We start from the raw sequence: 56,108 nt of genomic DNA, 5'->3' as shown, positions 1-56,108 counted from the left end.
GGTGCTCATACCGGACGAGGGCAGCATCCGGGTGCACGGCGCGGTGGCGCCGTTGCTGGAATTGTCCGCCGGTTTCTCCAACGACCTGACCGGGCGGGAGAACCTGCACCTGGTCGGTGGGCTGCACGGGCTGTCGACGAGCTACCTGAAGCGGCACTTCGACGAGATCGTCGAGTTCGCCGGTGAGCAGGTGGAACGGGCCATCGACACGTCGGTGCGGCACTACTCGTCGGGGATGAAGGTGCGGCTGGGCTTCGCGATCATCTCGCACCTGCCGCACCCGATCCTGCTGATGGACGAGGTGACCGCGGTCGGGGACGCGGAGTTCCGCAAGAAGTGTTACGCGACGATTGATCGTCTGCTCGGGGAGGGGCGCACGCTGGTGCTGGTGTCACACAACGAAAAGGACCTGACCCGGTTCTGCCGTCGGGGGTTGTACCTCGACGCGGGCCGGTTGACGCTCGACGGCACCATCGCCGAGGCGCTCGACGCATACCACGCCGCGGTCCCGCGGTGACGCTCGCGATCGTGCTCGCCGCCGGGACGCCCGCGGCGGGCCTGACCACGGCGACCGGTGAGCCGCTGGCAGACCGGCTGGCCGCCCAGTTGCGCCTGGCCGGGGCGGACGAGGTGCGCTTCGCCGCCACCCTCGACGAGCTGTCCGAGCTGGTCACCACCGCGACCGCCCCGGTGCTGGTCACCGGCACGGACCTGGTCGCGCACACCGCCGTACTGCGGCACCTGGCCACCAGCCCGGTGGGTCCCACGGTGGCGCTGGTGCTCGGCGACCCGCCGGTGCCCGGTCGGACCGCCGTGCGGGAGGAGCGCGGCCAGGTGGTCGACGCCGGCGCGTTGAACGCCCTCGACGGTGACGCCACCGGCGTGTTCGGCGGCGCGCTGCGGGTCGGCGTGGACGACCTGCCGAACCTCGCCGCCGCCGCTCGGGCCGCCGCGTCCGGGATGCTCCCCGTCGCCGCCCCGATCGGCCCGGCCGGCGACGTGGCGCCGCTGCCGGCGACCGGCGGGGCCGGGTCCGGGGGGTCGGTCGCGGCCGGTGGCCCCGGGTCCGCCGTGGACCGGCTCTTCGCGGGTCTCGCGGCGCTCGGCACCCTGATCTTCGCCCAGCGGGTACGCCTGCTCGTCGCCCACCGGGTCGAGGACCCGGCCGGGCTGACCGCTGCCGAGGCGGCGGTGACCGCGGTCGACGAGGACCGGGCCGAGCTGCGACTGTCGGTGAAGGAGAAGGACGACTTCTTCTCCACCTACTTTGTCAGCACCTGGTCGCCGTACGTGGTCCGGCTCTCGGCCCGGCTCCGGCTCACCCCGACCGGGGTGACGGCGATCTCGGTGCTCTTCGCGTTGGGCGCGGCGGTGCTGTTCGGGGTCGGTGGGCGGCCCGCGCTGGTCGGTGGCGCGGTGCTGCTCTACCTGGGCTTCGTGCTGGACTGCGTGGACGGCCAACTGGCCCGTTACACCCGGCACTTCAGCGCCTGGGGTGGCTGGCTGGACACGATGGCGGACCGGGCCAAGGAGTACCTGGTCTACGCCGGGCTGGGCTTCGGGGTGAGCCACGCCGGGCTGGGCAACGGGTGGGCGCTCGCGATCGCCGCGATGACGTTGCAGACCGTCCGGCACATGACCGACACCTGGTACGGGGTGCTGCACGACGAGGCGGCCCGTCGCCCGCGTACGGCGACGAACGCCAGCGGCGGGATCGGTGACCGGCTCAACGCGGCGTCGACCCGGGTGCAGGCGGACACCGGCTCAGTGTCGTACTGGCTGAAGCGGACAGTGGTCTTCCCGATCGGTGAGCGGTGGGCGCTGATCGCGCTGACCGTGGCGCTGTTCAACCCGCTGGTGAGCCTGATCGCGGTGCTGGTCTGGGGGGTCCTGGCGTTCGCGTACACCGGGGCGCTGCGGACGCTGCGGGCCCGCTGGATGTGGGTGCCGGTGCTGGACACGGTCGACGCCACCCTGCACCGCGACGACGGCCCGCTGGCCCGCTGGTTGCCGGTGGTCCGCCCGATGGGGCCGCTGACCCTGGCGGTGATCGCCGCGCTCGGCCCGGCGGTGCTGCTGGTCGCGGCGCTGCTGGCGGATGCGCCCGTCGGGCTGCGCTGGGCGGTGCCGGTGGCGCTGCTGGTGCTGCTGGTCGGCGGCCTGGGTGCCGGGGCGGCGCACAACGGTCCGCTGGACTGGCTGGTGCCCGCGGCGTTGCGGGCTGCCGAGTACCTGTTCGCCATCGCGGTCGGGGTGGTCGGCGAGGCACCCGGCTGGCTGATCTTCGGGTACGTCTTCGTGCTCACCGTGCACCACTACGACCTGACCGCCCGCCTGGAGAAGCGGCAGGCGGCACCGCCCCTGCACGCGGCGACGCTGGGCTGGGAGGGGCGCTCGGTGCTGCTGGCGCTCGCGGCGATCGCCGGTATTGCGGGTATCGGACTGGCTACACTCGGTGCGTACCTTCTCGTGGTTTTCGTGGTGAGCGTCGTCCTGGCCTGGTTCGTGCGACCGGCCCGTAGCGCGCGGGCGTCGGTGGCGCCGGCGGGCGCTGGAGGTGCCGTGCCGCGCTGACGGAGGGCGGCCGGATGACCCTGATCAGCTTCGTGGTGCCGGCCTTCCGAGTGCAGGGATACCTGCGGGAATGCCTGGACTCCATCCTCGGTCAACCGGAGACCGACATCGAGGTGATCGCCGTCGACGACTGCTCGCCGGACGCCAGCGGCGACATCATCGACGAGTACGCGGCCCACGACCAGCGGGTCCGCTCGGTCCGGCTGTCGGAGAACGTCGGCCTCGGTCCGGCCCGCAACATCGGGCTGGACCGGGCCGTCGGCGAGTACGTGTGGTTCCTCGACGGCGACGACTGGTTGGCTCCGGAGTGCCTGACCGAGGTCGCCGAGCGGTTGCGGGTCACCCGACCGGACGTCCTGCTGGTCGACCACGTGCGCACCCACTGGAACGACACCGCCACCCGCAGCGCGATGGCCGAGGTGTTTCCGGAGTCGCCGGGCCCCGGCACCTTCCGCCTGCGGGAGCGGCCGCAGGCGATGCACCTGCTGCACACCGCGTGGAACCGGCTGGTCCGTCGGGAGTTCCTCGCCGACCTGGGGCTACGTTTCGCGCCCGGCTGGTACGAGGACGTCTCCTTCAGCTACCCGGTGCTGATGGCCGCGCACCGGATCGGCGTCCTCGACCGGGTCTGCGTCAACTACCGCCAACGCCGCGCCGGCGCGATCACCCGGACCCGAGGTGACCGGCACTTCGAGGTCTTCCCGCAGTGGCACCGGGTCTTCCACCTGATGGATTCGTGGGGGTCGGCTACGGAGGCCCTGCGGCCGGCGGTCTTCGAACGGATGATCTGGCACTACCTGACCGTGCTCGGCAACGGTCAGCGGATCGCGCCGGAGCTGCGGGAGGCGTTCTTCGCGCAGATCACCGCGGACTACCAGCGCTGGCTGCCCGCCGGCGGCTATCCGGTGCCGGACGGGGTCGAGGGGATCAAGCACAAGCTGGTCGCCTCCGGCCGGTGGCGCACCTTCAGCGCGTTGCGGGCCGCCAGCCGGGCCCGCGACGCCGCGCGCCGGCAGGCCCGCACGGCGCGGCGCAAGGTCGGCCCGGTCGCCCGGCGCGGTGCCCGGCTGACCCGGGACGGGCTGCTGCGCGAGTACTACCGGGCCGAGTTGCGGCGGCCGGTCGACCCGACGCTCGCGGTGTACGCGGCGTACTGGTACCGCGGATACTCCTGCAACCCGGCGGCCATCTACGAGGACGCCCGCCGGTTGGCGCCGGGGGTGCGCGGGGTGTGGGTCGTGCGCCGGGACCGGGTGGACAGCGTGCCGGCCGGGGTGGAGTACGTGGTGGCCGGCACGCCGGCGTACTACCGGGTGCTCGCCCGCGCCCGGTGGCTGGTCAACAACGTCAACTTTCCGGACTTCGTCCGCAAGCGACCGGAACAGGTGCACCTGCAGACCCACCACGGCACGCCGGTCAAGGTGATGGGGCTGGATCAGCAGCGCTACCCGATCGGCGCGGGCCGGATGGACTTCGCCGGGCTGCTGCGCCGGGTGGACCGCTGGGACTACAGCGTCAGCGCCAACAGCTTCTCCACCCAGATGTGGGACCGGGCGTACCCGGCCACGTACACCACGCTGGAGGTGGGGTACCCGCGCAACGACCGCCTGGTCACCGCCAGCCCGGACGAGGTGCGCCGACTCCGCGCGGAGTTCGGCCTCGACCCCGACGAGCAGGTCGTCCTGTACGCCCCGACGCACCGCGAGCACCTGCCCGGCTACCGGCCGCCGTTCGACCCGGACCGGTTCGTCCAGGCGCTGGGTGAGTCGGGCCGGTTGCTGATGCGCAGCCACTACTTCCACGACCGTGATCGACGCCCCGGCCGGCCGAGGGACTGGGAGCGGGTTCGTGACGTCAGCGGCCATCAACGGGTGGAGGATCTCTATCTGGTGGCGGACGTGCTGGTCACCGACTACTCGTCGGCCATGTTCGACTATGCGGTGTTGGACCGGCCGATCGTGCTCTACACCCCGGACTGGGAGGCGTACCGGCTGGCCCGGGGGGTCTACTTCGACGTCACCGCCGAACCGCCGGGCGCGGTAGCCTCCACTTTCGCCGATCTGCTCGACCTGTTCCGTGCCGACGGGGTGCGCTCGGACGCGGCGACCAAGGCCCGCGAACATTTCCGGGCCCGGTTCTGCACGTTGGACGACGGGCGGGCGGCGGAGCGAGTGGTACGGCAGGTGTTCCTCGGGGAGCCGGGCGAGCGGTCCACGCGCTGCTGATCGCGGCTTCTGTCGTGTAATAGCACCGTCATCGATCGAACATGAGACGTTTACCCGATGTCACAAACCCATGATCCTGGTCACAGTCTTGTGGGGTTCGGTCGACGCGCGCTGGGGGGAAGACGGTGAGCACCGTCACGCTCAAGGATGTGACCAAGGTTTTCCGAGATGGCACGCTGGCCGTCGACAGCATCAACCTCGATGTGAACGACGGCGAGTTCATGGTGCTGCTTGGGCCGTCCGGGTGCGGCAAGTCGACAGTGCTGCGAATGATCGCCGGGTTGGAGGAGCCGACCACCGGCGCGGTCATGCTCGACGGGGAGGTGGCTAACGACCTGCCCCCACGGGACCGCAAGATCGCCATGGTCTTCCAGGACTTCGCCCTCTACCCGCACATGAGCGTTGGCGACAACATCGCATTTCCGCTGCGGCTGGCCGGGGTCGAGCCCGAGCCGCGGGGCGAGCGGGTCAGCGACGTGGCGAGCGCGCTGGGCATCGGTGACGTGCTGGCCCGCAAGCCTGGTCAGCTCTCCGGCGGGCAGCGGCAGCGGGTGGCGATGGGGCGCGCGATCGTCCGCCGGCCCGGCCTGTTCCTGATGGACGAGCCGTTGTCCAACCTGGACAGCGGCCTGCGGGCCGAGTTGCGCGCGGAGATCTCCGGCCTGACCCGCGAGCTGGGCGTCACCACTGTCTACGTCACGCACGACCAGGCCGAGGCGCTCACCATGGCCGACCGTGTCGCCATCATGCGCCGCGGCGTGCTCCAGGACGTGGGCACACCGACCCAGGTGTACGGGCGGCCGGCGACGCTCTACGTGGCGGCGTTCCTGGGCAGCCCACGGATGAACCTGTTGGAGGCGTCGGTCTACGTTCATCTCGACCGGTACGTCACGCTCAACCTTGGCGACCAGTCGCTCTACCTGCCCTGGAACGACATCCGCAGTCGGGCGGTGGCGCACTACCACGGTGAGCGGATCGTGGTCGGCATGCGGGCCGAGGCGCTCACCCCGGTCGCACCGGACAGCCCCGGCGACGTGCTGCGCGGGCGGATCCGCTACCTGGAGCACCACGGGCACGAGTCGTTGGCGTTCCTCGACATCGGCGCGACCGCGATCGTGGTCGACGAGATGGGTGCCCCCCTCGAACCGCCGCCGGTCGGCCAGCGCGGCCTGCGCCGCTTCGGCTCGGTGATGCAGCGGCTCACCGGCAAGCCGGTGGAGGCGCAGGAGGCCTCGCCCAGTGGCGTCCAGACCAGCGTGCTCCCCGACCCGGGCCGGCACCACCGCCGCCCGGCGGAACTGGCGGTGCGGCTGGCGCCGTACCCGGCGGTCAGCGCCGGTCACCCGCTCGCCGTCTCGGTACGGATGGACGCGCTGCACTTCTTCGACGAGCGCGGCGACCGGATCGACGTGGGTTGGCGCTGACGGGGTGGCGGGCCCACCACCCGGTGCCCTACGGTCTGCCCACCCAGTCCACTGTGAAAGACCACCGAGAGGGGTGCACCCGTGTCGGGTGACCGTCCCAGTCCGCTCGTCATCGAGCGCATCCTGCGTGATCGCGAGAGCATCTGGCAGCAGATCGTGGCCGAGCGTGACCTCAACGCCCTGACCGGGCGGATGCTGACCAGCTCCGCCATCGCGTTGGCCTGCTACGGGGCGGTGCTGGGCTTCTTCCACAGCCCACTGATGGCGCTGACCTCGGCGCTGAAGCTGCCGCTGCTGTTCCTGGTCACTCTGGTCATCTGCCTGCCCACGCTCTACCTGTTCAACCTGGTCTTCGGCGCCCGGCTCTCGGTGCGGCAGTCGTTGGCGCTGGTGATGGTGGCGATCACGGTCACCTCGATGCTCGCGGTGGCGTTCGCGCCGATCAGCCTCTTCTTCCTGATCACCGCCAACGACTACGGGTTCTTCAAGCTGCTCAACGTTTCGATCCTGACCCTGTCGGCGCTGGTCGGGTTGCGCTTCCTGACCAGCGGGATGCAGGTGCTCAACGACCACGGCCTGCTCGCGCCCGAGGCCGCCAACGCCAAGGTCGACGGGCAGGCCGGGGCCCCGGCGCCGGTCCAGGCCGTGCCGGTCGCGGTGCCCGCCGGGCCGACGCCGGCTGCCGTGCCGGTCGCCGGTCAGAGCGCCGAGCCCGTCGCCGTGCCAGCCGGGGCCGCCGTGGCCGAGTCGACTGCGAACGGTGCCGTGACCACCGCGCCGGCTCCGGCCCAGGTTCCGACGCAGCCGGCCGGTGCCTCGTTCCCGCCCGGCATCCTGCCGCCCGGTTACGTGGCGCAACGCCCGTGGGACGGCCGTGGGGTCCGACGCGGGGAGCCGACGCAGCGGCCGGCCAGCATGACCCTGCTCTACATCTGGATCCTGCTCTTCGGTTTTGTCGGCACCCAGCTGGCCTGGACGCTGCGGCCGTTCTTCGGCGACCCGGGGCAGGATTTCTCCTTCTTCCGCAGCATCGACGGCAACTTCTATGCGGAGATCCTGCGCATCATCGGCAACCTCTGACGGTGCCCGGACGGCAAAGTCGCTGGTTGCCGGCCTGGTTACCGGTGAGTAACGTCAGGGGATGACTATCGACTCCCGCCAGGTGGCGGCCGGCATGCTGGAAGCGGTGCCGTTCGCTCGTACGCTCGGTATCGAGTTCGTCGAGGTGGCACCCGAGGCGGAGGGAGGCGTGCGGGCAGTCGTCCGGCTGCCCGACACGCCGGCCACCCACAACCACATCGGGGGCCCGCACGCCGGCGCCATGTTCACCCTCGGCGAGACGGCCTCCGGCGCGGTCGTGCTGGCCGCCTTCGGGCAGTTGCTCGACCGGGCCGTGCCGTTGGCCGTCCGGGCCGAGATCGCCTACCGGAAACTCGCCATGGGTCCGGTGCTGGCCACCGCGCGACTCGGCCGGCCCGCGGCCGAGGTGACCGAGGAACTGGCCGCCGGTCGACGCCCGGAATTCCCCGTCGTGGTCCAGATCGCCACCGAGGGTGGCAAGCCGACCTCGGAGATGACCGTGATCTGGACGCTGCGACCGAACTGAAACGCCCCAGGGCGGCCGAAACGGGTTTGCGAGCCCAGCAGGGTGGATAGATTCGTACCGTGCTGGGCCTACCTGCTCACGTGACCGCCTGTCTCTTCGATCTGGACGGTGTGCTGACGCAGACCGCCCGCGTACACAACGCCGCCTGGACGCAGACGTTCGACGAGTTTCTCCGCCAGCGCGCCACGGTCTCCGGCGAACCGTTCCAACCGTTCGATCCGGGCCCGGACTACAACCACTATGTCGACGGCCGCCCCAGGGCCGACGGCGTCCGGTCGTTCCTCGCCTCCCGCGGGATCGTGCTGCCCGAGGGCAGCCCGGACGACCCGCCGGACGCGGAGACCGTCAACGGCCTGGGCAACCGCAAGAACGTCCTGCTGCTGCACCGACTGCGTACCGACGGCGTCGAGGTCTACCCGGGCTCGGTGCGGTATCTGAAGGCGGCGACCGCCGCCGGGCTCCGCCGAGCCGTGGTCACCGCCAGCGCGAACGGGGGTGAGGTGGTCGCCGTCGCCGGATTCGAGCCGCTGCTGGAGGCCCGGGTGGACGGGCTGGTCGCCCGTGCGCAGGGGCTGCGCGGCAAACCACACCCCGACACGTTCCTCGCCGGGGCCAGGGTGCTCGGCGTCGACCCGACGCAGGCCGCCGTCTTCGAGGACGCGCTATCCGGGGTGGCCGCCGGCCGCGCCGGTGGCTTCGGCTACGTGGTCGGCGTCGACCGGGTCGGGCAGGCCGACGAGCTGCTCGCCCACGGCGCCGACATCGTGGTGACGGACCTCGCCGACCTTCTCGACCGCGCGGACCCACCGGCGCCCAACCGCACCGCCACGGACCCGCTCGCCACCGAACGAGGCTCCGGATGATTCGGGAGCGCGCCTATCCGGTGGAGCCGTGGCACGTCCGGGAGACCCGGCTGGACATGGACGTGCTGGCCCAGTCGGAGTCGGTCTTCGCGCTCTCCAACGGGCACGTCGGCCTGCGGGGCAACCTCGACGAGGGCGAACCGCACGGCCTGCCCGGCACCTACCTCAACTCGTTCTACGAACTGCGTCCGTTGCCGTACGCGGAGGCGGGCTACGGCTTCCCCGAGTCCGGGCAGACCATCGTCAACGTCACCAACGGCAAACTGATCCGGCTGCTGGTCGACGACGAACCGCTCGACGTGCGTTACGGCGAGCTGATCGCCCACGAGCGCATCCTCGACCTGCGGGCCGGCACGCTGCACCGGGAGCTGCACTGGCGCTCGCCCGCCGGCCGGGAGGTCAAGGTCCGCAGCACCCGTCTCGTCTCGTTCACCCAGCGGTCCGTGGCCGCCATCAGCTACGAGGTGGAGGCCGTCGACGGCCCGCTGCGGCTGATCGTGCAGTCCGAGTTGGTGGCGAACGAGTCGCTGCCCGCGCAGAGCAAGGACCCCAGGGTCGCGGCGGTGCTGGAGTCGCCGCTGCTGGCCGAGGAGGAGCTGACCACCCCCGACGGCGGCCAGCTCATCCACCGCACCAAGGTCTCCGGTCTGCGGGTCGCCGCCGCCATGGAGCACGAGGTGCACGGCCCGGACCACACCACCATCGAGTCCGAGGGCTACCAGGACTGGGTGCGTACCACCGTCGCCTGCGTGCTCCAGCCCGGCGAGAAGCTGCGGGTGATCAAGTATCTGACGTACAGCTGGTCGAGTCGCCGGTCCCTGCCGGCGCTGCGCGACCAGGTCGGCGCGGCGCTGGCCGGAGCCCGGCTCGACGGGTGGGACGGGCTGCACCGGGAGCAGCGCAACTACCTCGACGCGTTCTGGGACGCCTCCGACGTGCTGGTCGAGGGCGACCCGGAGGTGCAGCAGGCGGTCCGGTTCGGTCTCTTCCACGTGTTGCAGGCCGGTGCGCGGGCCGAGCAGCGGCCGATCTCGGCTAAGGGGCTGACCGGTCCCGGTTACGACGGTCACGCCTTCTGGGACACCGAGATGTTCGTCCTGCCGGTGCTCACGTACACCCAGCCGAGCGCGGTGCGCAGCGCGTTGCAGTGGCGACACAGCACGCTGGAATCGGCGCGGGAACGTGCCGAGACGCTCAACCTCCAGGGCGCCGCCTTTCCCTGGCGGACCATCGAAGGCCCGGAATCATCCGGATACTGGCCGGCCGGTACGGCAGCCTTCCACATCGCCGCCGACATCGCCGACGCCGTGCGCCGCTACGTGATGGTCACCGGGGACACCCAGTCGGAACGGGAGATCGGGCTGGAGCTGCTGGTGGAGACCGCCCGGCTGTGGCGCTCGATCGGCCACCACGACCGGCACGGGCAGTTCCACATCGACGGTGTCACCGGCCCGGACGAGTACACCGCCGTGAAGAACGACAACGTCTACACCAACCTGATGGCGCAGCGGAACCTGCTCGCCGCCGCCGAAGTGGTCATGCGCTACCGGGACGAGGCGTTCCACCTCGGCGTCACCGACGAGGAGGCCGCGAGCTGGCGGGACGCCGCCACCTCCATGCACGTCCCGTACGACGAGGAACTCGAGGTCCACCAGCAGGTGGAGGGCTTCACCCGACTCCAGGAATGGGACTTCACGCACACACCGGCGGAGAAGTACCCGTTGCTGCTGCACTACCCGTACTTCGAGCTGTACCGCAAGCAGGTGGTGAAGCAGGCCGACCTGGTCCTCGCCATGCACTGGCGTGGGGACGCCTTCACCCCCGAGGAGAAGGTGCGCAACTTCCTCTACTACGAGCGCCGCACCGTACGCGACTCGTCGTTGTCGGCGTGCACCCAGGCGGTGCTCGCCGCCGAGGTGGGCCACCCCGAACTCGCGCACACCTACCTGCGCGAGGCCGCGCTGATGGACCTGCACGACCTCAACGAGAACACCCGCGACGGCGTACACATGGCGTCGTTGGCCGGCGCGTGGCTCGCCCTGGTCAGCGGGTTCGGCGGTCTACGGGACCACGACGGCGAGTTGTCCTTCGCCCCCCGGCTCTCCAGCCGACTCAGCCGGTTGGAGTTCTCGCTCCAGTGGCGGGGGCTGGCGTTGCGGGTGGATGTCCGGCCGCATCAGACGACGTACTCGCTGCGCCACGGCGGCCCGGACGACGTGGTGGAGCTGCGCCACCACGACCAGATACTGCGGGTGACCTGCGACGAGCCGGTGACGGTGCCGGTGCCGCCGGCCGAGCCGTCCGGTCCGCCGCCCGAGCAACCACCGGGGCGGTCTCCGCTGATGCGGTTGCCCGAGCGCGAACAGTGACGGGCGGGGCGGGAGTCTTCCCGCCCCGCCCCGCCCGCGCCTGTGGGTCAGACCAGCTCGCCGGCCCCGGTTCGTCAGACCGGCTCCCCGGTGGACGGACGCCCGATCGCGTCCCGGGGCGCCGCCGCCTTCGGGTCGTCGGGCAGCCGGGCCGAAGCGGCCTGGTCTCCGAAATCCTGGTCCCCGACGTCCTGGTTGCGCTCGGCGTCCTGTTCACGCTGGGTTCGCTCGGTCAGCTGCTGCTGCCGGGAAATCTGCTGCTTGGCCATGGCGATCCTCGCGATCCGTCGGGGCGCGGCTGCGCCGACACGGTCTGCGGTCGCTCGTCGCGTACCCGGCGCCCCAGCGGGCAAACGCGGCCCGGCGGCGAGGGCTGACGCGGGCGCGGCGTGCGTGCCCGGCGGCGGGCCGGGTACCCGGACCACCGGCGAGGACGCGGAGGTGGGGCATGGACGAGCAGCGCAGCGTGACCATTCCGATCGGGGACGCCCAACTCCCCGCCGACCTGACGCTGCCTGCCCAGCCGGTCGGCGTGGTGCTGTTCGCGCACGGCAGCGGCAGTTCCCGGCACAGCCCCCGCAACGTGGCGGTGGCCCGGACGCTGAACGGCCGTGGGCTCGGCACGGTGCTGGCGGACCTGCTCACCCCGGTCGAGGACGAGGTGGACGCGCGAACAGCCGAGCTGCGCTTCGACATCGGGCTGCTGGCCAGCCGGCTGGCCGGGATCGTCGACTGGCTGGCCGTCGAGCGTCCTGCCGGCGATGTGCCGATCGGTCTGTTCGGGGCCAGCACGGGTGCTGCCGCTGCCCTGGTCGCGGCGTCGTCCCGCGCCGATCGGGTGGCCGCCGTGGTCAGCCGGGGCGGTCGGCCGGACCTGGCCGGGAACGCGCTGGCCCAGGTGCGTACCCCGACGTTGCTCCTGGTCGGCGGGCTGGACGAAGAGGTGATCACGCTCAACGAGCGGGCGCTGGCCGAGCTGGGGGAGGTCGGCGAACTGCGGGTGATCCCCGGTGCCACCCACCTCTTCGAGGAGCCCGGCACCCTGGAGCAGGTTGCCGATCAGGCTGGCACCTGGTTCACCACGCACCTCGGTCGGTGATCAGTCCGAGGGCAGGAGAGCCGAGGTCGACCGGCGTTGTTGGACGGTGTCGATGACACGCCAGAGGACGGCGGTGATCGGGACGCTGACGAAGGCGCCGGCGATGCCCGCGATCAGCGTGCCCGCGGTGACCGCCACCAGGATCACCGCCGGATGCAGTCGGACCTGCCGCTTCATGACCAGCGGCTCCAGCAGGTTGCCCTCGATCTGCTGCACGGCGATCACCGCCGCGAGGGTGAGCAGCGCGGTGGTGGGACCGTTCGCGGCCAGCGCCACCAGGACCGCCACCGCGCCGGCCACCGTCGCCCCGATGATCGGCACGAACCCGCCGAGGAACGTGATCAACGCCAGCGGCAGGGCGAGTGGCACCCTCAGCACCACGAGAGCCAGCCCGATGCCCAGCGCGTCGACCGCGGCGATGAACATGGTGCCCCTGCTGTACGCGCCCAATGTCTGCCAACCATTGCGGCCGGCCTCGGCCAGCACTGGTTGGTTCGGGCCGGAGACCCGGGACAGCACCCAGTGCCACATGGACCGGCCGTCCTTGAGCAGGAAGAAGAGCAGCACCAGAGCCAGCAGCGCGGAGCCGACCACCTCGGTGGCGGTCCGGGCACCGGCCACCGGGTCCGGAGAGCTGCCGCTCAGCCCTTCCCGGGCCTGGTCGACCAGCTGGTCCAGCTGTGCCTCGCTGACCGGCAGGGTGGACGTCACGAAGTCCCGGCTGCGTTCGACGCCCTGCGTCAACTCCTGGCTGAGCTGATCGAACTGGCTGGCGGTCAGGTTCCACACCAGGGCGCCGACGCCGACCAGGATGCCGAGCAGCAGCAGTACGGTGCAGAGCGCGGCCAGCGCCGCCGGCAGGCGCAACCGGCGCCGCAGCAGCAGCAGGACCGGGTCGAGCAGCGCGGTGAGGAAGATGGTGGCGGCCAGCGCGATGGCCAGCGGCGCCAACAGGACGGCGATCCGGCCGAGCAGGTAGAGCCCTGCGGCGATCACCACCAGGCAGGCGCTCCACGACACCGCGGTCCGGACCAGCCACGGCAGCGCCGCCCAGGTCTGGCGCGGTCCGGGGCTGCCTGTCGGTCCGGGTTCCTCTGCGGCCATGTCGGTCCTCCTCGATCTCGACGAGGTCGGTACCCGGTCGGTCGTGCCCCGACACCCGAATCGCTGGCCGTTGCCCGCGCGGATCGTACGTCGGTCGGAGTGACGTGGGTGGGTGTTCGCGAATCACGTCCGGAGCGGCGGCGTTTGCGTCGTCGGGCCGAGGGAAGGCGAAGGGGACGGACCAGACTGAGGAGGAACGCCGTGGGTGACTTCATGGACAAGGCCAAGGACTTCGCGGACAAGCATGACAAGCAGGTCGACCAGGGCGCGGAGAAGGCCGGCGACATGGCCGACAAGCGCACCGGCGGCAAGTACGGCGATCAGATCGACAAGGGCGTGGACCAGGCCCAGGCGCGCACCGGTGAGGGCGACCAGGTCCGCTGACCCGGCGCGCTCCTCCCGGGCCGCCGCGCCGTCGGCGACCCGGGAGTGCCGGGTCCGGGTGACGCGCGGGTCAGCGCTTGTCGCGTAGCTCGTCCATTGAGGTGGGCCGGCCGCTCAACGCGTCGCGCAGCCGGTCGACCAGACCGATGCCGGGGGCGAGCAGCTTGTTCGCCGGTGGGTGCTCCGGGCTCCCCGGGTGTGGCCGGGTCGGCCCGATCTCCTTGATCGCCGTCACGCGGGCGGCGATCTCGACCAGCTCCTCCCTGGCCGTCGCCGCGCGCAGCCGGGGAAACAGCTCCTTCTCCTCCTCCGTCACGTGATGTCGGACGGTGCTGGTCAGTTGGGCGAGCAGTTCGTCGAAGCGGGGGTCGGACGGGTCGGTGGACTCCAACTCCTTCATGGTCCGCTCGGCGTCGGCGTGCTCCGCGATCTCGCGGTCGGCGATTTCGTTGCCGTCGGGCAGCACCTTTCGGGCTATCGGATACACGTACGCCTCCTCGGCCACCGAGTGACGGACGAGTTCGGCGATCACCACGTCGGCGAGGCGCCGGCGGTGCTCGGGGGTGCCCTGCCGGGTCGCCAACTCGACGAGGACTGCCTCGATCTCACGATGATCGGAGATCAGGATGTCGACGGCGTCGTGGTCGTCGGTGGTCGGTGGACTGGTCATGTCACGGCCCCTTACCGGTTGCGGATCGGTGGGAGGTGTGTGGCTCTGGTACCCCCACGGGGCTGCACAAACCTACGGTTGACGATGCGTCCGACGGTGTCGGTGGCGCTGGCGGTGGCGGTGGTGCCCGGCCGTCACGATTGCCCTGCCGCCGCCGGGGTAACCGCCGCCATGGCCGACGAACGCCCACCCGCCGACCGCGATCAGTCGCGGTTCGACCAGACCGCCGAGCGGACGGTCCGACGGGTGCGGCACCGTGGCGGGCAGGCCGGCCGGATCAGGGCCCGGCAGTGGGAGGTCACCCTGGTCATCTCCATCCAGGCCGGGCTGGCCGCGGCCATCGCCGCCCTGCTCGCCAAGAATCTGCTCGGCCAGGGATCGCACGTCTTCGCTCCCGCCGCCGCCGTCGGTACGATCGCCACCGCCATCGGGCAGCGGGCCCGCCGGACCTTCGAACTGTTGGGCGGCGTGGCCCTGGGCATCATCATCGGGGACACGCTGCGATTCCTGCTCGGCTCGGGCCCGTGGCAGACCGGCGTGGTGGTCGCACTGGCCATCGCCGCCGCGTTGCTGGTGGCCGGGAAGGGTGGTCCGCTCGTCGGTCAGGCCGGCGGTACCGCCGTGCTGATCGCCACGCTGGCCCCGATGGAGCGCGGCCTGGAGGTGCCCCGCATCTTCGACGCGCTCGTCGGTGGGGTGGTCGGCCTGGTGGTGGTCGCGCTCCTGCTGCCGATCAACCCGATGCGGGTGCTGGACCGCGCCGCGGCACCGATCTTCGCGATCCTCTGCGAGCAACTCGCCGAACTGGCGCGGGCGCTGCGCGAACGCGACGGCGCCGGAACCTTGGGCGTTCTGGAGCGGCTCCGCGGCACCGAGGACGACCTGGGCCGGTTGCACGATGCGCTCAGCGGCGCCGAGGAGGTGGTGACGATCGCCCCGGTGCGCTGGCACCGTCGGCAGCAGTACCACCGTTACGCCCGCAGCGCCGGTCACCTGGAACGGCTGCTGCTGGACACCCGCGCCATGGCCCGTTGGTCGACCACAGCGTTGCAGTACGACGAGCCGATTCCGCCGGAGCTGCCGGGTGCGATGGGCCGGTTGGGTCAGGCGGTGGCGGAGATGCGGGTGGAGTGCAGGGTCGGTGACGACCCCCGGCGTACCCGCCGCTTGGTCGAGGAGTGCGCCGAATTGGCCGGGCGCGCCTCCGCGGCCGGCGTCAAGTCGTTCGGCGAATCCCTCGTCACCGGACTGCGTACCGCGGCCAGCGACCTGCTCCGGGCCGCCGGTTCCGAACCTGAAGACGCCAACCGGATCGTGCGCCGGGCGGCCGGAGCAGGCGAGGCGGAGATCCACCCGCCGGTCCACCGACAACTGCACCGGACCCGACCGACGCGGGCCGCCCGAGCCCGTCGGCGCGCGCACCTCGCCGCCCAGGCCCGTAACGACGGCCGGGCCGGCCTCCCCGCACGGGAGAGGCCGGCCCGGTGAACCGTCCGGATCAGGAGGAGTAGCCGCGCTCCGCGATCCAGTTGGCGACCTTCGGAAGGCTCATCCAGTACTCGCCCAACGCCGGGTCGGCCGGGTCGGCGACCCGGATCGTGTCACCACCGTCGCGGTAGCCGACGAGGGTCAGGTAGTGGCCACCCTCGTACGAGTGCGGGTTGCCGTCGGTGTCCACTGTCGTGCCCTTGATGTTGGCCACCACCGGTCGGCCGGCGTCCACCGCGGCCAGCACGTCACGGCGCAGCTGCTCGACCTGCTCGGGGCGGGCCACCGAATCACGGATCTCGGTGGTCCGGTACTTGCCACCGGTCAGCTCGTTCAGCACCCGGGTCGTGTCCAGGGCCGAGGGGGTACCCGCCTCGGTGGTGCCGAGCAGCCGGGCCACCTCGTCCTGGGACAGCGCCTTGCCCTGCGCGGACAACGCGATCCGGGTCGCGGCCGGGCCGCAGTAGTAGAAGTTCGGCTGGGCCTGGTAGTCGACGCCGAGGATCCGTTCGGCGTGCCTGTCGTTCTGGCTCGACGAGGCCGGGGCGGCCTGCGTCGGGGCGGCCTGCGCGGCCACCGCCGGGCCGAGGGCGCAGCCGCCGGCGACCAGCAGGCCGACGACGGACAGACCGCTCTTCTGGACGATCTGGTTCATGGTCGAGTCTCCGTTCGGGGGTTGGCGCCTCGGGCAAGCGGAGGCGGCAGCACCGGGAATGGCGCTCGGCGCAACACGGGGCCGACCATCTGGTCTCGGCCCTGGGCGTACCGAGGACGTAACCGCTCTGCTCCACGGAGAATTCCGCCGGCTGCGGGCACCGGGACCCGCGCGGCAGCCCCGCCGGGACCCGAACCGGTCATCGGGGACACACGGTCAGCTCAGAGGCTGCCCAACAGCCTGGTCACGCTGATCTCAATGACGACCCGTTCCGGATTCGGGCGGGGTGTCCGATACCGCTCGGAGTATCGCCGCTCCGCCTCCGCCACGGCGGCCGGATCCGACCGCAGCACCGCGCGACCCTCGATGGTCAACCAGCGGCGGCCATCCACGTGGCACACGGCCACCGCCGCGCCCGCTGCGCCCGCCGCCGCCACCTGACGGGCCTTGCGGGAGGCGCCGGAGGTGATGACCCGGGCCAGGCCGGCCGCCGGGTCGAGAGTCACCCCGACCGGTACGACGTGCGGGGTGCCGTCCGCCCGCAGGGTGGTCAGGGTCGCCAGGTGCCGTTCGGCGCAGAAGGCGACAACCCGCTCATCGTGCACGGTCAACCGATGATCGCCCGTCATGCCCGTCCCCTGTCCGCCGAACCGACCCCGATCATGGCACGCGGCGACGCACCTGGCCCCGATCCGGTGGGGCGTCCGGCTGACCGGGCAGCTGGCGACCCGCCGCCCGACGTTGGTGCACCAGTCGGGTCAGGTAGAGCAGCGCGGCGGCCAGGACCCCCATGTCATCCAGGTAGATCGGGTCCGGCAGAACGTCGACCGGGAAGATCGTGTAGATCAGCGCCCCGTAGAAGGCGACCTTGCCGCCCGCGCCCAGCCCGGTCAGCAGCCGCCGGGTACGCACCACCCGCACCGCCAGCACCACGGCACCGACCAGTGTGGCGAGCGCCAGGATGCTGGCGATCACCACGAGGACCCACGCCTGTCGGGACATGCCGTCACGCTAACCCACCCGAGCCCGCGCGGCTCAGAACGCGGGCACCGTCGCACGGCCGCGCGCCGTCACCTTGTTCTCCCGGGTCTGCTCGACGTTCTCGCGGGGCTGCGCGCCCACGGGTCGGGCAACCTCGCTCAGCGGCAGTACCGACGCCGACTCGGCGACCCGTCGTCCGGTCGCGGCGTGCGCCTCCTCGCGCAGACTGCGAGCCGCGGCCACCGCCAACTCGGCCGCCCGCCACGCGGCCTGCTCCCGCTCGCGGGCTGCGGCGTGCCGGGCCGCCAGGTTGTCCCGGATCGCCCGCTGGAGCACCAGCTCCTGCTCGACCGGGTGCAGTCGCGGGTCCCAGCCGTCGCGGTGCGCGAAGACGTCGCTGAGCTGCTCCACCGACAGCTCCCGCCGCCAGTACGCATCCAGCGCCGCCCGGTGCAGGTAGCGCTCGCGGTCCGCGTACTCGGCGGGGGTGCGTGCGGTGTGCGGCAGCGGCATCGCGGCCGCCGCGTCGAGCCGCCGTACGCCAGCCTCGGCCGGCTCGTACGCCAGCCAGGCCGCCTCGACCGCCTCCTGCGCGGCCACCCACTCCGCGCGGCGGCGTCGCACGGTGGTGGTCGCCCGCTCCGCGGCCACCGCCACCTCCTGCGCGTAGCGGCTCTGCTCCCGCTCCTCCTGCGCCTGCTCAAGTTGGCTCGGCATGGCGGCGCGGCGGATCCGGGAGCCCGGGTCGAAACGGAACCGGCCGGGCCGCAGCAGGAGAGCGGCGACGGCGACGGCTACCACCCCGAGCAGGCTCAGCCAGATGACGGCGGCCCGGGAGAGGTCTGGCAGGACGGCGGAGAGGATGGTTTGCATGATCAGCACCTCGCGGTCGAAGGCGGGTATCGACGGGGGCAGGAAGGCGCGGCAGCACCGGTCGGCCCGGTGGCGGGATGGTCCCGTCGACGGCGAACTCAGATGTCGTGCGGGATGATCAGCCGGGATCGGGCCCCGGGGATCGCCGGGCCTGGCTCAGCGGGCGGGCGGGCCGCGTCGTACAGGAGAGCCACGGCCGGGATCGATGGCCGGGACGTGCACCGGGCCCGCCGCGACCGGACCGGTCACCGTGGCGGTATCGCGCGTGCCGGCCGGCGGGGCTTCAGCTGGCTGGGCGGCCCGCTGGTTGGCCGGGCCGGCGTCGGGGCGGACACTTGCCACCCGGCTGCTCACGGCACTGGGCCGCAGCTGCGTGGGGGCGGGCGGTGGGGTCGCGGCGAGAGCGGCACCAAGGCCGACCGCGAGCACCAGCGCGGTGACCGCCAGGCGGGTCAGGTCCCGCAGTGACCGCAGCACAGCCCACCTGGCTGGGCGGACAGACGCTGCGGACGACACCCGACCAACCTATCGCCCGTCCTGGCCCATCGCAGCACGGCGAAGGACCGGGCGGGCGTGACCGCCACCACCCTGCGCACTGTGGACGGCGTCGGTCGGGGGCCGGGAACGGCAGTGCCCCCGACCGGATCGGGTCCGATCGGGGGCACCGTGCATCGTCGGGGTGGCACCGCCGGTGGGGTGGGCGTGCCGGCGGCGGACCGAGCTCAGTCGCCGGTGCCGAGCACCCGGGGCGCCGCCTTCTCGTCGCCCTGCCACACCATCTCGTCCTCGGTCAACCAGGTCAGCCGCTCGTCGGAGTCGTCGTCCTGCGCTCGACCCTGCCCGCCGAGCACACCAGGGCGGCCGCCGCCGGACCCCGGTCGGGCGTTGCCGCCGGTCATGGCCGGGCGTCCGCCGCTGCCACCGCGCTGGCCGTCGATGCTGCGCCCGACCCCGTTGGCGGCGCGGGTCTCCGCCGGGGCCGCACCACCGCCGGTCGGTCGAGCCGAGGCGGGGGCCGCGTTGCCCGAGCCCGCGAGCGCGCCGCTGCGCAACACCCCGCCGGCCGGTGACCCGCCCTGTGCTCCGTAGAGCAGGCCGGGACCGGTGCTCGCCGCAGCGGGCGCGCCGGCCGGCCCGGACAGCCCGACCAGCCCGGCGGCACCCCCGCCGAGCAGCGCGCCGCCGATCAGCGGGTCGGCTCCGGCGAGGGAGGTGCCGCCGTCAGCGATTTCACTGCCGGCGCCGATCGGAACGGTGACGACAGCCGGGCTGCCACCGGTGCCCGAGCCGACCTCGCCCGGAGTCGAACCGTCGCCCGGCAGTTGGGCGACGCGGACGGGCGACGAGATGGTCGCGTCACCGGTGCGCCCGGTGTCAGCGCCGGTGTTGGGGCCGCCGGACACCCTGGCGATGGCCGAGACACTCTGTGGCGTCGTCGGGTCCTTGCGGGCGGTGCTCGGAGTATCCGGGTCGGGCGGGGGCGGTTCGACCACCCGGTCGTAGGCGGAGATCTCGTAACTGTTGGCCAGGCCGGCCACCAGCGTCACCATCCGCTGGTGGGCCTTCTCCTGCTCTGCCTTGTCCTGCTGGTGACCCGCGATGCCCCCGACGATCAGACCGGTCAGACCGAAGGCCGCGCCACCCTTGATCGCGCCGCCGATCGCCTTGTCGTTGTCGTCGGTCTCCTCCGGGCTCTCGGCCTGCTTGTGCGCGGCGCGCAGATGGTCGGCCATCATGGTCAACCCCTGCTTGACGCCGGCCATCCCTTCGCCCAACGCGTCGGTGTGGGCGACGATCAGGCTGAGTCGCCGATGGAACTCCCGACCCGCCGAACCCGTCCACGTGTTGGCGAGCTTGTCGAGGTCGCCGCTCAGATCCCGGCCGAGGCCGTCGAGGATGCCCTTGAGCTCGGCCCACTGAGTGGCCACGCCCTCGATCTGCTCCGGCTTGCCCGCCATCAGGCCGTCGTACAGCTGCTGGTGGCTGTCGCCCTGATAGCGCTGGGTGTATTCAGACACGCCCGTCCCCCTTCGTCTGAAACGCCCGTTCGACCGGATTCAGCGCGGCGGTGACATCGTCGGAGTTGGCCGCGTTACGCGCCTCGGTGGTGCGGTAGTTGCTCAGGATCGTGCTGGTCGCCTGCTGTGCCGCCAGCACCGCCTGCCGGATCCGTTCGGCCTGGTCGACATAGGACTGATGCACCTCGCTGTAGCGACGCGCCTTGTCGGTGGCGTCGAAGAACGAGCCCAGGGCCGGAGGACGGCACTGCATCTCGGTGTTGAGCTTGCGCAGCACCGACTCGGCCTGGCTCAACCGCGACGCCAGGTGCTCGTGGAAGTCCTCAAGGGACAACAGGTCGACTTCCGTACGCCCGGCCATGGCAACATCCCCGTCGTTCTGGTTGACAACCGTCAGCGACATCCAGGTTAGTCCACCAGTGCGACTCCGGGCGACCCGCCGAAGCTGCTCAGCCGTCGGTGCCGGTCGATTCCGTGGACCCCCCGCCGGTCCCGCCGCTCGACGGGGTGCCACCGGCCGGACTCGACGGGGTCGACCCCGACGGTGGCACGGCGGACGACGACCCCGACGGTGGCGCCGCGGACGGCGTGCCCGACGGCGGCGCCGGGGACGGTGAGCCCGACTTCGGCGCGGCCGACGGCGGTGCGGACGGTGCCGGCCCGTCGGGAGCGAAGACGGCGAACGCGTCCTCGCGGTCCAGAGTCGGCCCGGTCGGGATCAGTGCGAGCAGGGACCCGGGCACCGCCAACGGGGTGATCCCGCCGTAGCCGAGCACGTCCAGTGTCGCCGCCGAGCCGAGCGGATACCGGATGCCCTGCGGGCTGATCAGGTAGATCGTCGACCCGGCGGCGCCGGACCCGCTGGTCCCGGCACCGGGCGAGGCCTGCGCGATGACACCCTTGCCGCCGGGCAGCAGCACCGCCTCGGCGGTGCGTACGGCGTCGCGCCTGGTCTGGCGCACCGGCACCAGACCAGGATCGCTGTCGGTCAACTCGCTCGGCACCCGGTCGAAGACCTCCAGGGTGGTGGTCGGCGGGCCGCCCGAGCTGTCCTTGCGGTACGTCGCGCACAGCGTGGTCTGACCGGGCTGGGCCGGGTACAGGGCGGGCATCGTCGGGGGCACCCCCTCCTCCTCGATCCGCCGCTCCTCGAACGCCTCGCTGGCCTGGTTCGGGGTGATGTCGGTGATCCGACCGCCGTTGCTGACGAGCAGCAGAGCGGTGATCTCACTGATCGAGACGAGAGCGTCCCGGGTCAGCACGTAGTGCCGCCCGGCGGCCTTGAACACCGAACCGACGTCGTGCGACTGCCCGGCCACCTTGCGACTGCTGGGCTCGCCCTCACCGGGCAGCGACGGCCGGCGCAGCGGTGGCCCGGCCGGCACGGCGTTGAGCAGTTGCTGTCCGACCTGGAGTCGCTCGGTGCCGGCCATCCGCAGCGCGGTGATCGTGCGGGACGGGTCGAGCAGTTGGAGTCGGGTGTTGTTGGTGACCAGGTACCGCTGGTCGTTCACCGAGACCAGCACCGCCCGGTCACCCAGCGGCGTGCCGCCGGGCAGGGCCCGGTCGATCACCAGTCGGGTGCTGGACCGCTGCCGGTCGACCGGGTCGGGCACGTCGCAGACCGACCAGGGCAGCCCGGTCAGCGACTTGCGGTCCGGCAGGGCGTCTGGTGCCCCGACGATGCCGACGGTGACGCCGCGAGGGCGGTCCCGCAGCGACGCCTGGGACATCGTCCGCACCTGGGCACTCGCGTCGTTCACGATGAGGCGCGCCGAGGTGTAGTTGAGCGTCGGGTGCAGCTTGCCCTCGATGAACACGTACGTCGCGCCGGTCTCCCGTTCGATGACCAGGGTCTGGTCGTCCAGCGGCGCCGCGCCACCGGTCAACTGGCCGTAGGCACCCACCCCGCCGAGCACGATGGCCGCGGTGAGGACACTGCCGAAGACGGCCATGCCGAGCCGTCGCATCGGCAGGTTGGTGGTCTCCGGATCGCCCGACAGCAAGGCGGAGACGATGCGGCGGGTGACGAAGCGGTACGCCTGCACCTGATCGCGGCGGGTCCGCATGACTTACCTCCGGCGGGGTGGATCCGCGACGATCAGGGTCGGGGTGCCGTCGCGGGCTTCCCTACGATAAGGGGCCGACGGTGGTTCCTTGGGACCACCGCTCGTGGCCGGCACCGGACCGACCCGGCGCAGAGCCGTACCGTGCAGGAGGGACAGTCAGCGATGACGCAGGTTCAGGCGCCACCCGCCCGAGCGGTCACGGACCCTGTGGACGTTCCGACCCGGCCGGCGCCCCCGGCCGAGCGGCCCGGCCGTGGACGGGTCGGCCCCGTGCTGGTCGGGCAGCTCGTCGTACTGGAGTTGTGCGTGGTCGGCGTCTGGGCCGCCACGGCCGGACCCAGCTGGGTGCTCGCCGCGGCGGGCACTGCGGCGCTGTTGGTCGTCCTGGCGGCCTTCGCCCGTCGCGGCGGCCGCTGGTGGTTCGAGGACCTGCTGCTGCGCCGACGGTTGCGGCGACGCGGTGAGCGGGCGTCGGCCGCGCTGGCCAGCGGTACGGCGACCGACCCGAGGTTGGCCGCGCTCGCCCCTGAGCTGAGCGTCATCGAGCTGACCGACCGAGGCACCCGGCTCGGAATCGGGCGTGACGACCAGGGCTGGTTCGCCGCCGTCGCCCTGCAGTCCGCGACCGGTGCGGCGGTCGGCTCCGTCGACGCCGCCGCGGTGGACCGCGCGCTGCGGGTGCTCGCGGACTTCAGCGCCCCGGTCTCCCGGGCCCAGGTCGTCGCGCACACGCTGGTCTGGTACCCGTCACCCGGTGCGCCGCCTGCGGCCCACCGGACCGTGTGGGTGGCGCTGCGGCTCACCGTTCGGGAGGCCCGGGTCGAGGCGGTGAGCCGCGGCGGCGGGCTGACCGGCGTACACCGGACGGTGGCGGCCGGGATCGGCCGGCTCGGCAAGGCGCTGACCTCGGCGGGGCTGGCCCATCGTCCGTTGGGCCGGGAGGAGCTACGTGCGGCCATCGTCTCGGCCGCCGGTCTGGACCTGGTGCCCGAGGCGCCGGCGGAGAGTTGGAGTGGGTTGCGCGGCGGCGGCTGGACGCACCGCTGCATGGCTCTGCGGGGCCGCTTCGACGCGCCGCTCGGTCCGCTCGTGGACGCGATCACCGCGACCTCGGCGCCGTCGCACACGGTGGCCGTGACCGTCTCGTCGGACGGTCGGGTGGCGGCACCGCTGTTGCGGGTCGCGGCGATGGACAACCACGTCGAGGCCCTGGTCAAGGTGGTTCGTGAGGTCGCCGACCGGGTGGGCGCGTCGACCCGGCCGATGGACGGTCAGCATGCTCCGGGCGTCTACGCCACCGCTCCGGTCGCGTCGGCGCTGGGCGTCTCCACCGGTCCGCGGGCGCGCTGACCGGTGTGGCGGCGGTGCACGGTCAGGGTCGGAGGTTGACGATCCAGCCGTAGAGGCCGCAGACCCAGAAGGCGAGCGGCACCAGCGAGATGATGAGCAGGATCTCGGCGATGTCGAGCAGGCGGCCCCAGACCGGCGAGATGCGTTTGCCGGCGACGGTAAGACCGTAGATCAGGCTGATCACCGCGGCGAGCACCAGACCGCCCAGGATCAGGCCGAGCCGGACCGCCAGCGACCCACCGGCGAAGGTGGTCGCGGCGGCCAGGCCCAGACCCACGGTGCCGGCCAGCAGTACCGGGGTGCGCTGCGAGCGGCCCAGGAGGGGGCGGGCCCGCAGCAGCGCCAGCAGGGCCAGCACCAGGCACAGCAGCACCGCGGGCAGGCGGCCGTCCAGAGCCAGCACGAGTTGCGCGCCCAGCACCAGCAGCGACACCGTCCACAGCAGGCCGGTCAGGAACTGGTCGGCGCGCTCACTCTGCTGGAGCACCTGCCGGCCGTCGACCGACTCGCTGTCGGTCTTCAGGTCCTCCGGACCGGTCGGGATCGACGGCACCGGCAGGCGAGCCAGCCGGTAGGCCATCATCGGCAGCGCCGGCACCACGCCGAACGCGACCGCCGCGACCACCGCGGCGGAGGCCGCCGCGTCGAGGCCGAGGACCAGGCAGAGCACCGCGCCCAGGCCGGTCGCGGCCGCGACCCCGATCGCGGCGAAAAAGAGGGGATACCGGTCGCCGACGGCCAGCACGGCCACCGCGCCGGCCACCACCGCGGCGGTCGCCGCGAGCAGGACATGCGGACTGGCCAGGTCGGTCAGCGATCGATCGCCGGCGAGCAACAGCAGGCCGCCGGTGGCCGCGTGCACCAGGCCGACCAGGGCCAGCACCGCGCCGATGCCGCTGTCACCGGCGGCCCTGGAGAGCACCGCCGCGCCCACCAGCAGCGCCACCGCGACCAGCAGCGCGGCCAGCGCGCCGGGCAGGTGCGGCGGACCGGCGAAGAGGGCGGCCAGCGCACCGGCGCCGAACGCCGCCGCCGCGAAGGCCACAGCGAAGGAGCGGGTCGCGCCGACCTGCCAGGCGCCGGGGCGCTGGTTGGTCGCGGTGGCGACCGCGTCCACCACGTCGTCGAAGACGATCTCCGGCGCGGCGTCGGACCGGGGGTTGAAGTAGAGCACCTCACCGTCCCGGACGCTGAGCTGCGCCGCGGTACGACCACCGTCGAGGGGCGCACCGCCCAACCGGGACAGTGCCCAGCCGCCGTGCCGAGCACCCTCGTCGGCCATGTCCTCACCGGCGTAGCGCAGAAGGGTGGGGAGCAGGTCGGCCAACGGCACATCCGACGGCAGCGCCAGATCCATCCGGGTACGCGGAGCCACGATGGTGATCCGGCTGAGACCACCGGTCGCCGTCTTCGTCGCCACAGTGGCCTCCAGGTGTGCGTCTGTGATCGGCTGGCGGGAATGCTGCGGTCCGGGTCCACCGCGCACACGGCAGATTACCTACGATGACGGCACGTACGATGCCCACCCGCGGGCGGTGTTCCGCGGCCGCACGTCATCAGGGCCGCTTCTGGGGAGGAGACAGCCGTGAGCACGGTGGTGTTCCGCCGGCTCCCGCGTCAGCCGGGGCCGGCCTTACCGCGCGGCGAGGTGCTGCTGGAGTCGCCTCCCGAGCTGCCCGAGCCGACGCCCCGCGGGATGGGGCAACTGCTCATGATCCTGCCGATGTTCTGCGGGGTCGGTGCCATGGCGTTCCTCTACGCCGGCAAGGGCGGCGGCATGATGACCTACGTCGCCGGTGGTCTGTTCGGTGTCTCGATGCTCGGCATGGCGATCGGCTCGCTGGCCAACAGCGGTGGCAAGGACAAGGCCGAGCTGAACGCCGATCGCCGTGACTACATGCGCTACCTGGCGCAGATGCGCAAGCGCACCCGGCGTGCCGCCGAGCAGCAGCGGGCCGCGATGGCCTGGCGGCACCCGGAGCCCGACGCGCTCTGGTCGATCGCCGCCTCCCGGCGACTCTGGGAGCGACGGATCACCGAGGACGACTTCGGCGAGACCCGGATCGCCCTCGGCCCGCAGCGGCTCGCCGTGGAGATCGTCCCACCGGAGACGAAGCCGGTGGAGGACCTGGAGCCGATGAGCGCCATCGCGCTTCGCCGGTTCGTCCGGGCACACTCCACGGTGCCCGACCTGCCCACGGCGCTGTCGGTGCGCGCGTTCAGCCGGGTGGTGCTGCGCGGTGACCGCGAACCGGTGCTCGACCTGACCCGGGCGGCGCTGGGGCAGCTGGCCACCTTCCACGCACCGGACGACCTGGTGATCGCGGTGGTCGCCGCACCCGACCGGCAGTCGTCCTGGGGCTGGGTGAAGTGGCTGCCACACGCCCACCACAGCGGTCGTACGGACGCGGCCGGCGCGCGCCGGCTGGTCTTCGCCAGCCTGGCCGAGGCCGAGGCTTCGCTCGCCACCGAGTTGGGCGGGCGGCCCCGGTTCGCGCCGGAGGCCAAGCCGCTGACCACCGCCCCGCACCTGGTCGTGGTGATCGACGGCGGGGAGATCTCGCCGACCTGCCAGCTGGTTGGCCCGGGGCTGCTCGGCGCCACAGTGATCGACCTCTCCGGGACGGTGCCGCGCGACGCCGGCCGCTGGCTGCTCTGCCTCGACGTGAATGACGGAAGCTCACTCGACCTGGTCCGGGGCAGTTCGTCGTCGACGCTGGGTCGGCCCGACCGGCTCAGCGCCGAGGCCGCCGAAGGGCTGGCCCGACAGATCGCCCCCTTCCGGCTCTCTCAGCAGCAGACCGGCGGCGACGAGCCGCTGGCCCGCAGCACGGAGCTACCGGACCTGCTCGGCGTCGGTGACGCCGCGGCGGTGGACGTGCAGAACACCTGGCGCCCGCGTGGGCACCGCGACCGGCTGCGCATCCCGCTCGGCGTCGGCCCGGACGGCAACGTGGTCGAGCTCGACTTCAAGGAGTCGGCGCACGAGGGCATGGGCCCGCACGGTCTGGTGATCGGTGCGACCGGCTCCGGCAAGAGCGAGCTGCTGCGTACGGTGGTTGCCGCGTTGGCGGTGACCCACTCGTCGGAGGAACTGAACTTCGTCCTGGTCGACTTCAAGGGCGGCGCGACCTTCGCCTCGCTGGAGGCGCTGCCGCACACCAGCGCGGTGATCACCAACCTGGCCGACGAGCTGCCGTTGGTCGACCGGATGCGCGACGCGCTCGCCGGCGAGATGGTGCGCCGGCAGGAGCTGCTGCGGGCGGCCGGCAACTACGTCTCCCGCTTCGAGTACGAGAAGGCGCGCTCGGCCGGTGAGCCGCTGGCGCCGATGCCCAGCTTGTTGATCATCTGTGACGAGTTCAGCGAACTGCTCGCCGCCAAACCGGACTTCATCGACCTGTTCGTGATGATCGGCCGGTTGGGTCGGTCCCTCGGCGTGCACCTGCTGCTGGCCAGCCAGCGCCTCGAAGAGGGCAAGCTGCGGGGCCTCGACACGCACCTGTCGTACCGGATCGGTCTGCGCACGTTCTCCGCGGTGGAGAGCCGGATCGTGCTCGGCGTACCGGACGCGTACGAGCTGCCGAACGCGCCGGGCCACGGCTACCTGAAGACGGACACCAGCACCATGCTGCGGTTCCGGGCCGCGTACGTGTCGGGGGCGTACCGGGCGCCGGGGCAGCAGGCCTCCGCCTCGCAGGCGCTGGTGCAGCGCCGGATCGTGCCGTACGGTCTCGACTTCGTTCCGGTGCAGGTCCCGCAGATGCCGGTGGCCACCGCCCCGGAGCCGGAGCAGCCGGCCGACGGCAAGGCCGTGGCGATGCTCGACGTGCTGATCGACCAGCTCAAGGGTCGGGGCCGCCCCGCCCACCAGGTGTGGTTGCCGCCGCTGGCCGATCCGCCGGGCCTGGGTGAGCTGCTCGGTCCGCTGGCGGTGGACCCGACCTACGGGTTGTGTACCGCCTCCTGGCCTGGGCGTGGGCGACTGACCGTGCCGGTCGGCGTGGTGGACCGCCCCTACGAGCAGCGTCGGGACCCGATGATGGTCGAGCTGGCGGGGGCCGGCGGCAACGTGGTCATCGTCGGTCGGTCGATGAGTGGCAAGAGCACGATGCTGCGTACGTTGCTGGCCTCGTTGGCGCTCACGCACACGCCCCGGGAGGTGCAGTTCTTCTGCCTGGACTTCGGCGGGGGCGCGCTGCGCAGCATGGAGCGGTTGCCGCACCTGGCCGGGGTGGCGGGTCGGCGCGACGTCGAGGCGGTCCGTCGGACGGTGGCCGAGGTGGTCGCCGTTCTGGACGAGCGGGAGGCTCGTTTCGCCCAGCACGGCATCGACTCGGTGGCGAGTTACCGCCGTCGCCGTGCCGCCGGCGAGTTCGCCGACGACCCGTTCGGCGACGTGTTCCTGGTGGTGGACGGGTGGAACACCCTGCGCCAGGAGTACGAGGAGTTGGAGCAGACCATCACCACGTTGGCCAACCGAGGCCTCGGCTTCGGTGTGCACGTGGTGCTCACCGCCGTGCGGTGGGCGGAGATCCGGATCAACATGCGGGATCTGCTCGGCACCAAGTTGGAGCTGCGCCTCGGCGACGCGTCGGAGTCCGAGATCGACCGTCGGGCGGCGAACAACGTGCCGGAGAAGTCCCCCGGTCGTGGCCTGACCCGGGACAAGCTGCACTTCCTCACCGCCATCTCGCGGATCGACGGCCGTCGCGACATCGACGACCTGAGCGAGGCCTCGCTGTCCCTTGCCGGGCACGTGGCGGCGAACTGGCCGGGTCGCCCGGCGCCGAAGGTGCGGTTGCTGCCGCGCCGGCTGCCGGTGGCGGAGCTGGCCCGGATCATCGACCGGTCGGCACCCGGTCTCCCGATCGGCGTCAACGAGTCGGCACTCGCGCCGGTCTACCTGGACCTGGCCAACGAGCCGCACCTGACGGTCTTCGGCGACGCGGAGTGCGGCAAGACCAACCTGCTGCGCCTGATCGCCCGGGGGATCACCGAGCGGTACACGCCGGCGCAGGCCCGGCTGGTGATCGCCGACTACCGGCGTGGCCTGCTTGGGGCGGTGGAGGGTGACCACCTGCTCGACTACGCCCCGTCGAACCAGGCGTTCGCCCAGGGGCTCGGGTCGATCCGCAGCGCGCTGTCCAACCGACTGCCCGGCCCGGACGTGACGACCGCCCAGCTGCGTGATCGGAGCTGGTGGAAGGGTCCGGACCTCTACATCCTGGTGGACGACTACGACCTGGTTGCCTCGGGCGGCAGCAACCCGCTGAGCGCCCTGCACGAGCTGTTGCCGCAGGCCCGCGACATCGGTCTGCACCTGATCGTCACGCGCCGGGTCGGTGGTGTGTCCAGGGCGCTCTACGAGCCGGTGCTGCAACGGCTTCGCGAGTTGGACTCGCCGGGCCTGCTGATGTCCGGCAACCGGGAGGAGGGCGCGGTCTTCGGCACGTTGCGGCCGAGCCCGCAACCGCCCGGCCGGGGCACCCTGGTTCGCCGTCGTGATGGCCAGCAGCTGATCCAGACCGCCTGGTCCGAGCCAACCTGAGCGCGGTCGGTCGTTCGGTAGGGGGTGGTGGGCCGTTCCGGCCCGATTCACCACCATCCATCGAACGTCACGGGTCAGGGCTGCGAGGGCTGGACACGTTCCGCTACGGTCTTCACAGGAGTGTCCGTCGGTGGGGTGTTGCTGCCTTGCCGCGGGGGAGGATGCGGCGAAGCCGCCACCACAACAGACGGAAGGGTGTGAAGCATGGCGTTCGAGGTCGAAGCTGCGACTCTGCATACCGCCGCGAGTGACGTGCGGTCCACGCGCAGCGAGGTCGACGGCGAGCTGAAGAAGCTGTGGAACGTGGTCGACGACCTGGCCATCGCGTGGAAGGGTCAGGCGTCCACGGGCTTCCAGTCGCTGATGACGCGCTGGAACGAGGACACCGTCAAACTGCTGACGGCGATGGACAGCATCGCTGACCTGCTCGACAAGTCGGGTACGACGCACCAGGTCAACGACGAAGAGCAGCAGCAGATGCTGGACAAGTTCCACTCTGCTCTCAACCCGTGATCCGTAGCCGGCAGAGGAGGAAAACGTGACGATCAAAGTTGACTATGCGGTCCTCGAGAGCAGCAACCAGCAGATGCAGGCCATCTCGAAGACCCTCGAGGAAAAGCTTGACACGCTGCGGTCGATGCTGACCAAGCTGCACTGGGACGGCGAGGACCGGGTCGCCTACGAGCAGCACCAGGCGAAGTGGGACGCGGCGGTCCGGGACATCAACCGGATCCTGAACGAGATCGGCGGTGCCGTGGGCATCGCCCGCGAAAACTACCTCACCACGGAGATGAGCAACTCCAAGGTGTGGAGCTGAGGCATTCGCACTGGCGGCTCCGGTCCGGTTCGCCCGGCCCGGAGCCGCTCTGTGTCTGGCGTTGGCGGGCGTAGGCGTCGGCACCGGGCTGCGGTGCGCCGCTCAGCCGCCAGTTGGGGCGTCGGTGCGTCGGCCGGGGCGCCAGTCGCGTCGGCGGCCAAGGGCCATGATCGGTCGCGCGACCAGCAGCAGCCCGGCGAGCAGCGCGCCGATGACCGCCGCCCAGATCGCGGTGGGGCGCTGCCAGCTCAGCGGGTCCTCTCGCACGGCGGGCGCCGGGAGCGCGCCGGCCGGCGGGTTCGCCCGGGTGCCGAGCAGGCTCGACACCGCCCGGTACGGGTTGACCGTCCCGTGGCCGATGTCGGCGTTCTGGCCCTCGGGTGGGTTGTCCGCGGTGCGTTCCAGCCGATCCGCTACCTGCTGCGGGTCGAGACTGGGGTAGGCGGCCCGGACCAGCGCGGCCACTCCTGACACGTACGCGGCGGCGTAGCTGGTGCCACCCTCCGGCACGGTGCGGTAGCCGTTGTTTCCGGGCGCCGGCCCGACGATGTTCATCCCGGGTGCGGCGATGTCGACGTAGTCGCCGCTGATCGAGGTGCCGACGTGGCCGCCCTGCTCGTCCACCCCGCCGACCGCGATCACCCCGGGGTACGCGGCCGGGTAACCCGGCAGGTTCTGCGAATCTTCCGACCGGTTGCCCGCGGCGGCGACCAGCACCACCCCTTTGGCCAGCGCGCGCTCGACGGCCTCCGTCAGTTCGGGGCGGGGAATTGTGGTCAGGGACAGGTTGATCACGTCAGCGCCCTGCGCGACCGCCCAGTCGATGGCCGCGGCGATCTGCGCGGGGAGCTGCGGGTTGTTGACCGCGCCGAGTTGCGGCAGAACCCGGATCGGCAGGATGCGGGCGGCCGGGGCGATGCCGCTGAAGGGGACGGCAGTGCCCTCCCGGCCCGCGATGATGCCGGCGATCAGCGTGCCGTGCCCGGCCTCGTCGCACTGGCCCTGCCGGGCCGGCAGGCCGTTGAAGTCGCGACCCTCGAGCACCTGCCCCTTGAGGAGCGGGTGGGCGGCGGAGACTCCGGAGTCGATCACGGCCACCGTGACCCCGGCACCCCGGGACAGCGGCCACGCCGAGGACGGCTCCAGCCGGCGGAGCGCCCACGGCATCTGGGTCAGGCTGTCGGTGCCGGTGGGACCGCAGAGGGGCGGCGCGGCGCTCGCGGGGGAGGGTGCCACCAGGCCGGCGCCGAGCAGGACCGCCAGCGTTCCACTGAGGACGCCGCGAAGGGCACGGCGGGACGGGGTCGCGCTCAACGGCGGGCATTCGCGCACCCGCAAAGGTTACCGCCGTGACCGTCGGTCAGCGGCCCCCCCGGTGACCAGGGTCAGGCCTGGGGCTCTGTCTTCGCGGTGGAAGCGTCGGCGAACAGCGCGAGCAGGTCGCCGACCTGCCGGTCGGCCTCGGCGGGGTGCCGGAACCGGCCGGCCGGGTTGAGGGTGTACTCGTTGCGTCGTCCGACCCGGGTGCGGTGCAGGTAACCGCCCGCCTCCAGGTCGGCGACGATCGCCTGCGCAGCCCGTTCGGTCACCCCGACCTCGGCGGCCACGTCACGCAGCCGGGCGGTCGGGTCGCGGCCGATGGCCAGCAGGACGTGCCCGTGATTGGTGAGGAACGTCCAGTTCCGCCCGCCGCCGGTGTCGTCCGTCACCGTGCTCGCCATCGTGTGACCGCCTTTCCGGATGTCCGCCTGCCTTTGCGAGAGTCTGGTCCGCCCTGCCCCGGGAAGATTGCCCAGGGGGTGGCCTGAGTCAACGTATGAAATCTAAATCACGCATACCTTGACGCATCTTACGGTGCGTGTGACGGTGGAGCACGAGCCAGCGCCCGCCGCCCGGTCGGCGGAAAACCGGCTTGACCAGGTCAGATGCGTCGAGACGAGGTGCGGGATGAGTCATACCGGGAGCTCCGGCATTCAGCCGGGTCCGCAGCGGACCACCGACCTGGCCACCTCGCTCAGCGAGCCGACCCGGGCGTACGCCGAGCTGCTCGCCGGCAACCGGCGCTTCGTCGACGGCGCTCCCCGCCACCCGAACCAGGACGCCGGGCACCGGGCTGCCGTCGCCGACGGGCAACACCCGTTCGCGGTGATCGTCGGCTGCTCCGACTCGCGACTGGCCGCCGAGATCATCTTTGACCGGGGCCTGGGCGACCTGTTCGTGGTTCGCACCGCCGGGCACACCGCCGGCCCCGAGGTGCTCGGCAGCGTCGAATACGCGGTGACCGTCCTCGGTACCCCGCTGGTGGTGGTGCTCGGCCACGACTCGTGCGGTGCGGTGCAGGCCGCCCGGGAGTCCGCCGCGACCGGTACCGCGCCGAGTGGCCATCTGCGCGCGGTGGTCGACGCCGTGCTGCCCAGCCTGCGCCGAGCCGCGTCCGAGGGCGTGGACGACATCGACGGCATCGTCGACATCCACATCGCCCAGACCGTCGAGACGTTGCTCGGGCAGTCGCCCGTGCTGGCCGACTCGGTGGCGCGGGGGCGGTGCGCGGTGGTGGGGGTGTCCTACCGGCTGGCCGCCGGAGCGGTGCGCCCGGTGGCCGCCGTACCGGCCGACCTCGCGACGTTGGAGACCCCGGCCGGATCGCCCGAGTCGACCGACCCGGCCGCGGCTGCCGCAGTCTGACGCGACGAGGGCCGCTCCGCGTCACGCGGAACGGCCCTCGACGGGGATCGTGCGGGTCAGAGCAGCGACATGTGGACGTGGTCGGTGTGGTTCGACGGCCCGCTGTACGAACTCCAGCCGGTGGCCGGGAACCAGATCTGCCGGTTCCAGATCACGTAGTAGATGCCGAGCCGGTCGGCGTTACGGATGAGGAATGCGGCGACGTTGTTGCCGTACGTCCGGGTGTCGTTGTTGTGCCACGGGGAGAACCCGCTCTTCTGTAGCGACCAGTCGCAGGCGCGGCCCTTCGGGTGCTCCCACGGCCCGCCGGGGCGGTAGCAGCCGACGAACCGGTTGAAGCCGGCCGCCTTGACCTCCTTGTACGCGTGCAGCGTGCGCGGCGTGATGCAGCCGGACGTGGTGGGGTCGTTCTCGCTGCACGACTGGGGCTTCCAGTCACCGTCGGCCGTGCGACCCGGGCCGATCTTCGCGACCTTGGAGGTGGCATCCACCAGGCCGCCGGTGAAACCCTTGCCGCCGACGAGGGAGAGCGCCTTGTCGGCCTCGCTCTTGCGCTTGGCCATCAGGGCGGTCTGCTTCTGCTGCTCGCGGACCTCGGTGTCGAGGGCCAGCTTGGCCTGCTCGGCGCGGGCCTTCACCTCGTTGACCTCGGAGAGCTTCTTCTCGTTGACCATGTTCATCTCGTCGAGCATCCCGGCGCGTTGGACGAACGAGTCGGGCGCGTCGCTCTCCAGCAGCATCGCGACCGCGCCGATCCGGCCGGTCCGGTACGCCTGGGCGGCGATCTGCCCGACCTGCGGGGCCAACGCGTCCAGGTCGGCCTTGGCCCGGTTGACCTCCGCTGCCAACTCGTCCTGCCGCTTCTTGGATTTGTCCAGCTTGGACTTCGCGGCGGAGTAGTCGCGGTTGGCCTGCTCGATGACGTCGTTGAGCAGCTTGGGCTCGCCGTCCTCCTCGTGCCCGGACGGTGTGGGGGTCGTCGGGGCGGCGTGCGCTGGGAGCGGCCCGGCGAGCACGGTCAGTGCGGCGATCACGGCCACCACGGGTGTCATCCAGCGGCGTAGGGGTGCCGTCACAATGTTCCCTTCCGTCGACCGCCGACCGGGTTAGCTGACGGGTTCGGGGCGGAAGTGGCCCCTACCGCTGATGCGGATTCACCCCAGGTACCTGGGTCCCCGGCTCGCCGGTTGGCGATTGGGCGGTGGCACCGCAGGCGCCGCTTCGCGCCTTCATCGGTAACCGGCAGCGAGGTTACCCGAGAGTCGGCCGGGTGAGCTACGCCTGGCTGCCGACCAAAAGCGTCATTTCGCCATAGCGTTGAGTGACCAGTGACGCGGTTCTCAGGGTGGATGCCCGATCTGGTCACGCTGAGGAGTGTCACCATGCCGTATCCGTGCTCCTGTTCGACTTCGGCCACCGGTCGGTGGCCTGGGATGGGGGTGCGGTCCGCGTCCGGTCCGGCTCGTCGGAGCCGGTCGTTCGCGGTGAGCTGAGTGCGGCCAGTGCCTCGCTGCGGTCCGGCTGCGGCCGGGGCGCGGGAGCGTCGGTGGACGCCGTGGCAGCGGTGCGCCCGGCGGCGGTCACCACTGCGGCCAGCCCGGTGGTCAGCGGCACGGCGGCGATCAGACCGAGGGTGGCGACCGCGCTGCGGACGATCTCCTGCGCGAGGAACTCACTGGTGAGGATCTGCCCGATCGGCCGCGAGTCGGCGGTGAGCAGGAGCAGCAGGGGCAGTGACGCGCCCGCGTACGCCAGCACGATGGTGTTGACAGTGGAGGCGATGTGCGCGCGGCCGACCCGGGTGGCCGCCCGGTACAGCTGCAACCGGGTCAGCCCCGGGTTGGCGTTCGCCAGTTCGGTGACGGTGGCCGCCTGGGTGACCGTCACGTCGTCGAGCACCCCGAGCGATCCGATGATGATCCCGGCGAGCAGCAGACCGTGCAGGTCCACGTCGCCCTGGAACATCGACAGGGTGGTGGCGTCCTCGCTGCCGAAGCCGGTGAGGTGGGTCGCGGCCGTGGCGACGGTGGCGAGCACGCCGGTCAGCACCAGGCTGCCCAGGGTGCCGAGCACCGCGACCGAGGTCTGTGCGGTGACCCCGTGGGTCAGATAGAGCACCACGAACATGATCAGGGCCGCGCCGACCACCGCCACCAGCAGCGGTGACCTGCCGGCGCTGATGCCCGGCAGCACGAAGGTGAGCAGGATGGCGAAGCTGGCGGCCAGCCCGGCGAGCGCCGCCAGACCTCGCCACCGACCGAACGCGACGATCGCGGCCGCGAAGATCACCGCCAGCCACACCATCGGGGTGCCGCGTTGGTGCTCGGCGATGTTCCAGTTGCTGGTGGTGGGATCGGTCGGGTCGGCCAGCTCGACCAGGATGACCTCGTCGCCGACCTCGACCCGGGGTGCGCCGGGTCCGTCGGGCACCGGAGTCCGTACCTGCTGGCCGGCGGTCGGCCCGTCGTCCACCCGGACGTCGACAGTGCCGCACCGCCCGTCGCCGACCCTCGGTGTGCCCTCGGGAACCGACGGCACCGACGGGCACGGCTCGCTCACCACCCGGGTGACAGTGCCGGAGTGGCGCGGCACGTCCGCACCACCGTCGGTCTGCGGTGACCCGCCGCGCGGCCAGAGCAGCGCCGCGGCCAGCACTGTGGCGACGAAGAGGGGTACCACCGTCACGACGAGGATCCGTCGCACCCGTGGTGGGGCGGACGGAGCGGGGTGAGTGTGGCCGGAACCCAAAGCGAGACTCCCAACGGTCCGGTGCGGGATACGGGTCAGCGGGCCGGGCGGTTCACCGTTGCGGTGGAAACGCGGCGGACGGCGGGGCGGATCGCTGCCTGACGACCGCTTGATCACGGACGGTCAGTGCTCGGCCCGGTCGGCCGGGGGCGACGCCACGACGTAGCGGCACCGGTGCCCGACTGTGCAGCGGCATTCGGAGGGCCATCGTGGGAGATGCTAGCCAGCCCACCCGGGGGTTGCAGGTCGTGGCGGAGTGTCGGGCGGCCGAACCACTCGCGCGGCGGTCTCCGGGACGGCATGTTGGAGCCATGCCCGCTTCGTCACCGCCCGATCCAGACCGATCGCGACGCGCCGAACCCATGCCGCACGACAAGCACGCCGGGCATGACAAGCACGCCGGGCACGACAAGCACGCCGGGCACGATCCGGCGATGTTCCGTCGCCGGTTCTGGGTCTGCCTGGTGTTGACCATCCCGGTGGTGCTGACGAGTCGTCTCGTGTCGGATCAGCTGGGCCTGGCCGGGGACGGCGGCGTTGCCGGTCAGGCCTGGGTGGGGCCGGTGCTCGGCTCGGTGGTGTTCTGGTGGGGTGGGTGGCCGTTCCTGGTCGGTGCGGTTCGGGAGGTGCGGGACCGGGCGCCCGGGATGATGCTGCTGATCGCGATGGCGATCACCGTCGCGTACGCCGCGTCCCTGGCGACCAGCGTCGGCGCCTTCGACCTGGACTTCTGGTGGGAGTTGGCCGCGCTGGTCACCATCATGCTGCTCGGGCACTGGCAGGAGATGAAGGCCATCGGGCAGGCCAGGGGAGCACTGGCGGCGCTGGCCGCGCTGTTGCCGGACAAGGCCGAACGGGTGGCGGCGGACGGGCGGGTCGAGGCGGTGCCGGTGACCGGTCTGCGGATCGGCGACGTGGTGCTGGTCCGGCCGGGGGGTCGGGTGCCGGCGGACGGCCGGGTCGTCGAGGGCGGCGCCGAGCTGGACGAGTCGATGATCACCGGGGAGTCGCGCCCGGTCGCCCGGTCGACGGGTGACCGGGTGGTGGCCGGCACCGTCGCCACCGACTCGGCGATCCGGGTGCGCGTCGAGGCGTTGGGTGAGCAGACCGCCCTCGCCGGCATCCAGCGGATGGTCGCGCAGGCCCAGGCTTCCGGTGGCCGGGCCCAACTGTTGGCCGACCGGTTCGCCGCCGCGCTGTTCTACCTGGCCACCGGCACTGCCGTGCTGACCGTGCTGGTCTGGACCGCGCTCGGTCAGCCGGACGAGGCGGTGGTCCGTGCGGTCACGGTCCTGGTGATCGCCTGCCCGCATGCGCTGGGTCTCGCCATCCCGCTGGTCGTCGCGCTCTCCACCGCGCTCGCCGCACGGTCCGGGATCCTGGTCAAGGACCGGTTGGCCCTCGAGCGGATGCGGACCGTCGGCGCGGTGCTCTTCGACAAGACCGGCACGCTGACCCGGGGCGAGCACGGGGTGACCGACCTGGTGACGGCGTCCGGCGTCGAGCGGGACGAGGTGCTGCGGCTCGCGGCCGGTGTCGAGTCGGACAGCGAACATCCGTTGGCCCGGGCGATCGTGGCGGCGGCCGGGCGCGCCGGTCCGGCCCGGGCTGCCGGGTTCCGGTCGCTGCCGGGCCGCGGTGTGAAAGCGACAATCGACGGTAGGGAGTACGCGGTGGGCGGGCCGGCGCTGCTGCGGGAGCTGGGCCTTCCGCTCCCGGCGGAGCTGGAGGCCGCGACCGGGCGGTGGTCGGCGCGGGGTGCCGCAGTGTTGCACCTGGTGCGGCTGCCGGACGCCGTGCTCGGGGCGTTCGCGTTGACCGACGAGGTGCGTCCGGAGGCCCGGCGCGCCGTCGACGAGTTGCGTGCCGAGGGTGTCCGCACCATCGCCATGATCACCGGTGATGCCCGGTCGGTCGCCGAGGCGGTCGCCGCCGACCTCGGCTTCCGACCTGGCGTCGACGAGGTCTTCGCCGAGGTGCTGCCGGCGGAGAAGGACGACCGGGTGGCCGAGCTCCAGCGGCGGGGGTTGGTCGTGGCGATGGTCGGTGACGGGGTGAACGACGCGCCGGCGCTGGCCCGGGCGGACGTGGGCATCGCGATCGGCGCGGGCACCGATGTGGCCATCGAGTCCGCCGGGGTGGTGCTGGCATCCTCGGACCCGCGCGGGGTGGGGGCCGTGGTCCGGCTGTCCCGGGCGTCGTACCGGAAGATGCGGCAGAACCTGGCCTGGGCGGCTGGCTACAACGTGGTGGCGCTGCCGCTGGCCGCCGGGGTGCTGGCCTGGGCCGGTGTGGCGTTGAGCCCGGCGGTGGCCGCGGTGCTGATGTCGGCGTCCACCATCGTGGTGGCGCTCAACGCGCAGTTGCTGCGCCGGGTCCGTCTCGACCCCGCGCCAGACTGAGCGCGCTCAGCCGCGCTTCATGAGCCGGCCGACCGCCGCCATCATCTCGGTGGCCATCTCGTCGGCCCGACCCTCGGCGGCGCCCTCGTGCATGCAGTGCCGGGCGTGCCCGTCGAGCAGCCCGAGGGCCACCTTGTCGAGTGCGGCCTGGATGGCGGAGATCTGGGTGAGCACGTCGATGCAGTAGCGGTCGTCGTCGACCATCTTCTCGATGCCGCGGACCTGCCCCTCGACGCGGCGGAGCCGCGTGAGCAGCTGGTCCTTGCTGGCGGTGTACCCGCGGATCGGGGTGGGTGCGGTCATGTGAACCAGGATAGCGTACCCCTGGGGGGTATGGTACGGTCGTCTTCGGGTGGGATACCCCCACCGGGTACCGGTACCGAGAAGGAGACGATCCAATGGTCAACACGACGTACCAGGTGCAGGGCATGACCTGTGGGCACTGCGTCAGCGCGGTGAGCGCCGAGGTCGGCGCGATCCCGGGCGTGCAGGACGTCCAGGTCGACCTCGCGGCCGGCCGGGTCACCGTCAGCAGCGACCAGCCACTGGACCTGGGAGTTGTCCGGGCTGCCGTCGACGAGGCCGGCTACGACCTCGTCGACGCGTGATCGGAGGGCGGGCATGCGCACCGTGACGAGACTGGCCGGGTTCGCCGTGGGCCTCGCGGCGGTCTTCGGCACGACGTACGGGATCGGCCGGGTGGTCGACCGCGCCCCGGTGGTCGAGGGCCGGCACGACGGCGACGCCGCCCATGCGACGGGCGAGCACGACGAGACGGCCGACCGGCTCCCCGGCGGCCTGCTCGTCTCCGACCGGGGCTACACCCTCGAACCGGTCGACGCCCAGGCCGACGAGTTCGCCTTCCGGATCGCCGGTCCGGACGGTCAACCGGTCACGCGGTACGACGTGGCGCACGACAAGCAGATGCACCTGATCGTCGCCCGGCGGGACCTCTCCGGCTTCCGCCACGTGCACCCCGAGCTGGCCCCGGACGGCATCTGGCGGGTCGACACCCCGCTGGCCGGCCCCGGGCAGTGGCGGGCGTTCGCCGACTTCACCCCGACCGGGGGTGAGCCGCTGACCCTCGGCGTGGACGTGACCGTCCCCGGCGAGTTGACCGAACGGCCCTTGCCCGCCCCGGCGACCAGCACCACCGTCGACGGCTACACGGTCACGTTGACCGGTGCGCCGCAGCCCGGCCGCACGTCGTCGCTGACCCTGACCGTCAGCCGGGACGGGCAGCCGGTCACCGACCTGGAGCCCTACCTGGGCGCGTACGGGCATCTGGTGGCACTACGGCGGGGTGATCTGGCGTACCTGCACGTGCACCCGGACGGAACGCCCGGCGATGGGCGCACCCGGCCCGGTCCGGCCGTCACCTTCCTCGCCGAGGTGCCCTCGGCCGGCAGCTACCGGCTCTACCTCGACTTCCAGCACGGCGGGCGGGTGCACACCGCCGAGTTCACAGTGGTCGCCGCCCCCACCCCGACCGGAGTCGCCCCCACCCCGACCGGAGTCGCCCCCACCCCGACCGGAGTCGCCCCCACCCCGAGCGGACCCGCGCCGACCGGCGGGGCCGACCACGGCACCCCCGGGCACGGACACAACTGACGGGACCAGACGATGACCACCACCAGCAGACCGCTGCCCGAGGCACCGAACCGGATCGAACTGGCGATCAGCGGGATGACCTGCGCCGCGTGCGCCGCCAGGATCGAGAAGAAGCTCAACCGGATGGACGGGGTGAGCGCCACCGTCAACTACGCCACCGAGAAGGCGACCGTCCGGTACGCCGACGGCGTCACACCGGACGACCTGATCGGGACCGTGCAGAAGACCGGTTACACCGCGGCGCTGCCGGCCCCGCCCAGCGCGGAACCCCCGGTGGACCCGTTGCGGGGACCGCGTACCCGGCTCTGGGTGTCGGTGGCCCTGAGCGTGCCGGTGGTCCTGCTGGCCATGGTCCCGGCCTGGCAGTTCGACTACTGGCAATGGTTGTCGCTGACCCTGGCCGCTCCGGTGGTGGTGTGGGGTGGGCTGCCGTTCCACCGGGCCGCCTGGACCAACCTGCGGCACGGCGCGGCCACCATGGACACTCTGGTGTCGCTCGGCACCCTGGCCGCGTTCGGCTGGTCGCTCTGGGCACTCTTCCTCGGTGACGCGGGGATGCCCGGCATGACGCACCCGTTCCGCTTCGACATCACCCGGACCGACGGCGCCGGCAACATCTACCTGGAGGCGGCCGCCGGGGTCACAGTGTTCATCCTGGCCGGTCGCTACTTCGAGGCCCGGTCCAAGCGGACTGCCGGCGCGGCCCTGCGCGCCCTGCTCGACCTCGGCGCCAAGGACGTGACGGTGCTGCGTGACGGCGTGGAGACCCTGATCCCCGTGGACCGGCTCGCCGTCGGTGACCGGTTCGTGGTCCGCCCCGGGGAGAAGATCGCCACCGACGGAGTGGTCGACGAGGGCACCTCCGCGGTCGACGCCAGCATGCTCACCGGTGAGTCGGTGCCGGTCGAGGTCGCCCCTGGTGACGGCGTGGTCGGCGCCACGATCAACGCGGGCGGGCGGCTGATCGTCACCGCCACCCGGGTCGGCGCGGACACCCAGCTCTCCCGGATGGCCGACCTGGTGGAGCAGGCGCAGAGCGGCAAGGCGGCCGTGCAGCGGCTGGCGGACCGGATCTCCGGGGTCTTCGTGCCGATCGTCATCACCCTCGCCATCGGGACGCTGGGCTGGTGGCTCGGCACCGGGGCCGGTCCGACCGCCGCGTTCACCGCCGCCGTGGCCGTGCTGATCATCGCCTGTCCGTGCGCGCTCGGCCTGGCCACCCCGACGGCGCTGCTGGTCGGCACCGGTCGGGGCGCCCAGCTCGGCGTGCTGATCAAGGGCCCGGAGGTGCTGGAGTCGACCCGCCGGGTGGACACGGTCGTCCTCGACAAGACCGGCACCGTGACGACCGGCCGGATGACACTGGTCGACGCGGTGCCGGCGAGCGGTGTGGACCGGGCCGAGCTGCTCCGGCTCGCCGGGGCGGTGGAGGCCGCCTCCGAGCACCCGATCGCCCGTGCGGTCGCGGCGGCTGCCACCGAGGCGGGCGCCCTGCCCCCGGTGACCGCCTTCGGCAACCTCGAAGGGCTTGGGGTGACCGGCACTGTCGACGGCCGGGCCGTGCTGGTCGGCCGGGTCCGGCTGCTGCGCGAGCGCGAGATCGACGTACCGCCGGAGGTCGAGTGGGCCGTGCGCGACGCGGAGGACGCGGGCCGTACGGCGATCGTCGCCGGCTGGGACGGACGGGCCCGGGGCGTGCTCACGGTCGCCGACGTGGTCCGGCCGACCAGCCGGGCGGCGGTGGCTCGGCTGCGCGGGCTGGGGCTGACCCCGGTCCTGCTGACCGGGGACAACACCACAGTGGCTCGCGCGGTCGCCGCCGAGGTGGGCGTTGACGAGGTGATCGCCGAGGTGCTGCCGGCCGGGAAGGTCGACGTGATCAAGCGGCTCCAGGCCGAGGGGCGGTCGGTGGCGATGGTCGGTGACGGGGTCAACGACGCCCCGGCGCTGGCCCAGGCTGACCTGGGGCTGGCCATGGGCACCGGCGCCGACGTGGCGATCGAGGCGGCCGACCTCACCCTCGTCCGGGGCGACCTGGACGCGGCGGTGGACGCCATCCGGTTGTCCCGACGCACGCTCGGCATCATCCGGGGCAACCTGTTCTGGGCGTTCGGCTACAACGTGGCGGCCCTGCCGTTGGCCGCCGCCGGGCTGCTCAACCCGATGATCGCCGGCGCCACCATGGCGCTGTCCTCGGTCTTCGTGGTGGCCAACAGCCTGCGGCTGCGTCGCTTTCGTTCGGCCGCTGCCGATCTGTGACGACGGTAATGGTTGGGCCGGTGACGACGGGGGTACCTCTGTTGTCGTAGCGACGCTTGCAATGGAGGTTGGCAATGGGATTCGACGACAAGATCAACAACGCCACCGAGGACGCGACCGGCAAGCTGAAGGAAGGCGCCGGTCGGGCCACCGACAACGAGCAGCTGGAGGCGGAGGGTCGCGCTGACCAGTCCACCGCCAAGCTCAAGCAGGCGGGCGAGAAGATCAAGGACGCCTTCAAGAGCTGACGTACGACGTAACCCGCACGCCGGGCCGGTGATCATCACCGGCCCGGCGTGCTGTGTCCGGCCTCCTCGATCAGCGAGCCGACGCTGTGCTCAGGGGCGTCGGGTGGCGCGGACGACCACGTCGTGCAGCGGGGCCTCCCGGCCCGGCATCGTGCGGCGGTGCTCCTCAGCGGTGACGATCTCCCAGGTGGTGTCGTCCAGACCGGCGGTGATGTCCGCGAGGGTGACCGAAGCCTCGTCGGGCGGGTGGTGCCCATGTCCGTGTCCGTGCCCGTGCCCCTGCTCGGTGGCTTCCGAGGTGTGCAGGTGGCCGACGATCAGGACGGTGCCGCCGGGCGCCACCCAACCGGCGATGCGGTCGTAGAAGGCCAACTGCGGCATCGCGGGGTGCGCGTAGTGCGTCGTGACGAGGTCGAACCGCGTGTCCGGGGCCCAGGCCGTGAGGTCTGCCTCCACCCACCGCACGCGCTCGGAGACCCCGCTCTCCGTCGCGCGTTCGGCGGCGCGAGCGAGGGCGACGGGTGCGATGTCGACGGCGGTGACCTGCCAGCCGTGGGCGGCGAGCGAGATCGCCTCGGCGCCCGCGCCGCACCCGGCGTCCAGCGCCGAGCCCGGCACCAGAGCGCCGATCTCCCGGGCCAGGTACGGGTGCGCGGGACTCGTGCTCATCGCTCCGGGGCGGCCATGGTGCGCCTGGTGCCAGTGCCGCTCCCAGTAGTCCTTGTCGAACTCGTGCTGCTCGGTCATCTGTGCCTGCTCCTTCGCGCGTCGCCCACGACTGTGACCGGCGACCGGGTGATGCGCAAAGATTGTTGCCAGAACGGCAAGACGACGTGGCTCACCCCTGCCCGGTCAGCCGGGCCGCCCGTACCTCCAGGTACCGCTGCTCGGGCCGGCTCGTGGTGCCCCGCGCCGCCATCAGGTACGCCTCCCGCGCCGACCCGACCTCCCCGGCCAGCTCCAACAGGTGAGCCCGGACTGCGGCCAGCCGGTGGTGCCCGGCCGTGCGTTCGTCGGTGTCCAACGGCGTGAGCAGGGCGAGCCCGGCCCGGGGCCCGTCGACCATGGCCACCGCCACCGCCTGGTTGAGGGTGACCATCGGATTCGGCGCGATCCGGGCCAGCAGTCGGTAGAGCGCGACGATCTGCCGCCAGTCCGTCTCCGCCGCCGTCGAGGCCTCGGCGTGCACCGCGGCGATCGCGGCCTGGAGCTGGTACGGGCCGGGCGGCGACCAGGTCAGCGCCTCGGTGATCAGCGCGACCCCCTCCGCGATGGCGGCGGCGTCCCATCGGGAGCGGTCCTGCTCGGCCAGCGGCACCAACTCCCCGTCCGAGCCCACCCGGGCCGCCCGGTGCGCGTCGGTCAGCAACATCAGCGCCAGCAGCCCGGTCACCTCGCCATCGTCGGGCAGCAGCCCGCGCAGGATGCGAGCCAGCCGGATCGCCTCGCCAGTCAGCTCGGCCCGGCGCAGATCCGGGCCACTGGACGCGGTGTAGCCCTCGTTGAAGATCAGGTAGAGCACCCGCAGCACCGTTCCCAGCCGCTCGCCCCGCTCGGCCGGCCCGGGCATGGTGAACCTTGCCCCGGCAGCCTCGATCCGCTGCTTGGCCCGCCGGATTCGTTGACTCATCGTCGCCTCGGGCACCAGGTGCGCCCTGGCGATCTGGGCGGTGCTGAGACCGCCGACCGCCCGCAGGGTGAGCGCCACCTGCGCCGATCCGGGCAGTGCCGGGTGGCAGCAGAGGAACAGCAGCGTGAGGGTGTCGTCGTCGGCCGGAACGGCGGGCTCGGCGTCCGCCGCGGGCGCCACCCCGGCGTACGCCGGCTCCCGCCGCGCCACCGCCACCTCGCGGTCCCGGCGCGCGCTTTCGCTGCGCCACTCGTCGGTGAGGCGGCGGGTGGCCACGGTGAGCAACCAGGCGCGCGGATTGTCCGGTACGCCCTGCCCGGGCCACTGCGTCGCGGCGGCGAGCAGCGCCTCCTGGACCGCGTCCTCGCACCTGTCGAACTGTCCGTGCCGCCGGACCAGCAGGCCGAGGACCTGCGGCGCGAACGTGCGCAGCAGATCCTCGACCGTCCGGTCCTCGGTCACATCTCCGTCCCGGCCTCGTCCATGATCGGGCGGACCTCCATCGCGCCGCCGTACCGGACGTCCGGCCAGCGCGCGGCGATCTCGGCAGCCCGCTGCGGGCTGTCGCAGTCGACGGCCAGGTAACCGGCGAACTGCTCCTTGCTCTCCATGAACGGGCCGTCGAGAACCTCGGGGCTGCCGTCCACGAGCCGGACCGTCAACGACTGCGACGGATTGGCCAACGCCTGGCCGCCGATCAGCTCGCCGGTCTCGGTCAGCTCCTTCATGATCTCGTCAACCTCGCCGAAGAGGGCGGTGCGCTCCTGCTCGCTCAGCTCCTCGGTGAAGCCGGGCCGGTTCCAGATCAGCAGCATGTACTTCACGGCGATGCTCCTCAGGCTCTGGTCGCACCCCGATCGGGGCGCGACTCACCGGAGGGTCGGAGCCGTTCCCCCGATCCCTACCGCGTACCGAAGAAAATCGCAGAAACCACCGCCGGGCGCGTTCCCACGCCGGATGGTTCAGCGCGGATCGGGTCGGCCGGGCACCTGTCGGGGCTTCCGGGCGCCGCCGACGTCCAGCGAAGCCCGGTCGGCGGCCGAGGTGCCGGACGACCAGCCCTCGGCGTCGCGAACGCTGAGCCGGTGCCGGGTGACGCCGGGGAAGAGCGTGTCCAACCGCTCCCGGACCGCCTCGCCCCGCGCCGCGAGCACCGGCAACAGCCGTTCCGCCCCGGCCGTCTCGGCCGCCGCCTGGTCCGCCGCGTTGGTGGCCGCCTCGGTGGCTGTGCGCAGCCGCTCGCCGATCCGCAGCGCGAACGCGTTGAGGAAGGACTCGTCCCAGACCTTCGTCCGTCGCCCCGACCCCGGCCGGCGCTCGGCACGCCCACGCAGCATCGCCGCCGTGGCCTGGACCAGCAGCGACGTGTAGAGCAACTCCACCGCCACCAGATCGGCCGGCCAGCCCAGCACTGTGGCGAAGCCGAGATCGTCGGACCAGACCGCCTCGCACCGGTTCGCCGCCGCCACCTCCTGCACCAGCAGTGCCTTCGCACCCGCGTACGGGGCGTCGGTGCTCAGGCGGACGCCGCCGGGCAGATCCCCGCGCTCCGACCCGGCCGCCAGCAGCGCCTCGTCGATGCTGTGCCGGGCGATCAGCTCCTGGGCCTTCCCCGTCAGCGCCTCCGCCTCCGCCGGGAAGGTGGTCGACTCGGCCTTCGCCAGCAGCGCCCGCACCCGGTCCAGCATCGGCGACCCGCTGCGAGCCGTGCCGCCCGTGCGGGGCAGTGCCGCGCCGCTCGTGCCCGGCGGTGGGCGCAGCACCGCGATGGGCGGCAGGCTCTCCACCAGCGCGAGAGTGTCCACGGCCGCGCGGAGCGCGTCGGCCCGGTCCAGACCCTCCCGGCTGGCCCAGCCGGCCAACACGCTGCCGTCGGCCTCGATGGCCGCCAACTCGCGAAGCTGGTCGTCCCACCAGGCCGGGACCGGCTCGGCCTGATCGCGCCGCTGGGCGGCCATCGCGGCACGGACCAGCCGGGCCGCGCGGGCGTCGAGCCGTCGACCGGTGATTCGGTCCACGTCGACCGGCTGCCAGCCGCGCGGCCACAGCCGACCCAGGCCGCGGACCAGGCGACGCAGCAGAGCGGCGTCCACCGCCGCGGTGCCGTCCGCGGCGCCGGTGCCGACCATCAGTTGGTCCAGTTGCCGTTCGGCCTGCCGTACGTCAGTGCCGCGCACCGCCGCGAGCGCGTTGGCGACGAGTTCGTCCGCGTCCGGCACGGGCACCTCCTTCTCGGGATCTGGCTGTCGCTGCCCCTCCAGGCTCCATGATCATGCCGCCCGTGGCCCAGGAGTCACGAAACGGGGATGTGCCACCGGCCCAGCGGGCCTTCCCGCCACTCCGGCCCGGCATGTTTCATCCGGTTCGGGGTATTTCCGACCTGATCCAGTTGACTGCGAGGTGTGTGGTGGTCGATTCGAGCCTGCCGAAGCCCCGTTCCGCCGACGTACGCTCCTCCACGCTCGTCGGCGTCCTGATCGGCATCGCGATCATGGCTGCGGTGGACGAGATCGTCTTCCACCAGTTGCTGGCGTGGCACCACTTCTACGACCGGTCCACCCCATCGGTGGCGCTGCTCTCGGACGGGCTGCTGCACGCCGCTGAGCTGATCATCCTGGTCGGCGGGTTCTTCTGGTTCGCCGACCTGCGTCGACGACGTGCTCTGTCGAACCGGCTGGCGTGGGGTGGCTTCCTGCTCGGAGCCGGAGGGTTCCAGGTCTTCGACGGGGTGGTCGATCACAAGGTGCTCCGGCTGCACCAGATCCGCTACGGCGTACACCTGCTGCCGTACGACGTGCTGTGGATCGCGTCCGGCGCGGTGCTGCTGTTGGCCGGCGCCGCTGTGGTGTGGTGGGCCCGGTCCCGGCGCCCGGGCGACGGCCCCCGATGACGGTGGCCGGGCCGCTGGCGCACGCCGGGCACGGTGCGGCAGGGCCGACCTGGTTCCCTTTGTTCCCGGTCGCGTTGTTGGCGGTCGGCTACGTGCTGGCCGCCGTGCGCGACCCGCGGGGTTGGGACCACCGACGTACCGCCTCCTGGCTGGTCGGCTGCGCCCTGCTGGCAGTCGCCGTCGGCCCGCTGGCACAACTCCCCGACAACCCGAGCGGGCACATGGCCCAGCACCTGCTGCTCGGCATGCTGGCCCCGCTGGGGCTGGTGCTCGCCGCCCCGGTGACGCTGCTGCTGCGGGTCGCGCCGCCGCCGGTACGCCGAGCGGTCGGCCGGCTGCTGCGTGCCCGCCCGCTGCACCTGCTCGCCCACCCGTTCACCGCCGCGCTGCTGACCACCGGCGGGTTGGCGTTGGTGCTGCTCACCCCGCTGTACGCGGCGGCCGAACGGCAACCCGTCCTGCACCACGCCGTGCACCTGCACTACCTGGCCGCCGGCTACCTCTTCGCCTGGTCGTTGGCCGGACCGGACCCGGCGCCGCGTCGCCCTGGACTGGCGGTACGCATCGGCGCGTCACTGGCCGCGTCGGCCGGCCACGCCGCGCTGGCCAAGTACCTGTACGCCCAGGCCGAAACCCTCCCGCCCGGCCTCACCGACCGCGACCCGGAAGCGTTCCGCTCGGCCGCCCAACTCATGTACTACGGCGGCGACCTGGCTGAGCTGCTCCTGGCAGCAGCCCTCTTCGCCACCTGGTACCACTCCCGCCGCCCCCGCCCGACCCCATCTCCGTTGATCAAGAGGTTTGCGTCACCGGAAGGCGATTCTTTGACGCAAACCTCTTGATCAGCTCGGAGGAGGGGTGTGCAGTGCGGCGGCAAGTCGGCGGAAGAACAAGCGGATCTCGTCCTCACTGTGGTGCGTCTCAGCCTGGTCGTTCAGCGGGCCCGGATAGCGCAGCGCCTGGTCCAGCGCGTCCCGCGTCTCAGCCCGGTCTCCCGGGTAGAGCCCGGCGGTCACCCCGTCGACGACCCGGGTCACCACCGAGTCGTCGAGCACCCGGTCGAACTGGACTCCGTAGAGGATCCCGTTGACGTGGCCCTTCCAACTGTCCGTACCCATGCTCGTCGGCTCCCTTGGAAAATCTGGCTGCCGTCCCAGCTGCTCCCGGTAGAACGGCTCGGCCGCCGATCGTCGAGATCACTGCCAGCCGGTGAGGATTTCCTCGACCGGTAGGACGTCCTGCTCCGGGTCGGGTGCCGGGGTTGGCCGCGCGGTCGGGGTGCGGTCGAAGCGGGGTGCGGGGGCCGGCTGGATCTCGCCGTCGACCTCGACGAACGTGCCCCGGGCCGCGTTGTGCGGGTGAGCGTGGGCCTCGCCGGGGGCAAGCACCGGCGCGACGCAGGCGTCCAGGTCGGCGAAGACCGCCGTCCACTCGTCCCGGGTGCGCTCGGCGAACCGCTCGGTGAACCGGCGGCGCAGCTCGTCCCAGCCGCTCGGGTCGTACTGGGCGGGCAGGTCCTGGTCGTCGGCGAGGCCGAGGCCGGTGAGCAGTACGGCGTAGAAGGCCGGTTCCATCGCGCCGACCGCCATGAATCCACCGTCGGCGGTGGCGTACGTGTCGTAGAACGGCGCCCCGCCGTCGAACATGTTGCGCCCGCGCGGGGCGGCCCACAGGCCGGTGCCGAGCAGCCCGTGCAGGAACGAGGTGAGCAGCGCCGAGCCGTCCACCATCGCCGCGTCGACCACCTGCCCGAAGCCGGAGCGCTCCCGCTCCAGCAGCGCGGCCAGCACCCCGACGGCGAGCAGCATCCCGCCGCCGCCGAAGTCGCCGAGCAGGTTCATCGGCGCGTACGGGCGTTCGCCGGCCCGTCCCAGCGGCTCCAACGCCCCGGCCACCGCGATGTAGTCGATGTCGTGCCCGGCTCGGGCTGCCAGCGGGCCGTCCTGACCCCAGCCGGTCATCCGCGCGTACACCAGTCGGGGGTTGCGGGCCTGGCACACCTCCGGCCCGATGCCGAGCCGCTCGGCCACCCCCGGCCGGTACGCCTCGACCAGCACGTCCGCGCGCTCGGCGAGGCGCAGCAGGTCCGCCACCCCGGCCGGTGACTTCAGGTCCAGTGCGGTGACCCGCCGTCCGCGTTGCAACGGCCCGCTGGTCGGTGCGGCCAGCCGGCCCGCTCCCGGGTCGCCCGGCCGGTCCACCCGCACCACGTCCGCGCCGAGGTCGGCGAGCACCATGCAGCCGAACGGGGCCGGCGCGAGGCTGGCCAGTTCGACGACCCGTACCCCGGCCAGCGGCCCGCCGCGCGCCGCCGTCACGCGACGCCCGCCGGTTCGGCGGGGCGGTCGGCCGAGGCGGCGAGCCGGTCGACCAGGTCGGCGGGGGGCGTGAACCGGTCGCCGTAGCGGTCGGCCAACTCGGTGGCACGGGCCGCGAAGCCGGCCGGGCCGCCCGCGTACTGCCGGACGTAGCGGATCACCCCGCCGGTCCACGCCGGGAACCCGATGCCGAAGATCGAGCCGATGTTGGCGTCGGTCTCGGTGCGCAGCACCCCCTCGTCGAGGCAGCGCAGCGCGTCCAGCGCCTCGGCGAAGAGCATCCGCTCCTGGAGGTCGGTGAACGGCACCGCCCGACCCGCGTCCGTGGTCAGGTCGGCGAGGCCGGACCACAGCCGGCCCCGGTTGCCGTCGTCGTACGAGTAGAAACCCCGTCCGGCGGCGCGCCCCGGCCGGTCGTACGCGTCGACCAGCTCGTCCACCAGGCGGTGCGCCGGCAGCGGACGGAACTCCTCGCTGGCCGCCTCGAACTGGCGGCGAATCCGCTGGATCAGCGTGAGACTGACCTCGTCGGCCAGCGCCAGTGGCCCGGTCGGGTAGCCGGCCTGAAGGGCGGCCTGCTCCACCGATGCGGCGGGGACACCCTCGGCGACCATGCCGACCGCCTCGTCGATGAACCTGCCGATCACCCGGCTGGTGAAGAAACCCCGGCCGTCGTTGACCACGATCGGGGTCTTGCCGATCCGCCGGCCCAGGTCGAACGCCCGGGCCAGCGCCACGTCCCCGGTCCCCTCGCCCACCACGATCTCCAGCAACGGCATCCGGTCCACCGGAGAGAAGAAGTGCATGCCGATGAAGTCCGCCGGCCGGTCCACGCCGGCGGCCAGCCCGGTGATCGGCAGGGTGGAGGTGTTGGAGGCGAGCAGCGCGTCGGGCGCCAGCACGGGCAGCACCTCGGCGAAGACCTGCTGTTTCAGCGCCGGGTCCTCGAAGACCGCCTCGATGACCGCGTCGCAGCCGGCCAGCGCGTCCGCCTGGTCGGTGGTGGTGATCCGGTCCAGTACGGCGCGGGCGTCCGCCTCGGTCGTGCGACCCTTGCGTACCGCGCGGGCCAGCAACCGCTCGGCGTGCTCCCGGGCCCGGCCGGCGGCCTCCGGGGTGACGTCCTTGACCACGACGTCCAGCCCGGCGCTGGCGCAGGCGTACGCGATGCCCGCGCCCATCATGCCGGCCCCGAGCACCGCCACCCGGCGTACCGGTGGTGCGTCCACATCGGCCGGTCGGGCCGCACCGCCGTTGACGGCCTTCAGGTCGAAGAAGAACGCACCGATCATGTTCTTGGCGACCTGCCCGGTGAGCAGGCCGATCAGGTGCCGGGTCTCCACCGTCAGGGCGGTCTCCAGGTCGACCTGTGCGCCCTCGACGGCGGCGGCCAGGATCGCCTCGGGCGCGGGTAGCCGGGCACCCTTGAGCTGCTTGCGCAGCGTCGCCGGGAAGGCGGGCAGTTGCGCGGCGAGCGAGCGGCTGGCCGGGGTGCCGCCGGGCATCCGGTAGTCCGGTCGGTCCCACGGCTGCTTCGGCTGCGGGTTCGCCGCGATCCAGGCCCGCGCGCGGTCCAGCAGCTCGGTCGGCGTGGCGACCACCTCGTTCACGATGCCGGCGGCCAGGGCATCGGTCGGGCGCATCCGCCGGCCGGTGAGCAGCACCGTGGTCAACGCGCCGGCCAGGCCGAGCATCCGCACGGTCCGGGTGACGCCGCCCGCCCCGGGCAGCAGCCCCAGGGTCACCTCGGGCAGCCCGAGCCGGCTGCCGGGCGCGTCCAGCGCGATCCGGTGGTGGCAGGCGAGCGCGATCTCCAGGCCACCACCGAGCGCCGAGCCGTTGATCGCGGCGACCACCGGTCGGCCCAGCGTCTCCAGGCGGCGCAGGTCCCGTTTGATGGTGCCGAGCAGGGCGGCCAGGTCGGGCGCGTCGGCACGGGTGGCCCGGATCATCTCGGGCAGGTCGCCGCCGGCGAAGAAGGTCGACTTCGCGCTGGTCACGATGACGCCGACGAGATCGCTCTCGGCCTCCAGCCGGTCCAGCACGGCGCTCATCGAGGCGGCGTACGCCCGGTTCATGGTGTTGGCGGACTGGGTGGGGTCGTCCAGGGTGAGCGTGACGATGCCGTCGGCGCCGCGGTCGTACCGGATGGTGTTGGTCATGGTCGTCCTCCGGGTCAGCAGCGCTCGAGAACGGTGGCGACGCCCATGCCGCCGCCGATGCAGAGGGTCACCACGGCCCGGCGCAGGTCGCGGCGCTCCAACTCGTCCAACGCCGTACCGAGCAGCATCGCTCCGGTCGCGCCGAGCGGATGGCCGAGCGCGATCGCGCCGCCGTTGACGTTCACCCGGTCCGGGTCGAGGCCCAGGTCGCGGACGTACTTGAGCACCACCGCGGCGAACGCCTCGTTGATCTCGAACAGGTCGATGTCGTCGAGGGTCAGCCCGGCGACGGCGAGCGCCTTGTGGGTGGCCGGGATCGGACCGGTCAACATCAGCGTCGGGTCGGCGCCGGTGACCGCCGCGCCGACGATCCGGGCGCGCGGGGTGAGACCGAGATCCCGACCGACCTGCTCCGAACCGATCAGCACCAGCGCCGCGCCGTCCACGATGCCGGACGAGTTGCCCGCGTGGTGGACGTGCTCGATGGCCTCCAGCCAGTGGAACTTCTGCAACGCGACCGCGTCGAAGCCGGCCGCCTCGCCCATCGTGGCGAAGGACGGGGTCAGCTTTGCCAGCGCCTCCCGGGTGGTCTCCGGGCGCGGGTGCTCGTCGACGGTGAGGATGTCCAACCCGTTGCCGTCGCGGACCGGCACCACCGAGCGGGCGAAGTACCCGCCGGCCCACGCCTTGGCGGCCCGCTCCTGCGACCGCAGCGCGTAGCCGTCCACGTCGTCGCGGGTGAAGCCCTCCAGGGTGGCGATCAGGTCGGCGCTGACGCCCTGCGGCACGAACGACGTGGCCAGCGCGGTCTGCGGATCGGTGGCCCAGGCCGCGCCGTCGGAGCCCATCGGCACCCGGGACATCGACTCGACCCCGCCCGCGAGCAGCAGATGCTCCCAACCGGAGCGGATCCGCGCGGCGGCGGAGTTGACCGCCTCCAACCCGGAGGCGCAGAACCGGTTGAGTTGCACCCCGCCCACCTGGTCGGGCAGCCCGGCCAACAGCGCGGCCGCCCGGGCCAGGTCGCCGCCCTGCTCGCCGACCGGGGTCACGATGCCGAGCAGCAGATCCTCCAGCCGGCCGACGTCCAGGCCGGGGTTGCGCTCGCGCAACGCGTCGATCAGGCCCACCACCAGGGAGATCGGCTTGACCCCGTGCAGCGCGCCGGTGTCCCGGCCGCGTCCGCGCGGGGTGCGGACCGCGTCATAGACGTACGCCTCAGAGAGCACGGGCGATCAACTCCTTCATGATCTCGTTGGTGCCGCCATAGATCTTCTGGACGCGAGCGTCGGCGTACATCCGGGCGATCGGGTACTCCGTCGTGTAGCCGTAGCCGCCGAAGAGCTGGAGGCACCGGTCGACGACCTCACACTGCCCGTCGGTGAGCCATGACTTCGCCATCGCCGCGGTGGAGACGTCCAGGTCACCACGCGTGTGTCGGACGATGCAGTCGTCCAGGAAGACGCGGCTGACCCGGGTGCGGGTGGCGCACTCGGCGAGCACCATCCGGGTGTTCTGGTGGCCCATCAAGGGCTTGCCGAAGGCGGTGCGCTCCTTGGCGTACGCGACGGTCAGCGCGACCGCCCGCTCCATGGCCGCGACCGCGCCGACGCCGATGACCAGCCGTTCCTGCGGAAGCTGCTGCATGAGCTGGACGAAGCCCAACCCTTCGGCGCCGCCGAGCAGGTTCGCCGCCGGCACCCGGAACTCGTCGAAGAACAACTCGGCGGTGTCGTTGGCGTGCAGCCCGATCTTGGACAGCAGTCGGCCCCGGCGGAAGCCCTCCGGGTCACCGCCCACCTCGCAGACCAGCAGCGAGACGCCGGCCGCCCGCTGCTCGGGGTCCGTCTTCACGGCCACGATGACCAGATCGGCCAGGCCGCCGTTGGTGATGAACGTCTTCGCGCCGGTCACCAGGTAGTCGTCGCCGTCGCGGACCGCCCGGGTACGCATCGCCTGAAGATCGGAGCCACCGTCCGGCTCGGTCATCGCGATCGCGCCGACCAGCTCACCGCTGCACAGGCCGGGCAGCCAGCGTCGCTTCTGCTCCTCGCTGCCGTACGCCACCAGGTAGCCCGTGACGATGCCACTGTGGACGGCCAGGCCGAGGCTGCTCTCCCCGGCGTACGCCTGCTCGTGCAGGAGCACCGCCTCATGGGTGAACCCGCCGCCCCCACCGCCGTACTCCTCCGGGACGGACAGGCCGAGCAGCCCCAGCTCACCGGCGCGCCGGTAGTGCTCGCGGTCCGGGTGGCCCTGCTCCTGGAGGCGGTCGGCGTGCGGCAACACCTCCTTGGCGAAGAAGGTGCGGGCCAGCTCGGCCAGGTCGTCGTGCTCCGGCTCGCGCCAGGGTGAGGGGGAGCCGTCGGGCAGGGGGGTCGGCATGTGCACCACCCTCGCGCGCTGTTGGCGGCATGTCAATAAGTCGTGATCAGCGGACGGGCGCAGCCCGCTGGGACGTCCGCGAAGAGGCAGGCCCCCGCGCCTCGCGCCTCGCGCCTCGCGCCAAGATCGTGCTCGAACCAGGATGTAGTGGCCTCAACTGCTCGGTGATGCCACTACATCCCGGATGTAGCGCGATCTTGGCGAGTTGACGCCGCGTGAGTTGCCCAGGGGGCAGCTCCTACGACTGATCAGCATCAAGTGATCAAGGTGAGGAACGGCGGCCGACCGGTGAGCTGTCGATAGGGTCGGGCAGATGAGTGTCGAGACGGCCCCGCGCCGCCGCCGTTTGGAGCCGGACGCCCGGCGTGGGCAGATCCTGGCCTGCGCGGTCCGGCTGTTCGGTGAGCGCCCGTACGCGGACGTGTCGACCACCGACGTCGCTCGTGAGGCGGGTGTCGCTCGTGGCCTGGTCAACCACTACTTCGGTGCGAAGAAGGACCTCTACCTGGAGGTCGTCCGGGTGATGGTGACCATCCCCGAGGTGGCAGTGGAACGGTTGCCCAAGGGTGATCTCCGCACCCGCGTCGAGGCCAGTGTCACCTGGTTCCTCGACGTGGTGTCCCGGCACAGCACCTCGTGGCTGGCGGCGGTCACCGCCCGGGGGATGGGCGGCGACGCCGACGTGGAGCGGGTGCTCACCGAGGCCGAGGAGGTCGCCGCGGACCGGATGCTGGTCGCCGTCGGGCTGGCCGACGAGGCCGAGGACCGCGAGGAACTGCGGGGGATGGTCAGGGCGTACTGCGGGCTGGCGACGTCGACCGCCCGCGAGTGGCTTCAGCGCGGCGCGCTGACCCGTGCCCAGGTGCACCTGCTGCTCACCACCACCCTGCTGACCATTGTCGAGCAGGTCATCCCGCAGGTCATCGATGGTTCGGCCCGGCCGGCGCACCCGGCCCAGCCACCGGCGTAGGCCGCAAGGCGGGCAAGGCGGAGAAGACAGCCCGGACCTGCCGCCGCTCTCGGGTCGGGCCGCGCTGCCCAGATCACGTGACGTGCCGGCGGGCCCGATCCGGTGTGCCGCAGTCCACAGGCGCGAGTGCGGCAGTGAAATAGGCATAGGGTCTACGGTTATTTCAGCGGTCTACGGGTACCCAACCCCGACGTGCCGCCGACCGCGTCACCGGAGGAGGAGACATGACCACATCTGCCCTGTCCTACGAGGTGTTCGTCTCAGACGGCCCGATGCGAGCCGGTGATCGGCGCATGCCCGACGGGTCGCGGCTTTACGGGAGCCCGGTCGCGTCCACGTTGATCTTCGGGGCCGAGGAGGCCCTTCTCGTGGACCCACCCTTCACCCACGAGCAGATCGCGAAGGTGGGCGACTGGATCGCCCAGTCGGGTAAGCGGCTGGCGTACATCTACGCCACCCACGGGCACGGCGACCACTGGTTCGGTGCGGCTGAGCTGGTCAAGCGCTTCCCCGGTGCCGTCACCTACGCGACGCCCGGCACCATCGAGGTCATGCACCAGCAGGCCACGGTTGGCCGGAGTGAGGTGTTCGACCGGGATTTCCCCGGCCTGATCCCGGAGTCGCCGGTCGACGCGGTGCCCGTGCCGGCCGACGGGTTCCTGCTGGAGGGCAATCTCATCCAGCCCGTCGAAACCGGGCACACCGACACCGACCAGTCCACCGTGCTGCACGTTCCGTCGATCGGCCTGGTGGTCGCCGGTGACGTCGTCTACAACGGGGTTCACCAGTACATCTCGGAGAGCGCCAACGGGGGCCTGCGGCAATGGCTCGACGCCCTCGACCGCGTCGAGGCGCTCGCACCCCGCGCAGTCGTCGCCAGTCACAAGAACCGGGACCTCCCCGACGACCCGGCCAGCATCGACCAGACCCGGCAGTACCTGCTGAACGTGGAGCGGCTGTTGGCCGAGAAGCAGACCGCCAGTGAGTTCTTCGACGAGATCGTGCGACTCTACCCAGACCGGGTCAATCCGGGACCGGCGTGGTACGGGGCGCTTGCCCTGCTCGGGAAGTGAGCTGATGGTGCCTTCGATCCCCGACCACCCAGTAGATGTGGTGGCCGGGTCGTGGCCCGCCACAGAGAGGTACGACCTGGACGCCGCCCCAGGTGGCCTCGGGCTCGTTCAGGATCTGCTCAACACGATCTCGGCCGGCGCGCCACGGCAACCGGACCTCCTGGACGATCTGGGCAGCGCCACGGAGTGGGCGCGGCTGGCCGTGGCGCAGTGGTCGACGGCCACCGGGCGGCCGGCACCCGCTGTCCCGCTCGATCCGGCGGGGCTCGGGGAGCTGCGGACCTTCCGCGAGGAGTTGCTGAACGGGATCGACAGCGGGTTGCGTGGCACGCAAGACCTCGGGCAATCCGCCGAGGCGTCGGACCGGGTTCCGGCCGGATCCCGTACCACCGAGGCCACGCTCCGGCTCGATCGAGACGGGTCCGTCCACCTCGACCCGGCGGGGGTTGGGGCGGATCTGCTGATCTCACTCGTCCTCGGCGCGCTGTTCGAGGCGCAGCTCGCCGACGTCGGGCGGCGGATCAAGACCTGCCGCAACCCCCGCTGCCGAGTGGCGTTCTATGACCGCTCACGCAACAACAGCGGAGTCTGGCACTCCGTACGCACC

At 72.2% G+C, this 56,108-nt stretch carries 52 protein-coding genes and 1 riboswitch (2 of these 53 running past the window's edge); of the genes, 26 read left to right on the top strand and 26 right to left on the bottom strand.

The genetic code is table 11. The features are described 5' to 3' along the window. From ACFYP0_RS09755 to ACFYP0_RS09720, 8 genes are all read left to right on the top strand, one after another. On the top strand, positions 1-517 hold the 3' portion of the coding sequence (locus tag ACFYP0_RS09755; RefSeq protein WP_112581808.1) for an ABC transporter ATP-binding protein. Its footprint begins 230 nt before the window's first position; only the last 517 of its 747 coding nucleotides appear in the window; its start codon lies off the left edge, out of view; its stop codon occupies positions 515-517. Next, complete coding sequence (locus ACFYP0_RS09750; RefSeq protein ID WP_386995309.1) at positions 514-2,574, top strand: DUF5941 domain-containing protein; 2,061 nt, start codon at positions 514-516, stop codon at positions 2,572-2,574. Before ACFYP0_RS09755 ends, ACFYP0_RS09750 begins: the two co-directional genes overlap by 4 nt. A gap of 14 nt (positions 2,575-2,588) precedes the next feature. Further along, positions 2,589-4,799: a bifunctional glycosyltransferase/CDP-glycerol:glycerophosphate glycerophosphotransferase gene (locus ACFYP0_RS09745; protein ID WP_355493684.1), complete on the top strand. Its 2,211-nt coding sequence runs from the start codon at positions 2,589-2,591 to the stop codon at positions 4,797-4,799. A gap of 125 nt (positions 4,800-4,924) precedes the next feature. Further along, a complete protein-coding gene (locus ACFYP0_RS09740; RefSeq protein WP_355493685.1) occupies positions 4,925-6,223 on the top strand; it encodes an ABC transporter ATP-binding protein in 1,299 nt (432 codons plus the stop codon). A gap of 81 nt (positions 6,224-6,304) precedes the next feature. Further along, the gene (locus ACFYP0_RS09735) at positions 6,305-7,303 is read left to right on the top strand and encodes a hypothetical protein (RefSeq protein ID WP_355493686.1); all 999 of its coding nucleotides are present in this window, start codon (positions 6,305-6,307) and stop codon (positions 7,301-7,303) included. A 61-nt stretch (positions 7,304-7,364) separates the two neighbouring features. Next, positions 7,365-7,829, top strand: a complete 465-nt coding sequence (locus ACFYP0_RS09730; RefSeq protein WP_124859143.1) for a DUF4442 domain-containing protein — start codon at positions 7,365-7,367, stop codon at positions 7,827-7,829. 59 nt (positions 7,830-7,888) lie between these two features. Further along, positions 7,889-8,692 (top strand): beta-phosphoglucomutase family hydrolase, encoded by an 804-nt coding sequence (locus ACFYP0_RS09725; protein ID WP_355493687.1) that lies wholly within the window; start codon positions 7,889-7,891, stop codon positions 8,690-8,692. Then, positions 8,689-11,061, top strand: coding sequence for a glycoside hydrolase family 65 protein (locus tag ACFYP0_RS09720; RefSeq protein ID WP_386995305.1), 2,373 nt, complete (start codon positions 8,689-8,691; stop codon positions 11,059-11,061). Before ACFYP0_RS09725 ends, ACFYP0_RS09720 begins: the two co-directional genes overlap by 4 nt. A 74-nt stretch (positions 11,062-11,135) precedes the next feature. On the opposite strand, the gene ACFYP0_RS09715 is transcribed toward ACFYP0_RS09720, so the two are convergent. Next, complete coding sequence (locus ACFYP0_RS09715; protein ID WP_091395197.1) at positions 11,136-11,330, bottom strand: hypothetical protein; 195 nt, start codon at positions 11,328-11,330, stop codon at positions 11,136-11,138. A 179-nt stretch (positions 11,331-11,509) separates the two neighbouring features. Between ACFYP0_RS09715 and ACFYP0_RS09710 the strand changes: the two genes are divergently transcribed. After that, the gene (locus tag ACFYP0_RS09710; protein ID WP_386995303.1) at positions 11,510-12,160 is read left to right on the top strand and encodes a dienelactone hydrolase family protein; all 651 of its coding nucleotides are present in this window, start codon (positions 11,510-11,512) and stop codon (positions 12,158-12,160) included. Here the strand turns inward: ACFYP0_RS09710 and ACFYP0_RS09705 are convergent, their stop codons facing one another. Further along, a complete protein-coding gene (locus ACFYP0_RS09705) occupies positions 12,161-13,264 on the bottom strand; it encodes an AI-2E family transporter (RefSeq protein WP_386995300.1) in 1,104 nt (367 codons plus the stop codon). A gap of 213 nt (positions 13,265-13,477) precedes the next feature. Here ACFYP0_RS09705 and ACFYP0_RS09700 point away from each other — a divergent pair, with 213 nt between their 5' ends. Beyond that, complete coding sequence (locus tag ACFYP0_RS09700; protein ID WP_231393380.1) at positions 13,478-13,648, top strand: antitoxin; 171 nt, start codon at positions 13,478-13,480, stop codon at positions 13,646-13,648. Positions 13,649-13,718: 70 nt separating this feature from the next. On the opposite strand, the gene ACFYP0_RS09695 is transcribed toward ACFYP0_RS09700, so the two are convergent. Next, positions 13,719-14,318 carry a hemerythrin domain-containing protein gene (locus ACFYP0_RS09695; RefSeq protein ID WP_356977576.1) on the bottom strand — a complete coding sequence of 200 codons (600 nt, stop codon included), beginning with the start codon at positions 14,316-14,318 and terminating at the stop codon, positions 13,719-13,721. A gap of 84 nt (positions 14,319-14,402) precedes the next feature. Here ACFYP0_RS09695 and ACFYP0_RS09690 point away from each other — a divergent pair, with 84 nt between their 5' ends. Beyond that, positions 14,403-15,806, top strand: a complete 1,404-nt coding sequence (locus ACFYP0_RS09690) for an FUSC family protein (protein ID WP_356977574.1) — start codon at positions 14,403-14,405, stop codon at positions 15,804-15,806. Between the two features lie 10 nt (positions 15,807-15,816). Here ACFYP0_RS09690 and ACFYP0_RS09685 read toward each other — a convergent pair whose 3' ends face one another. From ACFYP0_RS09685 to eccB, 8 genes are all read right to left on the bottom strand, one after another. Then, a complete protein-coding gene (locus ACFYP0_RS09685; protein WP_124859153.1) occupies positions 15,817-16,461 on the bottom strand; it encodes a C39 family peptidase in 645 nt (214 codons plus the stop codon). A 221-nt stretch (positions 16,462-16,682) separates the two neighbouring features. Further along, the gene (locus ACFYP0_RS09680) at positions 16,683-17,090 is read right to left on the bottom strand and encodes a pyridoxamine 5'-phosphate oxidase family protein (RefSeq protein WP_356977571.1); all 408 of its coding nucleotides are present in this window, start codon (positions 17,088-17,090) and stop codon (positions 16,683-16,685) included. 31 nt (positions 17,091-17,121) lie between these two features. Continuing rightward, complete coding sequence (locus ACFYP0_RS09675) at positions 17,122-17,463, bottom strand: YkvA family protein (RefSeq protein ID WP_124859157.1); 342 nt, start codon at positions 17,461-17,463, stop codon at positions 17,122-17,124. Positions 17,464-17,496: 33 nt separating this feature from the next. Further along, entirely contained in the window at positions 17,497-18,315 is an 819-nt protein-coding gene (locus ACFYP0_RS09670) for a hypothetical protein (protein WP_356977569.1), read from the bottom strand. Positions 18,316-18,471: 156 nt separating this feature from the next. After that, positions 18,472-18,792, bottom strand: coding sequence for a hypothetical protein (locus ACFYP0_RS09665; protein WP_356977567.1), 321 nt, complete (start codon positions 18,790-18,792; stop codon positions 18,472-18,474). A 245-nt stretch (positions 18,793-19,037) separates the two neighbouring features. Beyond that, positions 19,038-20,333 (bottom strand): WXG100 family type VII secretion target, encoded by a 1,296-nt coding sequence (locus ACFYP0_RS09660; RefSeq protein WP_356977565.1) that lies wholly within the window; start codon positions 20,331-20,333, stop codon positions 19,038-19,040. Then, entirely contained in the window at positions 20,326-20,736 is a 411-nt protein-coding gene (locus ACFYP0_RS09655; protein ID WP_356977563.1) for a hypothetical protein, read from the bottom strand. Before ACFYP0_RS09655 ends, ACFYP0_RS09660 begins: the two co-directional genes overlap by 8 nt. A gap of 46 nt (positions 20,737-20,782) precedes the next feature. After that, complete coding sequence (eccB, locus tag ACFYP0_RS09650) at positions 20,783-22,402, bottom strand: type VII secretion protein EccB (RefSeq protein ID WP_356977561.1); 1,620 nt, start codon at positions 22,400-22,402, stop codon at positions 20,783-20,785. A gap of 162 nt (positions 22,403-22,564) precedes the next feature. On the opposite strand from eccB, the gene ACFYP0_RS09645 reads away from it, so the two are divergent. Continuing rightward, positions 22,565-23,752 (top strand): type VII secretion protein EccE, encoded by a 1,188-nt coding sequence (locus tag ACFYP0_RS09645; RefSeq protein ID WP_355493701.1) that lies wholly within the window; start codon positions 22,565-22,567, stop codon positions 23,750-23,752. Between the two features lie 22 nt (positions 23,753-23,774). Here the strand turns inward: ACFYP0_RS09645 and eccD are convergent, their stop codons facing one another. Continuing rightward, on the bottom strand, positions 23,775-25,172 hold the full coding sequence (eccD, locus tag ACFYP0_RS09640; RefSeq protein ID WP_355493702.1) for a type VII secretion integral membrane protein EccD: 1,398 nt from the start codon (positions 25,170-25,172) through the stop codon (positions 23,775-23,777). 165 nt (positions 25,173-25,337) lie between these two features. Here eccD and eccCa point away from each other — a divergent pair, with 165 nt between their 5' ends. From eccCa to ACFYP0_RS09625, 3 genes are all read left to right on the top strand, one after another. Beyond that, positions 25,338-29,303 carry a type VII secretion protein EccCa gene (gene eccCa / locus ACFYP0_RS09635; RefSeq protein WP_356977559.1) on the top strand — a complete coding sequence of 1,322 codons (3,966 nt, stop codon included), beginning with the start codon at positions 25,338-25,340 and terminating at the stop codon, positions 29,301-29,303. Positions 29,304-29,507: 204 nt separating this feature from the next. Then, positions 29,508-29,816, top strand: coding sequence for a WXG100 family type VII secretion target (locus ACFYP0_RS09630; RefSeq protein WP_030329557.1), 309 nt, complete (start codon positions 29,508-29,510; stop codon positions 29,814-29,816). Positions 29,817-29,841: 25 nt separating this feature from the next. Next, on the top strand, positions 29,842-30,120 hold the full coding sequence (locus ACFYP0_RS09625) for a WXG100 family type VII secretion target (RefSeq protein WP_030329555.1): 279 nt from the start codon (positions 29,842-29,844) through the stop codon (positions 30,118-30,120). 102 nt (positions 30,121-30,222) lie between these two features. Here ACFYP0_RS09625 and mycP read toward each other — a convergent pair whose 3' ends face one another. Together mycP and ACFYP0_RS09615 are read right to left on the bottom strand one after the other, a co-directional pair. After that, positions 30,223-31,452: a type VII secretion-associated serine protease mycosin gene (mycP, locus tag ACFYP0_RS09620; protein WP_355493703.1), complete on the bottom strand. Its 1,230-nt coding sequence runs from the start codon at positions 31,450-31,452 to the stop codon at positions 30,223-30,225. 53 nt (positions 31,453-31,505) lie between these two features. Next, complete coding sequence (locus ACFYP0_RS09615) at positions 31,506-31,841, bottom strand: helix-turn-helix transcriptional regulator (protein ID WP_124859173.1); 336 nt, start codon at positions 31,839-31,841, stop codon at positions 31,506-31,508. 226 nt (positions 31,842-32,067) lie between these two features. Between ACFYP0_RS09615 and ACFYP0_RS09610 the strand changes: the two genes are divergently transcribed. Continuing rightward, positions 32,068-32,805, top strand: a complete 738-nt coding sequence (locus ACFYP0_RS09610; protein WP_355493704.1) for a carbonic anhydrase — start codon at positions 32,068-32,070, stop codon at positions 32,803-32,805. Positions 32,806-32,861: 56 nt separating this feature from the next. Here ACFYP0_RS09610 and ACFYP0_RS09605 read toward each other — a convergent pair whose 3' ends face one another. Further along, positions 32,862-33,881, bottom strand: a complete 1,020-nt coding sequence (locus ACFYP0_RS09605; RefSeq protein ID WP_124859177.1) for a coiled-coil domain-containing protein — start codon at positions 33,879-33,881, stop codon at positions 32,862-32,864. Positions 33,882-33,885: 4 nt separating this feature from the next. After that, a riboswitch (cyclic di-AMP (ydaO/yuaA leader) is annotated at positions 33,886-34,016 on the bottom strand. A gap of 166 nt (positions 34,017-34,182) precedes the next feature. Continuing rightward, positions 34,183-35,553, bottom strand: a complete 1,371-nt coding sequence (locus ACFYP0_RS09600) for a YibE/F family protein (protein WP_355493705.1) — start codon at positions 35,551-35,553, stop codon at positions 34,183-34,185. A gap of 362 nt (positions 35,554-35,915) precedes the next feature. On the opposite strand from ACFYP0_RS09600, the gene ACFYP0_RS09595 reads away from it, so the two are divergent. Beyond that, positions 35,916-37,955: a heavy metal translocating P-type ATPase gene (locus tag ACFYP0_RS09595; protein WP_355493706.1), complete on the top strand. Its 2,040-nt coding sequence runs from the start codon at positions 35,916-35,918 to the stop codon at positions 37,953-37,955. A 6-nt stretch (positions 37,956-37,961) separates the two neighbouring features. On the opposite strand, the gene ACFYP0_RS09590 is transcribed toward ACFYP0_RS09595, so the two are convergent. Then, positions 37,962-38,258, bottom strand: coding sequence for a metal-sensitive transcriptional regulator (locus tag ACFYP0_RS09590; protein WP_088951268.1), 297 nt, complete (start codon positions 38,256-38,258; stop codon positions 37,962-37,964). A 95-nt stretch (positions 38,259-38,353) separates the two neighbouring features. Between ACFYP0_RS09590 and ACFYP0_RS09585 the strand changes: the two genes are divergently transcribed. The 4 genes from ACFYP0_RS09585 (at position 38,354) to ACFYP0_RS09570 (ending at position 42,073) form a co-directional block, all read left to right on the top strand. Then, positions 38,354-38,563, top strand: a complete 210-nt coding sequence (locus tag ACFYP0_RS09585; protein ID WP_355493707.1) for a heavy-metal-associated domain-containing protein — start codon at positions 38,354-38,356, stop codon at positions 38,561-38,563. 13 nt (positions 38,564-38,576) lie between these two features. Next, on the top strand, positions 38,577-39,566 hold the full coding sequence (locus ACFYP0_RS09580; RefSeq protein WP_355493708.1) for a hypothetical protein: 990 nt from the start codon (positions 38,577-38,579) through the stop codon (positions 39,564-39,566). Between the two features lie 12 nt (positions 39,567-39,578). Continuing rightward, positions 39,579-41,825, top strand: a complete 2,247-nt coding sequence (locus ACFYP0_RS09575; protein WP_355493709.1) for a heavy metal translocating P-type ATPase — start codon at positions 39,579-39,581, stop codon at positions 41,823-41,825. A 74-nt stretch (positions 41,826-41,899) separates the two neighbouring features. Next, positions 41,900-42,073 (top strand): CsbD family protein, encoded by a 174-nt coding sequence (locus tag ACFYP0_RS09570; protein ID WP_036410891.1) that lies wholly within the window; start codon positions 41,900-41,902, stop codon positions 42,071-42,073. A 90-nt stretch (positions 42,074-42,163) separates the two neighbouring features. Here ACFYP0_RS09570 and ACFYP0_RS09565 read toward each other — a convergent pair whose 3' ends face one another. The 4 genes from ACFYP0_RS09565 to ACFYP0_RS09550 all read right to left on the bottom strand — a co-directional run bounded on the left by ACFYP0_RS09565 (position 42,164) and on the right by ACFYP0_RS09550 (position 45,922). Continuing rightward, positions 42,164-42,820, bottom strand: a complete 657-nt coding sequence (locus tag ACFYP0_RS09565; RefSeq protein WP_355493710.1) for a class I SAM-dependent methyltransferase — start codon at positions 42,818-42,820, stop codon at positions 42,164-42,166. A 91-nt stretch (positions 42,821-42,911) separates the two neighbouring features. Next, positions 42,912-44,165, bottom strand: coding sequence for an RNA polymerase sigma factor (locus ACFYP0_RS09560; RefSeq protein ID WP_355493711.1), 1,254 nt, complete (start codon positions 44,163-44,165; stop codon positions 42,912-42,914). Next, entirely contained in the window at positions 44,162-44,518 is a 357-nt protein-coding gene (locus tag ACFYP0_RS09555) for a YciI family protein (protein ID WP_238682127.1), read from the bottom strand. Before ACFYP0_RS09555 ends, ACFYP0_RS09560 begins: the two co-directional genes overlap by 4 nt. Before the next feature lie 147 nt (positions 44,519-44,665). Continuing rightward, on the bottom strand, positions 44,666-45,922 hold the full coding sequence (locus ACFYP0_RS09550) for a DUF2786 domain-containing protein (protein ID WP_356977553.1): 1,257 nt from the start codon (positions 45,920-45,922) through the stop codon (positions 44,666-44,668). A 188-nt stretch (positions 45,923-46,110) separates the two neighbouring features. On the opposite strand from ACFYP0_RS09550, the gene ACFYP0_RS09545 reads away from it, so the two are divergent. Then, positions 46,111-46,593, top strand: a complete 483-nt coding sequence (locus tag ACFYP0_RS09545; protein ID WP_356977551.1) for a DUF2243 domain-containing protein — start codon at positions 46,111-46,113, stop codon at positions 46,591-46,593. After that, positions 46,590-47,435 carry a cytochrome c oxidase assembly protein gene (locus ACFYP0_RS09540; protein WP_356977549.1) on the top strand — a complete coding sequence of 282 codons (846 nt, stop codon included), beginning with the start codon at positions 46,590-46,592 and terminating at the stop codon, positions 47,433-47,435. The genes ACFYP0_RS09545 and ACFYP0_RS09540 overlap by 4 nt, the downstream gene beginning before the upstream one ends. On the opposite strand, the gene ACFYP0_RS09535 is transcribed toward ACFYP0_RS09540, so the two are convergent. The 5 genes from ACFYP0_RS09535 to ACFYP0_RS09515 all read right to left on the bottom strand — a co-directional run bounded on the left by ACFYP0_RS09535 (position 47,436) and on the right by ACFYP0_RS09515 (position 53,458). Further along, entirely contained in the window at positions 47,436-47,711 is a 276-nt protein-coding gene (locus ACFYP0_RS09535; protein WP_356977547.1) for a hypothetical protein, read from the bottom strand. 78 nt (positions 47,712-47,789) lie between these two features. Next, positions 47,790-48,911, bottom strand: coding sequence for a CaiB/BaiF CoA transferase family protein (locus ACFYP0_RS09530; RefSeq protein ID WP_356977546.1), 1,122 nt, complete (start codon positions 48,909-48,911; stop codon positions 47,790-47,792). Then, positions 48,908-51,073, bottom strand: a complete 2,166-nt coding sequence (locus ACFYP0_RS09525) for a 3-hydroxyacyl-CoA dehydrogenase NAD-binding domain-containing protein (protein ID WP_355493717.1) — start codon at positions 51,071-51,073, stop codon at positions 48,908-48,910. The genes ACFYP0_RS09530 and ACFYP0_RS09525 overlap by 4 nt, the downstream gene beginning before the upstream one ends. A gap of 14 nt (positions 51,074-51,087) precedes the next feature. Continuing rightward, positions 51,088-52,302, bottom strand: coding sequence for an acetyl-CoA C-acetyltransferase (locus ACFYP0_RS09520; protein ID WP_124859202.1), 1,215 nt, complete (start codon positions 52,300-52,302; stop codon positions 51,088-51,090). After that, complete coding sequence (locus ACFYP0_RS09515) at positions 52,292-53,458, bottom strand: acyl-CoA dehydrogenase family protein (RefSeq protein ID WP_355493718.1); 1,167 nt, start codon at positions 53,456-53,458, stop codon at positions 52,292-52,294. Before ACFYP0_RS09515 ends, ACFYP0_RS09520 begins: the two co-directional genes overlap by 11 nt. A gap of 313 nt (positions 53,459-53,771) precedes the next feature. On the opposite strand from ACFYP0_RS09515, the gene ACFYP0_RS09510 reads away from it, so the two are divergent. The 3 genes from ACFYP0_RS09510 to ACFYP0_RS09500 all read left to right on the top strand — a co-directional run. Next, positions 53,772-54,428: a TetR/AcrR family transcriptional regulator gene (locus ACFYP0_RS09510; RefSeq protein WP_355493719.1), complete on the top strand. Its 657-nt coding sequence runs from the start codon at positions 53,772-53,774 to the stop codon at positions 54,426-54,428. A 224-nt stretch (positions 54,429-54,652) separates the two neighbouring features. Continuing rightward, on the top strand, positions 54,653-55,501 hold the full coding sequence (locus tag ACFYP0_RS09505; RefSeq protein ID WP_386995285.1) for an MBL fold metallo-hydrolase: 849 nt from the start codon (positions 54,653-54,655) through the stop codon (positions 55,499-55,501). A 4-nt stretch (positions 55,502-55,505) separates the two neighbouring features. Next, positions 55,506-56,108, top strand: the 5' portion of a protein-coding gene (locus tag ACFYP0_RS09500) for a CGNR zinc finger domain-containing protein (RefSeq protein ID WP_386995283.1). It continues 57 nt past the right edge of the window; the window shows 603 of its 660 coding nt (coding positions 1-603); its start codon is at positions 55,506-55,508; the stop codon falls past the right edge of the window.

Source organism: Micromonospora arida, assembly GCF_042873195.1.
GTDB classification, from domain to species: domain Bacteria; phylum Actinomycetota; class Actinomycetes; order Mycobacteriales; family Micromonosporaceae; genus Micromonospora; species Micromonospora arida.
Note: the sequence above shows the minus strand (reverse complement) of the source record. Positions and strands in the feature narration are given on the sequence as shown.

Excerpts from the sequence above, each read along its gene's own strand:
- ACFYP0_RS09730 (WP_124859143.1), top strand. The coding sequence starts at position 7,365 with ATGACTATCGACTCCCGCCAGGTGGCGGCCGGCATGCTGGAAGCGGTG.
- ACFYP0_RS09670 (WP_356977569.1), bottom strand. The coding sequence starts at position 18,315 with ATGCAAACCATCCTCTCCGCCGTCCTGCCAGACCTCTCCCGGGCCGCC.
- ACFYP0_RS09630 (WP_030329557.1), top strand. The coding sequence starts at position 29,508 with ATGGCGTTCGAGGTCGAAGCTGCGACTCTGCATACCGCCGCGAGTGAC.
- ACFYP0_RS09680 (WP_356977571.1), bottom strand. The coding sequence starts at position 17,090 with ATGACGGGCGATCATCGGTTGACCGTGCACGATGAGCGGGTTGTCGCC.
- ACFYP0_RS09715 (WP_091395197.1), bottom strand. The coding sequence starts at position 11,330 with ATGGCCAAGCAGCAGATTTCCCGGCAGCAGCAGCTGACCGAGCGAACC.
- ACFYP0_RS09655 (WP_356977563.1), bottom strand. The coding sequence starts at position 20,736 with ATGTCGCTGACGGTTGTCAACCAGAACGACGGGGATGTTGCCATGGCC.
- ACFYP0_RS09510 (WP_355493719.1), top strand. The coding sequence starts at position 53,772 with ATGAGTGTCGAGACGGCCCCGCGCCGCCGCCGTTTGGAGCCGGACGCC.
- ACFYP0_RS09710 (WP_386995303.1), top strand. The coding sequence starts at position 11,510 with ATGGACGAGCAGCGCAGCGTGACCATTCCGATCGGGGACGCCCAACTC.
- ACFYP0_RS09555 (WP_238682127.1), bottom strand. The coding sequence starts at position 44,518 with ATGCTGCTGATCTGGAACCGGCCCGGCTTCACCGAGGAGCTGAGCGAG.
- ACFYP0_RS09515 (WP_355493718.1), bottom strand. The coding sequence starts at position 53,458 with ATGCCGACCCCCCTGCCCGACGGCTCCCCCTCACCCTGGCGCGAGCCG.
- ACFYP0_RS09590 (WP_088951268.1), bottom strand. The coding sequence starts at position 38,258 with ATGACCGCACCCACCCCGATCCGCGGGTACACCGCCAGCAAGGACCAG.
- ACFYP0_RS09745 (WP_355493684.1), top strand. The coding sequence starts at position 2,589 with ATGACCCTGATCAGCTTCGTGGTGCCGGCCTTCCGAGTGCAGGGATAC.
- ACFYP0_RS09695 (WP_356977576.1), bottom strand. The coding sequence starts at position 14,318 with ATGACCAGTCCACCGACCACCGACGACCACGACGCCGTCGACATCCTG.
- ACFYP0_RS09610 (WP_355493704.1), top strand. The coding sequence starts at position 32,068 with ATGAGTCATACCGGGAGCTCCGGCATTCAGCCGGGTCCGCAGCGGACC.
- ACFYP0_RS09700 (WP_231393380.1), top strand. The coding sequence starts at position 13,478 with ATGGACAAGGCCAAGGACTTCGCGGACAAGCATGACAAGCAGGTCGAC.
- ACFYP0_RS09690 (WP_356977574.1), top strand. The coding sequence starts at position 14,403 with ATGCGTCCGACGGTGTCGGTGGCGCTGGCGGTGGCGGTGGTGCCCGGC.
- ACFYP0_RS09525 (WP_355493717.1), bottom strand. The coding sequence starts at position 51,073 with ATGACCAACACCATCCGGTACGACCGCGGCGCCGACGGCATCGTCACG.
- ACFYP0_RS09585 (WP_355493707.1), top strand. The coding sequence starts at position 38,354 with ATGGTCAACACGACGTACCAGGTGCAGGGCATGACCTGTGGGCACTGC.
- ACFYP0_RS09580 (WP_355493708.1), top strand. The coding sequence starts at position 38,577 with ATGCGCACCGTGACGAGACTGGCCGGGTTCGCCGTGGGCCTCGCGGCG.
- ACFYP0_RS09645 (WP_355493701.1), top strand. The coding sequence starts at position 22,565 with ATGACGCAGGTTCAGGCGCCACCCGCCCGAGCGGTCACGGACCCTGTG.
- eccB (WP_356977561.1), bottom strand. The coding sequence starts at position 22,402 with ATGCGGACCCGCCGCGATCAGGTGCAGGCGTACCGCTTCGTCACCCGC.
- ACFYP0_RS09615 (WP_124859173.1), bottom strand. The coding sequence starts at position 31,841 with ATGGCGAGCACGGTGACGGACGACACCGGCGGCGGGCGGAACTGGACG.
- ACFYP0_RS09565 (WP_355493710.1), bottom strand. The coding sequence starts at position 42,820 with ATGACCGAGCAGCACGAGTTCGACAAGGACTACTGGGAGCGGCACTGG.
- ACFYP0_RS09720 (WP_386995305.1), top strand. The coding sequence starts at position 8,689 with ATGATTCGGGAGCGCGCCTATCCGGTGGAGCCGTGGCACGTCCGGGAG.
- ACFYP0_RS09595 (WP_355493706.1), top strand. The coding sequence starts at position 35,916 with ATGCCGCACGACAAGCACGCCGGGCATGACAAGCACGCCGGGCACGAC.
- ACFYP0_RS09705 (WP_386995300.1), bottom strand. The coding sequence starts at position 13,264 with ATGGCCGCAGAGGAACCCGGACCGACAGGCAGCCCCGGACCGCGCCAG.
- ACFYP0_RS09685 (WP_124859153.1), bottom strand. The coding sequence starts at position 16,461 with ATGAACCAGATCGTCCAGAAGAGCGGTCTGTCCGTCGTCGGCCTGCTG.
- ACFYP0_RS09505 (WP_386995285.1), top strand. The coding sequence starts at position 54,653 with ATGACCACATCTGCCCTGTCCTACGAGGTGTTCGTCTCAGACGGCCCG.
- ACFYP0_RS09570 (WP_036410891.1), top strand. The coding sequence starts at position 41,900 with ATGGGATTCGACGACAAGATCAACAACGCCACCGAGGACGCGACCGGC.
- ACFYP0_RS09535 (WP_356977547.1), bottom strand. The coding sequence starts at position 47,711 with ATGGGTACGGACAGTTGGAAGGGCCACGTCAACGGGATCCTCTACGGA.
- ACFYP0_RS09540 (WP_356977549.1), top strand. The coding sequence starts at position 46,590 with ATGACGGTGGCCGGGCCGCTGGCGCACGCCGGGCACGGTGCGGCAGGG.
- ACFYP0_RS09675 (WP_124859157.1), bottom strand. The coding sequence starts at position 17,463 with ATGTCCCGACAGGCGTGGGTCCTCGTGGTGATCGCCAGCATCCTGGCG.
- ACFYP0_RS09575 (WP_355493709.1), top strand. The coding sequence starts at position 39,579 with ATGACCACCACCAGCAGACCGCTGCCCGAGGCACCGAACCGGATCGAA.